Origin of the sequence: Pedobacter sp. JY14-1 (assembly GCF_029269825.1) — a bacterium.
In the GTDB taxonomy this organism is placed as follows: domain Bacteria; phylum Bacteroidota; class Bacteroidia; order Sphingobacteriales; family Sphingobacteriaceae; genus Pedobacter.
The window spans coordinates 519,042-576,712 of the sequence record NZ_JARJHU010000001.1; the positions used below are offsets into that span (position 1 = coordinate 519,042).

Annotated in this window: 49 protein-coding genes and 1 tRNA gene (2 of these 50 cut by a window edge); 13 read left to right on the forward strand and 37 right to left on the reverse strand. The window is 45.9% G+C overall.

Going from position 1 to position 57,671, the window contains the following annotated elements; all coding sequences use genetic code 11:
- Positions 1-636 carry the 5' portion of a polyribonucleotide nucleotidyltransferase gene (pnp, locus tag P2W84_RS02270; RefSeq protein WP_276088478.1) on the reverse strand. 1,518 nt of this gene lie to the left of the window's left edge, so 636 of the gene's 2,154 nt are visible here — the first part of the coding sequence; the start codon lies at positions 634-636; the stop codon falls past the left edge of the window.
- Positions 637-791: 155 nt separating this feature from the next.
- Positions 792-1,070, reverse strand: coding sequence for a 30S ribosomal protein S15 (gene rpsO / locus P2W84_RS02275; protein ID WP_276088479.1), 279 nt, complete (start codon positions 1,068-1,070; stop codon positions 792-794).
- 132 nt (positions 1,071-1,202) lie between these two features.
- Between rpsO and P2W84_RS02280 the strand changes: the two genes are divergently transcribed.
- Entirely contained in the window at positions 1,203-1,622 is a 420-nt protein-coding gene (locus P2W84_RS02280; RefSeq protein ID WP_276088480.1) for an acyl-CoA thioesterase, read from the forward strand.
- Positions 1,623-1,967: 345 nt separating this feature from the next.
- Positions 1,968-3,395, forward strand: coding sequence for an MATE family efflux transporter (locus tag P2W84_RS02285; protein ID WP_276088481.1), 1,428 nt, complete (start codon positions 1,968-1,970; stop codon positions 3,393-3,395).
- A 19-nt stretch (positions 3,396-3,414) separates the two neighbouring features.
- Here the strand turns inward: P2W84_RS02285 and P2W84_RS02290 are convergent, their stop codons facing one another.
- A complete protein-coding gene (locus P2W84_RS02290; protein ID WP_276088482.1) occupies positions 3,415-3,834 on the reverse strand; it encodes a DUF983 domain-containing protein in 420 nt (139 codons plus the stop codon).
- Positions 3,835-3,913: 79 nt separating this feature from the next.
- The gene (locus P2W84_RS02295) at positions 3,914-4,498 is read right to left on the reverse strand and encodes a Crp/Fnr family transcriptional regulator (protein ID WP_276088483.1); all 585 of its coding nucleotides are present in this window, start codon (positions 4,496-4,498) and stop codon (positions 3,914-3,916) included.
- 141 nt (positions 4,499-4,639) lie between these two features.
- Between P2W84_RS02295 and P2W84_RS02300 the strand changes: the two genes are divergently transcribed.
- Positions 4,640-5,374, forward strand: coding sequence for a DUF3575 domain-containing protein (locus tag P2W84_RS02300; protein WP_276088484.1), 735 nt, complete (start codon positions 4,640-4,642; stop codon positions 5,372-5,374).
- Positions 5,375-5,378: 4 nt separating this feature from the next.
- Here the strand turns inward: P2W84_RS02300 and P2W84_RS02305 are convergent, their stop codons facing one another.
- Complete coding sequence (locus tag P2W84_RS02305) at positions 5,379-6,365, reverse strand: D-alanine--D-alanine ligase (RefSeq protein WP_276088485.1); 987 nt, start codon at positions 6,363-6,365, stop codon at positions 5,379-5,381.
- Positions 6,366-6,466: 101 nt separating this feature from the next.
- Here P2W84_RS02305 and P2W84_RS02310 point away from each other — a divergent pair, with 101 nt between their 5' ends.
- The 5 genes from P2W84_RS02310 (at position 6,467) to P2W84_RS02330 (ending at position 9,943) form a co-directional block, all read left to right on the forward strand.
- Positions 6,467-7,237 carry a PASTA domain-containing protein gene (locus P2W84_RS02310; protein ID WP_276088486.1) on the forward strand — a complete coding sequence of 257 codons (771 nt, stop codon included), beginning with the start codon at positions 6,467-6,469 and terminating at the stop codon, positions 7,235-7,237.
- Positions 7,238-7,257: 20 nt separating this feature from the next.
- Complete coding sequence (gene mltG / locus P2W84_RS02315) at positions 7,258-8,316, forward strand: endolytic transglycosylase MltG (RefSeq protein ID WP_276088487.1); 1,059 nt, start codon at positions 7,258-7,260, stop codon at positions 8,314-8,316.
- A 15-nt stretch (positions 8,317-8,331) separates the two neighbouring features.
- Positions 8,332-8,736, forward strand: a complete 405-nt coding sequence (locus tag P2W84_RS02320; protein ID WP_276088488.1) for a thioesterase family protein — start codon at positions 8,332-8,334, stop codon at positions 8,734-8,736.
- Between the two features lie 35 nt (positions 8,737-8,771).
- On the forward strand, positions 8,772-9,731 hold the full coding sequence (locus tag P2W84_RS02325; RefSeq protein WP_276088489.1) for a YihY/virulence factor BrkB family protein: 960 nt from the start codon (positions 8,772-8,774) through the stop codon (positions 9,729-9,731).
- 127 nt (positions 9,732-9,858) lie between these two features.
- A tRNA-Ser gene (locus tag P2W84_RS02330) sits at positions 9,859-9,943 on the forward strand.
- 243 nt (positions 9,944-10,186) lie between these two features.
- On the opposite strand, the gene P2W84_RS02335 is transcribed toward P2W84_RS02330, so the two are convergent.
- The 6 genes from P2W84_RS02335 to P2W84_RS02360 form a co-directional block, all read right to left on the reverse strand.
- Positions 10,187-10,378 (reverse strand): hypothetical protein, encoded by a 192-nt coding sequence (locus tag P2W84_RS02335; protein WP_276088490.1) that lies wholly within the window; start codon positions 10,376-10,378, stop codon positions 10,187-10,189.
- Positions 10,379-10,518: 140 nt separating this feature from the next.
- Positions 10,519-10,953, reverse strand: a complete 435-nt coding sequence (locus tag P2W84_RS02340; RefSeq protein WP_276088491.1) for a hypothetical protein — start codon at positions 10,951-10,953, stop codon at positions 10,519-10,521.
- Positions 10,954-11,152: 199 nt separating this feature from the next.
- Positions 11,153-13,471, reverse strand: coding sequence for a beta-galactosidase (locus P2W84_RS02345; RefSeq protein ID WP_276088492.1), 2,319 nt, complete (start codon positions 13,469-13,471; stop codon positions 11,153-11,155).
- 101 nt (positions 13,472-13,572) lie between these two features.
- A complete protein-coding gene (locus tag P2W84_RS02350; RefSeq protein ID WP_276088493.1) occupies positions 13,573-15,906 on the reverse strand; it encodes a glycoside hydrolase family 95 protein in 2,334 nt (777 codons plus the stop codon).
- 55 nt (positions 15,907-15,961) lie between these two features.
- Complete coding sequence (locus tag P2W84_RS02355; protein WP_276088494.1) at positions 15,962-18,328, reverse strand: discoidin domain-containing protein; 2,367 nt, start codon at positions 18,326-18,328, stop codon at positions 15,962-15,964.
- Between the two features lie 440 nt (positions 18,329-18,768).
- Complete coding sequence (locus tag P2W84_RS02360) at positions 18,769-19,293, reverse strand: GNAT family N-acetyltransferase (RefSeq protein ID WP_276088495.1); 525 nt, start codon at positions 19,291-19,293, stop codon at positions 18,769-18,771.
- A gap of 180 nt (positions 19,294-19,473) precedes the next feature.
- Here P2W84_RS02360 and P2W84_RS02365 point away from each other — a divergent pair, with 180 nt between their 5' ends.
- Positions 19,474-20,748: a TlpA disulfide reductase family protein gene (locus tag P2W84_RS02365; RefSeq protein ID WP_276088496.1), complete on the forward strand. Its 1,275-nt coding sequence runs from the start codon at positions 19,474-19,476 to the stop codon at positions 20,746-20,748.
- 108 nt (positions 20,749-20,856) lie between these two features.
- On the forward strand, positions 20,857-21,954 hold the full coding sequence (gene ald / locus P2W84_RS02370) for an alanine dehydrogenase (protein WP_276088497.1): 1,098 nt from the start codon (positions 20,857-20,859) through the stop codon (positions 21,952-21,954).
- 85 nt (positions 21,955-22,039) lie between these two features.
- Here the strand turns inward: ald and P2W84_RS02375 are convergent, their stop codons facing one another.
- The 5 genes from P2W84_RS02375 to P2W84_RS02395 form a co-directional block, all read right to left on the reverse strand.
- A complete protein-coding gene (locus P2W84_RS02375) occupies positions 22,040-24,907 on the reverse strand; it encodes a PVC-type heme-binding CxxCH protein (protein ID WP_276088498.1) in 2,868 nt (955 codons plus the stop codon).
- 61 nt (positions 24,908-24,968) lie between these two features.
- Entirely contained in the window at positions 24,969-25,607 is a 639-nt protein-coding gene (locus tag P2W84_RS02380) for a DUF1080 domain-containing protein (RefSeq protein WP_276088499.1), read from the reverse strand.
- A gap of 209 nt (positions 25,608-25,816) precedes the next feature.
- Positions 25,817-27,061, reverse strand: a complete 1,245-nt coding sequence (fucP, locus tag P2W84_RS02385) for an L-fucose:H+ symporter permease (RefSeq protein WP_276088500.1) — start codon at positions 27,059-27,061, stop codon at positions 25,817-25,819.
- A gap of 102 nt (positions 27,062-27,163) precedes the next feature.
- Positions 27,164-28,177: a hypothetical protein gene (locus P2W84_RS02390; RefSeq protein WP_276088501.1), complete on the reverse strand. Its 1,014-nt coding sequence runs from the start codon at positions 28,175-28,177 to the stop codon at positions 27,164-27,166.
- A 4-nt stretch (positions 28,178-28,181) separates the two neighbouring features.
- The gene (locus P2W84_RS02395) at positions 28,182-29,432 is read right to left on the reverse strand and encodes an MFS transporter (RefSeq protein WP_276088502.1); all 1,251 of its coding nucleotides are present in this window, start codon (positions 29,430-29,432) and stop codon (positions 28,182-28,184) included.
- Positions 29,433-29,527: 95 nt separating this feature from the next.
- On the opposite strand from P2W84_RS02395, the gene P2W84_RS02400 reads away from it, so the two are divergent.
- Complete coding sequence (locus tag P2W84_RS02400) at positions 29,528-29,662, forward strand: hypothetical protein (protein ID WP_276088503.1); 135 nt, start codon at positions 29,528-29,530, stop codon at positions 29,660-29,662.
- An 8-nt stretch (positions 29,663-29,670) separates the two neighbouring features.
- Here the strand turns inward: P2W84_RS02400 and P2W84_RS02405 are convergent, their stop codons facing one another.
- From P2W84_RS02405 to P2W84_RS02430, 6 genes are all read right to left on the reverse strand, one after another.
- Positions 29,671-29,847: a DUF6496 domain-containing protein gene (locus tag P2W84_RS02405; protein ID WP_202907764.1), complete on the reverse strand. Its 177-nt coding sequence runs from the start codon at positions 29,845-29,847 to the stop codon at positions 29,671-29,673.
- A gap of 77 nt (positions 29,848-29,924) precedes the next feature.
- Positions 29,925-32,084: a c-type cytochrome domain-containing protein gene (locus P2W84_RS02410; protein WP_276088504.1), complete on the reverse strand. Its 2,160-nt coding sequence runs from the start codon at positions 32,082-32,084 to the stop codon at positions 29,925-29,927.
- An 8-nt stretch (positions 32,085-32,092) separates the two neighbouring features.
- On the reverse strand, positions 32,093-33,118 hold the full coding sequence (locus P2W84_RS02415; RefSeq protein WP_276088505.1) for a hypothetical protein: 1,026 nt from the start codon (positions 33,116-33,118) through the stop codon (positions 32,093-32,095).
- Positions 33,119-33,126: 8 nt separating this feature from the next.
- A complete protein-coding gene (locus P2W84_RS02420; protein WP_276088506.1) occupies positions 33,127-34,575 on the reverse strand; it encodes a DUF1501 domain-containing protein in 1,449 nt (482 codons plus the stop codon).
- 2 nt (positions 34,576-34,577) lie between these two features.
- The gene (locus tag P2W84_RS02425) at positions 34,578-36,902 is read right to left on the reverse strand and encodes a PSD1 and planctomycete cytochrome C domain-containing protein (RefSeq protein WP_276088507.1); all 2,325 of its coding nucleotides are present in this window, start codon (positions 36,900-36,902) and stop codon (positions 34,578-34,580) included.
- Between the two features lie 118 nt (positions 36,903-37,020).
- Entirely contained in the window at positions 37,021-37,623 is a 603-nt protein-coding gene (locus P2W84_RS02430) for a sterol desaturase family protein (protein ID WP_276088508.1), read from the reverse strand.
- A gap of 202 nt (positions 37,624-37,825) precedes the next feature.
- Here P2W84_RS02430 and P2W84_RS02435 point away from each other — a divergent pair, with 202 nt between their 5' ends.
- Positions 37,826-38,542 (forward strand): pirin family protein, encoded by a 717-nt coding sequence (locus P2W84_RS02435; protein WP_276088509.1) that lies wholly within the window; start codon positions 37,826-37,828, stop codon positions 38,540-38,542.
- A 29-nt stretch (positions 38,543-38,571) separates the two neighbouring features.
- A complete protein-coding gene (locus P2W84_RS02440) occupies positions 38,572-38,877 on the forward strand; it encodes a hypothetical protein (protein WP_276088510.1) in 306 nt (101 codons plus the stop codon).
- Here P2W84_RS02440 and P2W84_RS02445 read toward each other — a convergent pair.
- From P2W84_RS02445 to P2W84_RS02515, 15 genes are all read right to left on the reverse strand, one after another.
- Entirely contained in the window at positions 38,843-39,232 is a 390-nt protein-coding gene (locus P2W84_RS02445) for a hypothetical protein (RefSeq protein ID WP_276088511.1), read from the reverse strand. The two genes, P2W84_RS02440 and P2W84_RS02445, sit on opposite strands and share 35 nt — an antisense overlap.
- Entirely contained in the window at positions 39,226-39,657 is a 432-nt protein-coding gene (locus P2W84_RS02450) for a hypothetical protein (protein WP_276088512.1), read from the reverse strand. Before P2W84_RS02450 ends, P2W84_RS02445 begins: the two co-directional genes overlap by 7 nt.
- A gap of 89 nt (positions 39,658-39,746) precedes the next feature.
- Positions 39,747-39,947, reverse strand: a complete 201-nt coding sequence (locus P2W84_RS02455) for a hypothetical protein (protein WP_276088513.1) — start codon at positions 39,945-39,947, stop codon at positions 39,747-39,749.
- Positions 39,944-41,032, reverse strand: coding sequence for a TlpA disulfide reductase family protein (locus P2W84_RS02460; RefSeq protein WP_276088514.1), 1,089 nt, complete (start codon positions 41,030-41,032; stop codon positions 39,944-39,946). The genes P2W84_RS02455 and P2W84_RS02460 overlap by 4 nt, the downstream gene beginning before the upstream one ends.
- Before the next feature lie 513 nt (positions 41,033-41,545).
- Positions 41,546-44,002: a glutaminase family protein gene (locus P2W84_RS02465; RefSeq protein ID WP_276088515.1), complete on the reverse strand. Its 2,457-nt coding sequence runs from the start codon at positions 44,000-44,002 to the stop codon at positions 41,546-41,548.
- Between the two features lie 93 nt (positions 44,003-44,095).
- Entirely contained in the window at positions 44,096-45,202 is a 1,107-nt protein-coding gene (locus P2W84_RS02470; RefSeq protein ID WP_276088516.1) for a DUF5013 domain-containing protein, read from the reverse strand.
- A 185-nt stretch (positions 45,203-45,387) separates the two neighbouring features.
- Positions 45,388-46,395 carry a PKD domain-containing protein gene (locus tag P2W84_RS02475; protein WP_276088517.1) on the reverse strand — a complete coding sequence of 336 codons (1,008 nt, stop codon included), beginning with the start codon at positions 46,393-46,395 and terminating at the stop codon, positions 45,388-45,390.
- 295 nt (positions 46,396-46,690) lie between these two features.
- Positions 46,691-47,698: a PKD domain-containing protein gene (locus tag P2W84_RS02480; RefSeq protein WP_276088518.1), complete on the reverse strand. Its 1,008-nt coding sequence runs from the start codon at positions 47,696-47,698 to the stop codon at positions 46,691-46,693.
- A gap of 254 nt (positions 47,699-47,952) precedes the next feature.
- On the reverse strand, positions 47,953-48,972 hold the full coding sequence (locus P2W84_RS02485) for a PKD domain-containing protein (protein ID WP_276088519.1): 1,020 nt from the start codon (positions 48,970-48,972) through the stop codon (positions 47,953-47,955).
- Positions 48,973-49,007: 35 nt separating this feature from the next.
- Positions 49,008-50,837, reverse strand: a complete 1,830-nt coding sequence (locus P2W84_RS02490) for a carbohydrate-binding protein (RefSeq protein WP_276088520.1) — start codon at positions 50,835-50,837, stop codon at positions 49,008-49,010.
- A 74-nt stretch (positions 50,838-50,911) separates the two neighbouring features.
- Complete coding sequence (locus P2W84_RS02495; RefSeq protein ID WP_276088521.1) at positions 50,912-52,711, reverse strand: DUF4983 domain-containing protein; 1,800 nt, start codon at positions 52,709-52,711, stop codon at positions 50,912-50,914.
- A gap of 44 nt (positions 52,712-52,755) precedes the next feature.
- Positions 52,756-54,366 carry a DUF5008 domain-containing protein gene (locus P2W84_RS02500; RefSeq protein WP_276088522.1) on the reverse strand — a complete coding sequence of 537 codons (1,611 nt, stop codon included), beginning with the start codon at positions 54,364-54,366 and terminating at the stop codon, positions 52,756-52,758.
- A 22-nt stretch (positions 54,367-54,388) separates the two neighbouring features.
- Positions 54,389-55,162 (reverse strand): fasciclin domain-containing protein, encoded by a 774-nt coding sequence (locus P2W84_RS02505; RefSeq protein ID WP_276088523.1) that lies wholly within the window; start codon positions 55,160-55,162, stop codon positions 54,389-54,391.
- Positions 55,163-55,195: 33 nt separating this feature from the next.
- Positions 55,196-56,818, reverse strand: coding sequence for a RagB/SusD family nutrient uptake outer membrane protein (locus P2W84_RS02510; protein WP_276088524.1), 1,623 nt, complete (start codon positions 56,816-56,818; stop codon positions 55,196-55,198).
- Between the two features lie 27 nt (positions 56,819-56,845).
- Positions 56,846-57,671: the 3' end of a SusC/RagA family TonB-linked outer membrane protein gene (locus P2W84_RS02515; protein WP_276088525.1), read on the reverse strand. Its footprint extends 2,300 nt past the window's final position; 826 of the gene's 3,126 nt are visible here — the last part of the coding sequence; the start codon falls outside the window, past its right edge; it ends in the stop codon at positions 56,846-56,848.

Consider the following 57,671-nt stretch of genomic DNA (forward strand, 5'->3'; position numbering starts at 1 on the left):
GATCGCTTTATGGGCAAACTCTATCGCCTCTACCATTTCCGTTTCGGAGATTTCGTCACTCTCGCCTTCAACCATTACGATATCACGCTCTGTACCCGCTACCAGGAAATCCAGCGTAGCGCGTTCCAGATCAGTTACATAAGGGTTAATCACCAATTGTCCGTCAATTTTCGCCACACGTACCTCTGAGATCGGCCCGTTAAACGGGATATCTGATACAGCCAGCGCAGCAGAAGCTGCCAGGCCGGCAAGGCAGTCAGGCATTACATCTTTATCTGAAGAAATCAGGGAGATCATTACCTGCGTATCCGCATGGTAGTCCTCAGGAAACATCGGGCGCAGCGCACGGTCTACCAGACGTGAGATCAATACTTCATAATCAGACAAACGTGCCTCGCGGCGCAAAAACCCGCCAGGGATACGGCCCGCAGCCGCATATTTCTCCTGGTAATCTACCGACAAAGGCAGGAAATCCACGCCAGCTTTTGCTTCCTTAGCTGAAACTACAGTGGCCAGAAGCATTGTATCTCCCATTTTCACAACTACCGAACCGTCAGCCTGCTTGGCCAGTTTCCCGGTTTCGATCTCAATTAACCTTCCATCACCCAGATCGAAGGATTTTTTTATTACATTCATTTACGATCAATTATGGTGTGTTTTCCTCTTTCTACACACCTGATTATTTAACTTATTTTAGTTGCCTGCAAACTTAAGGAAAAATCAAAATACATTCCCCAAGTGAAATAAAAAAAGCCATTCCTTGAGAATGGCTTTTTACGATACAGCTTTTTCTATTTGATGATATCCCTTAAACCTAAGTTCTTGATGATAGCACGATAGCGCTCAATATCTTTCTTGTACAGATAAGCCAGGATACCACGACGCTTACCTACCAGTTTCTGCAGCGCCAGCTGAGTAGAATAATCCTTACGGTTTTTCTTCAGGTGCTCAGTCAGGTGCGCGATACGGTAAGTGAACAAAGCGATCTGTCCTTCTGCAGAACCGGTGTTGGTTTCTGCTTCACCGTGTTGTTTGAAGATCTCGGCCTTCTTTTCTTTACTTAAATACATTCTTGAATGGTACTAAAGTGTTTATAAATTAATTAATTGGCTGCAAAGGTACAGTAAATCAACCGGATAAACAATAGGCTGATTGCATTCGACAATAAAGATATTGTCTTAAGTTTGTATCAATTACAAATTATGGAAAAAACACCCTACAGCATTTTTGAAAGCCAGCTAAAAGTACGCCCCGACGATATCGACATGTTCAACCACGTACACAACAGCAAATACTTTGACTATGTGCTCGCCGCCCGTTACGACCAGATGGCAGAGCACTATAAAATGCCCATGGAACACTTCCTGGAGATCGGCTACGGGTGGGTAGTACGCACCGCCATGGTCGAATTCAAGCGGCCGCTGGTTATGGGCGATCAGATCACCGTTCGTACCGGGATCCTGACCATAGATCCCAAAGGCTGCCGCGTACAGTTCGAAATCGAAAACAACCGTACCAGAAAAATCGCGGCCGACGGCTGGTTTGATTACGTCATGATCGATATACGAACCGGCAAGGGTTGCCAGGTCACCGAGGAAATGATCAGAGCCTACAGCATCTAGCCTACCTTTCAATTTCCTCCGTCCAAAGTCAATTACCGATATTTCCGGAATCTGTCCTTAAGTCCCTCCATAACTGACTTCGAACAAGTCCAAAAAATCGCCACAACTAGGCACCAAACCACCTGTATTTCTTCTGAAATGAAATAAACTGCCCTAAGGAGAAAGCAATTCCTTGCTTTATTTAAATAAATCTTATATTTGGTGTCGAAAACCGCAACACAATGAAGTTCTTTGCAGCCCGCTTGAGGTCTTAAGTACTAAGGGCTCCCCCTTTTCTTGAAAACTATATATGTGCCGGCGTTTGTCAGTCGGTAATGCTTCCTATTGATTTTCCATATTTTATTTATGTCAGAACAGAATACAGCTGCCAGGGGCAAGCTATCTCATTTCATTAAGCTCGTCAGACAGTCCGTAAAAGGCGAAGAACAGGACTTTACCAAGGGCAGTATCCGCAGGGCGGTCGTACTGCTGGCCATTCCGATGATGCTGGAAATGGCCATGGAATCGGTTTTCGCACTCGTAGACCTCTATTTTGTTGGCCATCTGCACAACAGCTCGCATGCCATACAAACAGTGGGCCTAACAGAGTCAGTGCTTACGATTATCTACTCTCTGGCCATCGGCATGAGTATGGCAGCTACCGCCGTCGTAGCCCGACGTATTGGCGAAAAAGATCCCGATGCCGCAGCCAAAGCGGGCGCACAGGCCCTGCTGCTGGCCTTCATAATTAACCTGATCATCAGCATAGCAGGCTTTATCTATGCCACAGATATCTTGCTGCTAATGGGTGCTTCTGAAGAAACGGCTACACTGGGAACTCCGTTCATCAAGATCATGATGGGCGGAAGTATCATCATTATGCTGCTCTTTCTTATTAATGGCATCTTCAGAGGTGCGGGCAATGCAGCTATTGCTATGAAAAGTCTGTGGATTGCGAACATCGCCAATATTATGCTTTGCCCAGTGCTGATCGATGGCCTTGGACCCATCCCGGCATTCGGTCTTACAGGAGCAGCAATTGCAACTACTCTAGGCAGAGGGCTCGGTGTATGCTATCAGGTTTTTCACTTACTGAACGGCAGGCACAAGATGAAATTCCACCTGGCTGATTTCAAACCTAACCACAATCAACTTGCGGCACTTGTAAAGATTGCAACGCCAGGCGTTTTCCAGTTCGTGATTGCTTCCTGCAGCTGGATCTTCCTGGCTCAGCTAGTGGCCACTACCGGAGGCGATCACGGCTCTGCAGGATATCAAACAGCGCTTAGGCTGATGATGTTCTTTATGCTGCCGGCCTGGGGCATGAGCAACGCCGCAGCAACGTTAGTGGGCCAAAACTTGGGGGCCAAACATCTGGACCGGGCTGAACAATCGGTCTTGAAAACCGCAAAATACATTGTGCTCTACATGATCGGAGTGATGGTATTTACCTTTACCATAGGGCAGTTCTTCATTGCTTTTTTCAGTAATGACAGACAGATTCAGGAAGTGGCACGTCACGCACTGCAGATCATGAGCACTGGTTATATTTTTTACGGGATGGGGATGGTGCTGATCAGCACTTTTAATGGTGCAGGCGATACATGGACACCTACCTGGGTTAATTTCTTCGGCTTCTGGCTGTTCCAGATCCCGCTTGCCTTTCTACTAGCGAAACACTTTGATCTGGGACCAACAGGAGTATTCATCGCCATTCCAATTGCGGAAACGGCCATTGCCATTGCGGGTTATATCTTGTTCAAAAAAGGTAATTGGAAGACAGTCAAAGTATAACCGGAAGACAGAAGGCGGCTCAGGCAGTCGTCTTCTGCTTTGCTTTCTTTCCGGCTATAGCTGGTTCATAATGAAGGCCAGGTGTAAGCCAGTGCAATAAAATTACCCTTGAATAACGATAATTGAAAGGTGCAAAAATAACAACACCTCCAAACATGAGCGCAGCATAGTACCAGAGATTATCATAGCTAAGCTCAAGTCCTAATATATAGGCTGCGACACCTATAGTGATCATCTCCGCAACGTTCATTGCATAACTGATGAACATAGCTACATAAAAAAAACCTGGCTCGCGTTCGAAGCGAAGCTGGCAATGATTACAATATTCGTTGGTAACCTGCCCCTTAAGCGAATAAGTATTGCCGGGAAAAATATCTCCTTTTCTGCACCGGGGGCATTTACAGGAAACTACAGCCTGAAATTTTGAAATCGGCTCCATATTATTTTACTAGTTGTAAGGCAAAGTTACCCCATAGGAACAAGATATTTTATGATCCAGGTCATGTATTTGCGACTGTTCAGATTTTGACAATTTTTCCACGAAGAAGTCTAAATCGCTTTTCAGTTTCAAGCTGTCTTATGGTACGGATCACCGTCTCAACTCTCAATCCGCTCATGTCCGCAAGTTGCTGGCGGGTTAGTCTAAGCACCTCACCTGATTGCAAGTCCTGAAGCAGATAGTCGATCAGAGTAGCTACCCTGTGGGCAGCCTGTTCGTTAGCCAGCTCTTCAAGCATCATGGATTTGTAGAAAAGCCTGTTGCTCAACGTGTGGATAAGATCCATACTGAAAGCCCGGTCTTCTTCCAGAAGTTCCAGAAACTGCTCCCGGTTAACCACAATGATTTCGGTATCCTGGTCTGCAAGCGTATGGGCAAGATAACGCTTCTGTAGCAACAGTGCAGGTTCTCCAAAATACTGCCCCGACTTAAAGATACCTTGTATGAACTCCCTGCCCTCAGCATTTACAGTAACCATACTTATGCGGCCACTCTTAATAAAGTAAACATATTTTGGTATGGCCCCTGCTTCATATACACATTCACCCTTCTGATAGTGGTAAATGCTATAATTTCTTTCCAGCAAGTATTTTATTATCGACATATCAGATGATCAGTAAACATTTTTGTAAATATCAATTATTGGCATCAATAAGTAAAATTACACTTTAGGGGTATTTACAAAATGCGGAAAAATGTAATAACTTTGAGGAAAACCCAAATAGAAATCAATAAATTAAACATTATGCAATACACTTCTAAGCTAACGCAGTTATTCCTGGGGATGTTAATCCTTACAGGCTTCTCATCGAATGCGCAAGATTCCAAAAACCTGGTTAAGTGGAATGTGGGAGCTCTTGTCCTGAAAAACTTTTCCTTTCAGTATGAGCGGGCCGTCGCTCCGAAAATCTCAGTTGCCGGCGGATTAAGATTTTCACCAAAGTCAAGCCTGCCTTTCAGCTCAGCCCTGGAAAAAGCGATCGATGATGACGATACATGGAACAGCATTAAAGACTTCAAGACAGCCAACTTTGCTTTTACTCCTGAAGTTAGGTTCTATTTTGGAGAAGAAGTATTTAAAGGCTTTTATGTTGCTCCTTTTGTTCGTTATTCCAGTTATTCAATGGATGTTCCTTTTAACTTCGATGTAGAGGACAGACAGGAAACCATGCCTTTAAGCGGTAAACTGAATTCTTTTCAGGGTGGTATATTACTGGGTGCGCAATGGAAGCTGGCCAGCCGGGTGCATCTGGACTGGTGGATCATTGGCCCTAGCTATGGCAGCAGCTCAGGCAGTATTGACGGTAAGAAAAAACTCTCTGCTGAGGAACAACAAGCCTTGCGGGAATCACTTGCAGACCTGGAAGACCTGCCAGTAGTTAAAACTAAATACGCCGTTGACGAAAATGGTGCAAAGGTAAACTTCAGCGGACCAGCTGCCGGGTTGCGGGCCGGACTAGCTATAGGTTTCAGTTTTTAGGCCATTAGCCAATGGTTTCTCTGATCAGCTTGGTATAAAAGTCGCCAAGCTGCATTCCCATGGCCGCTACCTGCTGCGGAATAAAGCTGGTAGCGGTCTGCCCTGGGATGGTATTGATCTCAATGAAATAAAAATCTTCCTCGTCACCCGTAAGAATGAAGTCAATACGCACAACACCCCGGCAGTTAAGCCTACTATAAACAGCTTTCGCAATTGCCGATATCCTTTCGCGTGTAGTTTCACGCAATGGCGCAGGTGTGGTTTCTTTAGCCACACCAGGTGTGTATTTGGCCTCAAAGTCGAAAAATTCCTTTGCAGTTTCTACCTCGGTTACAGGTAATACCGTAATCATTCCGTCCAGCTTTACTACGCCTACAGTAAATTCTCTGCCGGAAATGAACTCTTCAATAAGTATCTGGGTATCTTCTCCAAATGCCCGCTCGATAGCAGTATCAAGGTCGTATGCGTGGCTTACCTTCGTCATCCCGATACTACTGCCACCGTTGTTAGGTTTTACAAAATAGGGTAAACGCAGTTCCTGTTTCAGCTGATGGATATCGTAACCACCATTTTTAAATATCTGTACCGACTTTGCAATGTGAAGTTCGGGGATACCATTGACGATGGCCTTTGTATATCCTTTGTTCATGGTAATTGCGGAGGTCAGAGCATCACAGGTGGTATAAGGGATACCCAGCATATCAAAATAACCCTGCAGTTTGCCGTCCTCGCCAGGTGAACCATGAATAGCAATAAAGACACCTTCGAATGTAATCTTTCTACCTTTAATATTGAGCGAAAAATCGTTGCGGTCTACTTCAATCCTCACAGAATCAGCAGGTTCATAAAACCACCCTTGCTGGGTAAGCATGATCTTGTAAACTTCAAACCTGGCAGGATCAAGGTTCTGTGCTATAGTAGCGGCACTTTTAACTGAAACTACCCATTCACCTGTAGTCCCGCCAGTTAGTAATGCAATCGTCTTCTTCATATTGGTCCAAATATAATTTAGTTGCCGCAGATGTCATTTTAATTCCGATTAAATATTTTTTTAGGCTAAATTTGGACGGTTTACCTTCAGTCACAAAACGCATGGGCAAATTCATTTCCTATCTTAAGACAAAATCCTTTAGAAATAACCTGATTGCTGCCGTCTTAACGGTCATGATCCTGCTTTTCGCTGCATTCTACAGCCTCAGATACTATACAAAGCATGGACAAGGGATTGATGTACCGGCTCTCAAAGGGCTTTCCTTTACCCAGGCAGCAGGAAAACTGGAAGAGTTGGGTCTGAAGTACGAGGTAGATTCAGTGTATATAATGGATACTCCTCCGGGAACAGTGATCGACCAGGACCCCGATGCCCGTACCTTTGTGAAAGACAATCGGACGATCTATCTTACTGTAAGTATGAATACCGCACCGGATGTAAAGTTTCCTGATGTAGAATTTAAGTCTTTGCGTCAAGCCCAGGCCATCATTGAAAGTTTCGGCCTTAAACTTGGCGACACTAGTTACAAGCCGGATGTAAGCCGAGATGTAGTATTGGAAGCTAACTTCGGTGGGCAGCCGATCAAAGCCGGGCAAACGGTACGTAAAGGTTCAAAGATCGATTTTGTGCTGGGCGATGGTAAGGGGAATGAAGAAGTAGATATTCCTATGTTGATCGGGTTGACCAGGGACGAGGCATCTTTTGCTATTAAAAGCGGTGCAATGCTGAGCATTGGTACCATCACCTGGGAAGGACCAATAGCAGACTCAGCAACGGCAGTAGTGATCAGGCAGGATCCGATGATCACAGATACACTGACTAAGGTAAGGATAGGCACTCCCGTGAACATTACGCTTTCCAACAAGAAATAATTTGATTACAGATCATCTATATGTCTAACAAAGAAAAACAGAACACCCCAAGAGGTAAATCTAAGGTATGGCTGGCATTGGTATTGGCAGTATTGGTTGTCGGGTCTTATTATGCGCTGCAATTTTACAAGACCTATTTTGGCCCTAACGTAAGCGGGAAGGAAAAATACCTTTATGTACGTACAGGTTACCGGCTGGCAGACGTAGAAAAGGAACTCCAACTGAAAGATGCACTACTTGACCTGAAAAGTTTTAACAAGGCAGCGGAAAAAATGGGACTTGCTGCCGCGTTGAAACCAGGCCGCTACAGCCTAAACAAGGGCATGAACAACCGAAGCATCATCAATATGCTGAAGGCAGGCAACCAGGACCCCGTAAAGCTGAAGTTCCAGAATCTCAGAAAGAAAGAGAACTTCGCCGCCTATCTGTCAAGGAACCTGGAACCCGATTCGACAACCTTCATTAAGGTACTCGATTCCGCGGCATTACTGGAAAAATATGGTTTCGATAAAGACAACAGTTATGTTATGTTCATTCCGAACACTTACGAAATGTACTGGAATATCTCTGCAACTGAATTTTTCGCACGTATGCACAGAGAATATGAAAAGTTTTGGAATCCAAGCCGTAAACAGAAGGCCACAGCACTGAACCTTACACCGATACAGGTCAGTATCCTGGCTTCTATTGTAGATGCCGAGGCCTTATATGACAGAGAAATGCCTACTATTGCAGGTCTCTACCTGAACCGTCTGAAAAAAGGGATATTGCTTCAGGCTGATCCAACTGTGATTTTCGCCAATGATGATTTTACAGTCAAGCGCGTTACCAGCGCACTATTGGCTTCTGCTTCGAGGTACAATACCTATAAATACACCGGGCTACCTCCAGGTCCGATCATGATGCCGAGCATCAATGCAATAGATTCCGTACTTAACCATGAACAGAATGATTACATTTATATGTGCGCGAAAGAAGATTTTTCAGGTTACCACAACTTTGCAGTAACCAAGGAAGAACATGAGCGCAATGCGAAAAAGTACCGTGATGCCTTAAATAAACGCAATATATTCAGATAATAAATATCATCACCTATGTATACGCACACTACCAGGATCAGGGTAAGATATGGAGAGACAGACCAAATGGGATATGTTTATTATGGAAATTATGCGGAGTATTACGAAGTAGGCCGGGTAGAAATGCTGCGCAGTCTGGGAATGGATTACGCAGGCATGGAACGTGACGGGGTTATGTTACCTGTACTTGAACTGAACTGCAAGTTCATCAAACCAGCCCTCTATGACCAGGAGATCACTATTGTGACGACAGTAAATGAATTACCGGGTGTCAGGATACACTTCGAATACGAGTTATTCAACAACGCTGGTGATCTGATCAACACTGGGAATACAACACTGGTATTTATCGATATGGCCAAAAACAGGCCATGTCCAGCCCCCGCCGAGTTCATGGAACGGTTGCGGGCACATTTTTAATTTACTAACGTTAAATTTTTATAAACGGGAGCTCAATGGAATGGGTGCACAGGCAGCTTTTAAAGATCAAGCTCTATTCGGCATTTATCGAATGGACTAAAATCTGTGTGTTGCCAGGATTCAGTCCCCTACCCCTTTACACTGTCGCTACTTTCTTTTTCCGTGAGATCGGAAAAGATTCCCTTGTGAATAAAGCTTCCTCCCTGGCTTACAATTTTATGTTAGCCATATTTCCAGGTATCATCTTTTTATTTACGCTTATTCCTTTTATCCCTAAAGGCATTGGCTTTCAGCGGCAGTTGATGAAACTGATCGTGCTGGTCCTGCCTGCCGATGCCTACAAAGCCTTCAATTCTACCCTGGATGAGATCGTGAACAAGCAAAATGGCGGTTTGCTTTCTTTCGGTTTTGTGCTGTCCCTTTTCTTTGCGACCAACGGTGTCCATAAGCTGATGATGGCATTTAATAAATCTTCTCTCATCATTGAGACCAGGAGTTGGTTGAAGCAGCGTATGATCGCGATAGTATTGACGCTGACCATTGCCTTCTCTGTGATCATCTGCATTATCGCTATGACCGTCGGCGAGCTGGCCTTACGCTATATAGATACAGAACTGCATTTGAAAGACTCATTTTCAGGCTTTGTAATTCAGCTGACACGATGGGCTTTGCTGGGTATCCTTTATTTTGTAACCATCTCGATACTGTATCGTTATGGCCCCGCACATGCAAAGAAATGGAAGTTTTTCAGCGCCGGATCCTGGCTGGCTACTGTGCTGGCTTTCCTCACGATCTGGGGTTTTTCGTTTTACATTAACCATTTCGGAGCCTATAATAAAGTTTATGGCTCCATCGGTACGCTGATCGTCATGATGATCTGGTTGTATCTGAATTCGCTGATCCTACTGGTAGGCTTTGAGCTTAACGCAAGTGTAGACCTATCCAAGCGGAGCGTAAAAATCATCCGCCCTACCTACAATCTGTTCAAAAAATAGGCTTTCACAGCGAACAACAGCAGGTCATAACAAACTTTTATCGCTCTGTTTTAAGCCTTTATCAATTTTCTATTAAAAAAACAAGATCATAATTTGCAGAATCATCCCGTATTTGTACTTTTGCAGCGGAAAGTTGGCAGAGTGGTCGAATGCGGCGGTCTTGAAAACCGTTGACTGTTACAGGTCCGGGGGTTCGAATCCCTCACTTTCCGCTGATAAGATATCAGAATCATAAAAACCGCCTTAATCTTGCATTAAGGCGGTTTTTTTATTTCCAGGGTTACGAGAAAATTCGATCTTCAAACGGCTGCACTTACGTAATGCAGGATAGCGAACAACATTTTTTGCAAGTATCCCGGCCGGCATTTCCAAATAAAAACATCGGATTTAAGCGATTTTGTCATCTTATACATAAACGTCACGAATTCAAACCTGAATTTTCGATTTCAAATTGCCTATCTCACAGTGTACTCAAAGTTCCGGACACTTGATTTCCCATCAGGGGTTTGCATCGTCAATGGATAACCCTCATCATCATAAGTATAAACATAAGTATCCTTAATTTTAATGTTATAACCCGGCTCGGTAAGTATTTCTACAGGGTTGTTCACAGATACATTGTCAACAGATCTCATGGCTAGCTTCATGTCGGAATTCCAATATGGATTTCTCTTATCATCATATGTATAGGTATAAACATAACCGTTTTCGCTCTTCTTTGTGATAATATTTTCTCCATTGTAACCATATTCACTAACGCCCGTCAACTTGCCACCAGATATCGTTTCTATTTTGACAACCTTATTATCCGCATAAATAAAATTAGTAGACGATGTCCCGCGGATAACTCCGGACTGCTATACAAAGTTTCGGTAGCGCCCTTAACCCTGCCGTTCTCGTAGATATATTTTGAGATTGACTTAACCGTAGTGTTTTTGCCAAACAAATATTCCACCACACTGAGCTTACCGTCTTTGTAAGTGTAGGTACTCGTCTGTCCGCCCTCCTCTATTTTCTTTACCAAGCGATTCTGATCATCATAAGTAAAAAGCGCCTCGCGTTGGACCGTTCTCGTCTGATTATAATAATCCGTTCCCCACACTCTGGTAAGCAGCTTCACCGGGTGAGGTTTCTCTTTCTGCTCTTTTGAATTGTCCTTTTTCCTGCAAGCCTGCAGCAATACTATTGCTACAACAAGCCCAAACGTTAATTTCTTATTCATTTTTTTAGGTTTTACAAGAAAAAAATTTATTAATTTTTTAAATGAACCATAAATAAAATTTGTGACAGACAGTGCCGATTGCCAGGAGCAGTCCCGCGCTGTTGCTATTTGGCGGGGAAGATACCGCGGAGTTCAAACAGCGGGTAAAAACTGTAATTCTGTATTCCCCCGAAAGCCAGACCGGTTGGTTCAGTGTGCTTTATAGTCCCCTGAACAATGGCACAGAAAGATAGATCCTGTAATCCTTTATCCGGCCATTTGCATTGTCCTGACGAGGCAATAATGTCATTGCAGCAACCTCATAAGCTTTCCCCAGATCGATCACGATTTGATGGGGCGGCTTTGGCGAACGGCTTTCCCATTCAGTATGCCAGTAACTGGTAAGCTGAAGATCAAAAACATTAGATGCATTTCCATCACCGCCGGAAAGCTCCTCACTATCCGCAAAAACCACCTTCCAGTTATCTCGGGGTATTTCATTTCCATTCTTATTATACAAATTGATCTCCGCAATCGTGGTAAAGGGCTGACCCGTTTGTTCCGATAAGGCTTCAAGTGCAAAATACCTTGCCGTTGTAGTTTTAAAATTAACCGTCTGTAATTTACTCACGTCTTCAAATGTTCCTTCAGCAACCAAACTACCTTCTGCAGGTTGCCATTTCTGATCGGCTGTCCTGTGCTTTCCAGGCTGTATTTCATTTACCTGATCCAGAACAGGGTGATCTAAGAAATTAAGCACAGGAGTAGCTGAGCCGTACAGATCAAAGATAACCACTTCATTATTCCCCTTATGCAACCAGCTTTTTGGTACAAGCATCGTCTGTGTTGGGCCTATACTCCAGAAACTTCCCAGACACTGACCATTTATCCATACCAATCCCTTATTCCATTTGCTTACATCCAGATAGGTGTCCTCATTCTTATTGACCCAAAAGCTACCTTTATAGAAACCGGCCTCCGGCCTTTGACCAGTAAAAGGTTTGTATACCAGGGGGATATTCTGATCACCCAGGCGAATGGGGTGATTGTTCCAGTGCTTAATCATCTTACTTTTATTGTCAGCACCGGTCAATGTCACACTTCCATGTATCCCTTTGCGGTCATGCATGTGTCCTCCATAGTTCACACGCCCTGTAGCCTCAACAAGAACAGTAAGCCGTGCTGGCTTATTTCTATCCGGGATAGCTAAACTGTATTTATTTTTCCTCCGGTCAAGACTTCCGACAAGCTTATTATCTATATAAACCAGGGCATAGTCATGGATCTCACCAAACCTTAATACCTCCTGCTTTCCCGCAGGTAGAACAGACTGGTACCATACACACCCAAAATCCTGGTTCAGGTCTTCCATAAGCATTGCAGTATCACTCGATACCGGACTGGTAAGATTTTGTCTCAGACTCGCAAATGAATTAAACTTAACTGGTGCCGGTGCCTGGAACCCTGTCCGCGCAGGCACCTCGGTAAGTGTTTCACCTTCCTGCAGATAATTTCCAAACAATTCTCTCAGGGCGAAGAACTTTTCCGTAGGATTTCCAGCCTCATCTATAGGTGCATCATAATCATAACTACTGGTTTGGGGCAGATAAGGCGGCGAATTCGCACCGCTATAAGTACTAAAGGTTGTTCCTCCATGCACCATATAAATACTAAAGGAAGCTTTTCGGTCCAGCATATATTTCAGTTCACTCACAATTCTCTTCGTATCTCCGGTGTGATGTGGGCGGCCCCAGCTGTCAAACCAGCCAGGATAATACTCCCCGCACATCAAAGGACCTGCAGGCTGGATTTCTCTCAATGGTTTAAAATTACTTTCCGGATCACTTCCAAAATTCACTACCGCAAACAGACCCTCAGGATGATCCGCTTTCAGCTGCGAGGGCCCGTCGCAATGGAACAACGGTACATTAAACCCAGCTGCTGTCAGATCAGCCTTAATGATATTCATATAATCCTTATCCGACCCATAGCTGCCATATTCATTTTCAACCTGGACCATTATTATATTTCCGCCATTGGTGATCTGCAGAGGTGCCAACTCCTTTCCTACTTCCATCATGTATTTGCGGCTCCGGTCCAGGTAATAAGGATGCTGCGTACGCAGTTTGATTGACTTATCCTTTAAAAGCCACCACGGAAATCCGCCAAATTCCCATTCTGCACAGGAATAAGGACCCGGCCTGAGTATGACATACAGGCCCTCTTCCTGGGCAATTTTACAGAACGCGCCGGCATCCGCTTGTCCGGTCCAGTTGAACTGGTCTTTCTTATGCTCATGCATGTTCCAGAAAAGATAGGCGCATACCGTGTTCAAGCCCATAGCTTTCGCCATTTTTAATCTGTTACGCCATTCAGCCTTGGGAATGCGCGCAAAATGCATCTCTCCGCAGCGTATAACATAGGGTTTTCCATTTAATTCAAACGCATCACTGCCGATCGCAAAGGTCTGTGCCTTTTTTTGCGCCCTAACTGAAAGCGACATTACTGCCAGTAACAGGTAAATCAATTTTCTTTTCATCTGGTTTATTAATCTTTGGATATTAGATCACAATGCTTTTATAAATATATGGCAAGTACAATCCTCATTTTCCCCTAATGATACGCAAACGGTTGATAGACCTATGACAGCGGCTTTTTAAGGTTATATAAAAAATTCCTGCCAGACATTCTTACTTTGACCTTACCTGGTTTAGCGGAAAATATAGCGTAACTGGTAACTATACCATCCTTCCAGCTCATATCAACTGTATAACCTCCTCTTGCCTTAAGCCCCTTAACCGTACCATTTTTCCAGGCATCTGGCAGCGATGGCAATAAATCAATACAGCCATCGTGACTTTGTAACAGCATTTCAGCCATGCCTGCTGTTGCACCGAAATTACCGTCAATCTGAAATGGAGGATGCGCAGAAAGCAGGTTCGGATATACACCTCCGCTGCCAGTCGGGTTATCCGGCCTGGCAATGGGTCTTAAAATTTCCGTTAGCAACCGGAATGCGCGGTTGCCATCATGCAATCTCGCCCAAAACAGCATCTTATAAGCCATAGACCAGCTTGTGCTCTTATCACCCCTGACCTCAAGCGTTTTCCTTGCGGCCCTGGCGAGCGCGGGAGTGGAAAGGGGTGTGATCAGCGAAGCGGGATAAACTCCGTATAGATGAGAAATGTGTCGATGCGTAGGCTCCGTTTCCTTATAATCCTCCAGCCACTCCTGTATGCGACCGTCTTTACTGATTACTCCTGGCGGGGGAACCGCCTTAAGAATGGTCTCCAGCTCCTTTCTAAAGCCTGCATCGGTCCCCAGGTGCCTTGAGGCCGTAATAACATGACCAAACAGTTCCCTTACAATCTGATTATCAATGGTCGGCCCCATGCAAATGCTTGCAGTCTTTCCATTCGCCATGTAGAAGGTGTTCTCGGGTGAAACAGAGGGGGATGTAACCATCCATCCCGTTTTCGGGTCCCTGATCAGCACACTTTTATAAAACTCTGCCGAACCCTTTAATACCGGGTAGATACTTTTCAGATAATTCAGATCATTCGTAAAAGCATAATGGTCCCATAAATTACTGCAAAGCCATCCCGAACCGGCGTTAGACGCACCCCATGAAGCGTTTTCGCCCGGCTCTGTAAAGCCCCAGACATTAGTTATCACGTGTGCGATCCAGCCCTTTGCTTCGTAATAAGCCTTTGCAGTTTTTGTGCCCGGACCGACAAGATTTTTAACCAATTCTGCAAGCGGCATGTTCAATTCGGAGAGGTTTGTTACTTCAAGCGGCCAATGATTCATCTGTACATTTACATCCAGATGGTAGTCTCCGTTCCAGGCCGTATTGATCTCCTGTGCCCATAGTCCCTGTAAATTTGGCGGCAGCAAACCGACCCGCGTACTGCTGATGCTCAGGTATCTTCCATACTGAAAAAACAATGCCGCAAACGAGGGATCATTATTAAAGTTATTGTAATAATCATTCAGCCTGACATCAGTCGCAAGCCCCGCTGAAGGACCTTCTCCGAGATCAATAGATACTCTGTCAAAGAATTTACCAAAATTGGCAACATGTCTTTCTTTTTGAAGTCCATAGGGCTTTTTCATAGCCGCTGTCAAAAACTGACTTGTTTTTTCCTGAAATGCAAAACCTTTAAAATCTGTTCCGGCTGAAATGTAAATCACGACTTCCGTAGCATCTTTAATTACCAGCTTATTATTATCCGGATAAACAGTGCCATCTTTTAATTTGGTCCGCACCCTGGCCAGATACCGCATTCCCATACCATCAGTACCATTATTAAGCTGCCCGGACATCTGCAGTTCATCACCTTCGGTCTTAACGCTGTACCGTTCGGGCCTGTTCATGGATATCTGGCAATTAAGTGCCCCAGGGCGATCAGCGGTCAGTCTGATAACATTGACGTCGTCATCAAAACTGCAGAAATACTCCCTCTTATAATTCACGCCATCCAGTGTAAATGTACAGCTGGCAGTCGCCTGGTTTAATAACAGTTCACGACGGTATTGTCCGGCCTTGGGTTGTCCCGTCTGGTGTCCGCTATAGGCAAAGTCTATCTCCAATGCACCCATGGTTTGATATTTGCCCCATCTTTCACCTGCAGAGCCCTCTCCTTTACAGACAAAATTGCGGTTTACCAAAGCCTGAGCTTCGTCATTCTTTCCTTCGAGGATCAGTTTCCTGATAGCGGGAAGACTTTTATATGCCTCATAGTTATTGGCGTCCTGCGGGCCGCCAGACCACAGTGTAATGTCGTTGAGGACAATCCTCTCCTTTAGTATACCTCCGTCGGGAGTCATTCCCAGCCGGCCATTTCCCAGCGGTAATGCGGCCTCCCAGATTTCCGCCGGCTTATCGTACCATAATTTTAACGGCTTTTGCCGGGCAATTACCTTTGTAAAGGTGAAATGGCAAAGACAACATATGATTAATAATCTTCTCATGATACGTGTATTTCTTTTACTTATATCCCAAACTAATCTTCGCCTTAGCAAGGATTTATTCTCCGTAAACCTTGAACTCATAAATACCGGCGACAGTTTTATCGCTTGCAGGCAGGATGGTAAGACGGACCCATCTGGCTTTTGCATTACCCTGATCGACAAAACAAGGGATCGATATCTTTCGGTTATCTGATTTGTCTGAGAAAACAGCCCACTTTAAATTGTCAGTCGAGTATTCGATTTTATATCGCATGCCCTTATCTACCAAGTCAGTAAAAGCCTCACATCTCCTTATCTTCCTTGCCGCACCAAGATCCACAGTCAAATACTGTGGGGTACCGTCTGCTCTTGGATTCCATTTTGAGCCACTATTACCATCAAATGCATTAATCAGGCTGTTACCGGAGGGATCTGCAGGAGAGGTAGCCGGCATCCATGCCGACAATAACTGACCTGAGGCCGGGATATAATTAAGTACAAGGTTATCGAAGTTTGCAAAGTTAAAACCGGAAACGTAGCCAGCTGCACCGACCGAATAAGTCTCATCCACTACGTTAGCAACCATTTTGTCATCTATGTATGCCTTAATATTACTTCCTTTTCCCGTCAGTTTAAGGTTATGCCATTTGCTGACATCCACGTTGCCATTGGCAAGTGTTGTATTTTTTGTCTGCAGTTTCCAGGTGCCATCTTTATAAATATTTAAACGGTAACCGAAAGGAATGTTTGCCTGTGAGGCTTTATCATAAGCCCCTCTCAAAATTATCCCCGCATATCCAACTCCGTTAAAGGCATCGTTTTCCACGAAAACATCAGAAGAAATCTCGCCTTGTTCCCATTCTGTGCCCTGCGCCACAAAAGTATAGGCACATTCGTCGGGAATCCAATGCGTAATATCATTTACAAGCAATTGTCTGAGGTATTTATTGTTTCCTTCAGATTGTGTCAACTCAAACGCACCGGAATTATCGTAAAAATATTTTGGGGAAAGGGGCGCCCGTTCCAGTGAATAATTATCAAAATCGTCACGATAACGTAACGGAAAGGCCTTTTCCTTCGGAATGTCATGAGATCCCTTTTTCTGACCGGTAGTGGTAGTGATCGTATATATACTTTCCGGATCCGCCGGTAAGGTAACGATGCCATTTACTGCAGTAATATCCATCTGTTTCTGAAACTGGTTTTTACTGTCCGACTTCCATACATGCAGTTTATCCTTAGGAAGATCAGCAATGCTGAAGGTTAATTTTTGTGCATCGCTACCTGTCACGACAACAATACTGTAATCGTTGCTGCCATCCATATTCTTATAGGTACAATAAGCTCCATCCCCACTTAGCAGGCCGCAACCGCTGTCTAAATATTTCCATCCCGGCTTGGCAAACTGGTTAAAGTGAGCTACCGCCCAAATGGTTGGCCAAACTTCATAGTTACCGGACCATGGCGTCGTTCCTTTCATGATCCCGACATTGGAGAAACAGGAAATATCTGGCATAGAGGCAATAGGACACCACATGTTCACCTTGACGATTTTCCATTTGATGTAACATTTCAGGATGTTCTTTGCCAGGTATGTCGTATTTCTCCAGGATTTGCCGGGCAATGAGAAATCTTCACCAGACCACAATGGCAAACCGGTCAGAACAGAGTTAGGATTAGGTTCTTCCCCCCTGTAGCCCCACATGTAAGAATCCGGGTAGTGATAACTGACAGCAGCGATCGTATTTCGAAACACCGAATCCTTTACCAGCAGATCGCTGATCTCCCATGCTTTCCCTGCTCCTTCCGGTGCATTAATTTTGATGTCCTTAAATCCTTTCCTGTCGAGCGTCGGCCTCAGTGTATTTACAATCCAGTCTCTGTTATAATCCCTTTCATTCCAGCATCCTGAAATATACTTCATCTTGAGGCCCCGTTGCCTTGCTCCTTCGATAAACTTAACCAGGTAGTCGGCGTTGTCCTGCGACCAGATTCCTTTAAACCATCCCGGCATGCTCCATTCCAGAGCATCCAGCTCGATCGCCGGATTCCTGTCTGCCGCTTCACGCATCAGCCAGTATTCAAATCCCCTATTGTAATGGGGAGCGTCCATTTCTTCCCGTGTCCTGGCAAAACTTGGTTCTGAACCACAAGTGGTATTACCATCCCCGCCGATCTCGGTTTTAAGATAGGTAAAACCTGCACCAAAGTTTGGTTTAAACAAATAGTCCAGTATGTCACTCCTGGATTTGTTGGCATAATCAATTAACAATCTTGAAGAAGAGCCCGCACTAACGGCGCCGATTCCATCAAAAATCCGTCCGGTACCATTGCCATCGATCTTAATAACTTCAGGTATCCTTGCCTGTTTATGATCAGCCTGTGCGAAAGCGGTCTGGACGACAAGCGACAGGCAAAGCATTTCAATTGTTTTTTTAAGCATAGTTAGTTTTATTGTTTACCAGTATCTGGATTTTATTGTGTGTTTGAGCATATATAGTATTTTACAGACAACAGTCTGAACCCGGATATTACAGGTCATCGCTGTTCCGGCAGTTTTTAGGCAAGGCAGGTTAAAGGTGACATTGAATATTTGGTTAAAGGCTGGCGCTGCCGGCCGTATCATCAGGAGATCACCAGGTAAAACTCATCGGTTTACAAGGATACCTGGCTGTTCCTGTATGTTTTCAAAAATAAATATCATCCAACTGTTGTTAATGGATTTTTCAATCCAAATAATGGATAATACAACCCTATATTTCCAATGGATGTGCTGGTTTCTGACCGTTCAGATAATTAACAGGTCCTCAAAAACGAATGCATTGTTTTAATCAGTTTTTCCGCCAAACGCCTTATAATAGGAATGTCACGAAGTCCAACACATTATTGCTCCCGGGATAACAACTTTTCGAAAGCCTTTCTCGCACTTCCCCTGAAGAAAACTTCACCGCAATAAATATAACGCAGTCTGTCCAGTATCTTCAGCATAGGTACATTATCGAAATTGGTATCTACCTTAATACTGTAAACTCCATTAGCAACAGCAAGTTCCTCAATCATCCCAAACAGGCGGGTTGCAATACCCTTTCCCTTTGCCGCGTCTGAAACCGCGACCCTATGAACAACAACGTAGTCGCCATCTGTAGCCCATTGCCCCTCAATTACGTCATAAGCGGGTTCGCCATCGAAGATGATCGCGGAATAGGCAATAATATTTTCCCTGTCACAAAGCACATAACCATAGCTATTTTCAATATCGCTACGGATACTTTGTTCATTCGGATAACCGTCCTGCCACTGGCTGCTGCCATCTCTCCTCCTTTGTTCGATAGCTTGCTGAAATATCTTCCAAATTACCTGTAGTTCGCTTATTTCTGCCTTTCTCAGTCGCATCTGTTGCTGCTCCATAATTTAATTTCGGTTGTACTTTCGGTAATATCGTGATTATTCCTTTAACCCCGGAACCTTCAAGAGTCATCCGGGTATTTTCCGGAGATGCTTTAATTGTAATCTCATTATAATAATGACGACACTGTGTTGGCTTTTTGCTCCAGGCTGAACGATCTTTGCAGGATAAAACCACCTGTCATGTCCAAAAGAACCATTCTTTTCCTGATTTTCCTCCTGTCCGGCACCCTGCTCAACACCACAAGTTATGGGCAGACTCTGTTAAAAACCGGCAAATGGTACGCCAAACTGAGCCGTGAGGACGGGCATGCCATTCCTTTTGAACTGGAGGTAAAGAAACAGGGAAGCAGCTATACGATAGCGGTAGTCAACGGCACGGAAAGCCTGCTGACGGAAAGCAATTTCAGCGGTGATTCCGTTACTATCCAAATGCCTGTATTTGAATCATCATTCCGCGCGAAGATCAACAGACCTGATAGCATCAGCGGCCGCTGGATCAAGGGGGGCCCGGTAAAAGACCTGGTGATGCCCTTTACTGCAGTTGCCGGAGGAGACAGGTTTCCCGGAAAAGCGGGTGCCGCTACGTCGGAGGCAGCCAGGACCGCTTTGTCTCCCGGTGAGATCGGGGGTAAATGGGACATGGACATTATACGCGCCGATCAAACCCGCAGAAAAGCGATCGGTGAATTTATTCAGCAGGAACGCAGACTCTCCGGATCAGTGCTTACGCCCTCCGGCGATTACCGTTACCTTGCCGGGACCTTTGCCGGAGATTCACTTTTCCTTTCTACCTTTGACGGGATCCATGCGATCCTGATCAAAGGGAGGATGATGCCTGACCATACGGCACCTGCACTGGAAGGAATGCTGTACAGCAGCACCTCTGCACCCGAAAAATGGACAGCTGTAAAGGATGCTTCGGTTAAACTTGCCCCTGCTGTCACCACTGTCAAAGAGGGCAGCGACGGGAAACCGGCATTCAGTTATAAAGATCTGGATGGAAAGACCGTATCGCTGAGCGACGAACGCTTCAAAGATAAGGTCGTCGTTCTGCAGCTTATGGGATCCTGGTGTCCCAACTGCATGGACGAAACTGCCTTTCTGAGTGAGTACTATCGCAGGAACAAAAGCCGCGGCGTAGAAATCATCGGGCTTGCCTACGAGCTAACGACAGATGTAGAACGCTCCGCAAAGAGCCTGCAAAAATTCCGTGATAAGTTTGCTGTAGAATACCCGATGCTGATCACTGGTGTGGCTGTAGGTGACCCCCAGCGTACCGAGAAAACACTGCCCCAGCTCAGTGAGATCAAGGTCTTTCCAACTTCGGTTATCCTGGACAAGAAAGGAGTAATCCGCGAGATCAGTACCTCCTTTTACGGGCCTGCTACCGGTGAATACTATACAAAGTATAAAACACACTTTGAAAATGCAGTAAACCGGTTACTGAATGAATGATAATTCAGGCTTTTATCGCATCTTTGTCACGGGAAATTTAAGATTTCTTAAAAAAACATAAAAACTGTCCCGCGGCGCAAGCCGCTTAACTAACTTAATTGATAAACCATGAATATTGGTATTCCTAAAGAAATCAAAAACAACGAGAACCGCGTTGCCGCTACCCCTGCTGGCGTAGAGGCACTAGTGGCTGCCGGCCACAAGGTGAGTGTGGAAAAAAATGCAGGCACAGGCTCTGGTTTTACGGATACTGCCTATCAGCGTGCGGGCGCAGTGATCGTAGAAACTGCTGCCGAAGCATGGGCACAGGAAATGGTAATGAAAGTAAAAGAACCGATCGAAAGTGAGTATGTTTATTTCCGTAAAGATCTGATCTTATTCACCTACCTGCACCTGGCCGCTGAGCCCAGGCTGACCAGGGCATTGCTGGAGAAAAAAGTTGCCGGTGTAGCTTATGAAACGATCCAGCTGCCGAACGGTGCACTTCCGCTGCTGACACCAATGAGCGAGGTGGCGGGCCGCATGTCTGTACAGATCGGTGCCAGTCTGCTTGAAAAGCCGAATGGTGGCAAAGGTGTACTGCTGAGCGGCGTACCCGGAACACGCAGGGCTAAGGTAACCATCATCGGAGGCGGTGTTGCTGGTACAAATGCAGCTAAGATCGCTGTCGGGCATGGTGCACAGGTAACGATCATTGACAGTAACCTCGAGAGGCTGCGTCAGCTGGACGATATTTTCGGGAGCCAGATCTGCACTGCCGCTTCCAACGCTTACACAATTGCCCAGGCAGTCAAAGAATCTGACCTCGTGATCGGCGCGGTGCTGATCCCGGGTGCGAAATCACCGAAGCTGGTAACTGAAGCAATGATCTCACAAATGGAACCAGGTTCAGTCGTTGTAGATGTGGCCATCGACCAGGGTGGTATCTTCGAAACTGCCGATCGCGTGACCACGCACGACAATCCTACTTATAAAAAGCATGAGATACTGCATTATTCTGTGGGCAATATGCCTGGCGCAGTACCCAATACATCCACTATTGCTTTGACCAACGCGACACTGCCTTATGCATTGAAAATTGCAAACCAGGGCCTTGAAGCTGCACTTGCGGGCAACGAGCCATTAAAAAAAGGGCTGAATACCTTCAACGGTGAGATTACCTGCAAAGCAGTAGCAGATACCTATGAGCCTGCAGCGGTAGCTTAGTCACGCTGCTTTCGTTATTCCTTGATATTAAAAGAAAAGCCGGATGTAACCCATCCGGCTTTTCTTTTTCAGATTTTTTTACAGACTATCGTCCTGCCTTATTGATGATCTCATAAATACTATGGTACTTATGGTGCCCACCCATTTTTTCCAGCTGCTCATTCAGATTGAGCAGTGCTTTTTTAGATTCCGCCGACTTTACCGCAGCGACACGCTGAGTAGCATACTGAAGTATTACCGGAAATTTAGCCTTTGCAGCCATAGATAATGCCTTTTCCATATTGGTCGGCACAGTAGGTTCAAACGCATACCATAACATGAGCGGCAGGTTATGATCATCTTTGTCTTCTCCGTGCTGTAGCAGGGCCTCCAGCACCGCCCAGCGTTTAGCAGGTTCTGTACGCTGCATAGCAGAAGCCAGGTAAAGCCTCACCAGGGCCGACTGATCGGAAGCTGCCATTTGCGCGAATTTTGCAAGTGCTGCATCAGAAAGGTTCTGGTCCTCTGCCAGCAACTGGATGGCCCAGCTTCGCAGGTATTCACTTTCATTATCCAGTAGTCCCAGGAGATCCTTCTCCGTTAAGCCCTGGGTAACATGTAATGCCCAGAGCGCACGCAGTTTGCGGGTAACATCAGGATTATTTGTCAGTATTTCCTTCAACAGTTTGTGTACCTTCTTATTCGGACCGCGTTCCTGAAGTATCTGACGTGCCTCTCTCACATACCAATCGTTTTTATTCAGCTGGTAGTTGACCAGTTCTTTATCAGAAGCTTTAGACAGGTCTACCTGTGTCCATTTGTCGCTTTCATGGCTGATCTTGAAGATACGGCCCATGGTTTTTTGATGTACATCCGGGTTAGGACTGTGACACTGGTTCTTGTCGTACCAGTCGATGGCGTAAACAGAACCGCTCTGATCATAACGGAAGTTCAGCCATTGAGACCAGGTATCATTGGTAAGCAGGAAATCCTGCCCGTGGCTCACAACATATCCAGAGCCAGTGCGCTTTGGAATATCCATATTTACCCTGGCACCGTGGATGTTATTCATGAAAATATTGTTCCGGTATTCTGCCGGCCAGTTCTCACTGCCCAGGTAAAACATCGCCCCCGCATGGGCATGTCCACCGCCAACTGATCCCGAACGGAAGTTACCGGCATGAGGCCCGCGGTCACCGATCCAGTGCACGTGGTCACCACATTGCTTGATGTCATCGTACGTATAAGGGTTGAAGTGGTTGCCCGCCTGGCGCAGGTATCTGGCACCCTGGATCACATGGAACATGTGCGGAATCACGCAGACCGTTACGAAAGGATGTCCGTAATCGTTGAAATCAATACCCCAGGGGTTACTGGTACCTTCGGCAAACAGTTCGAATTTCTTTTTTGTCGGATGGTAACGCCACACACCTGCATTCATACGGGTACGCTGGGCATCAGGTGTTCCCGTCGCACCAACGTTGGATTGGGTAAAGACACCATGTGTACCATACAGCCACCCATCAGGGCCCCACCTGAGATTGTTGATCGTCTCGTGTGTATCTTCATAGCCCCAGCCGTCCAGCACGACCTGTGGCGGGCCGGCGGGTTTCTCCGTTTTCTTGTCGACAGGAATGAACAAGAGGTTAGGTGCTGCACCTACCCAGACACCGCCCATACCCACTTCGATACCGCTTACCAAGTTCAGGCCCTCAATAAACACGGTCCGCTTGTCCAGCGTCCCGTCGCCGTTGGTATCTTCAAAGATCAGGATGCGGTCTTTACCCTGTCCTTCTGCTGCACGGATCGGATAAGTATGTGCTTCTGCTACCCAAAGGCGGCCGCGATGATCGATGGTGAAACTGATCGGACGTACGATATCAGGTTCCGCAGCAGCCAGCTTAACAGTGAAGCCCGGACGTGCCGACATCGCTTTCGCTGCTTCTGTACCGGACAAACCGGAATTGACAACCGGGTCGAGCGGCGGGAGGATAATGATATCACTTGGGTTCAACTCATTCGGAAAGTTAGGCTTGGTTGCATAAAAGGCAAAATCATCAAAATTAATATGTGCCATGCGGTCATCACCGATATAAGGAATCTGGGAGATACCAGTTTCATTGTCTATAATACGGATAAAGATTTCCTTGTTCATCACCGGCTTCATGTCCACCACCACAGGCTGCAGATTTGGCCGCCCCGATCCCGTGATCTGAAAGAATACTTTCTGGTTATCGGCCTGCACCAGTTCTATCCTGGTGTCCTGAAGTGCCCCACCGGAAACCTTAAATGCGGCAAAAGGCTGCGTAACGGTAAAAGGTACCGAGGTAAGTGTTCCTGTCCGCTTGTAGTTTTTTGTTCCGCCGCTGCTCACAAAGAATTTACCGGTGAGGCCCGGGTGCTGATCCTTTTCATAAACGGCAGAAGCATCAGGTCCAACCAATGGGTTGCTGAATGCATCACCTGTAACGGTCCAGTCCCGGAGCGTACCCGATTCGAAATCCAGGTTCAGGGTTTTCCCACCTTTTTTAGGCAGGATACCCGCGCTGATCACTTCCTTCTTAATCGGGCCTTCGACAACCTCAATTTTACCTACCATGCCCGCCTGCCTGTGGCCCGGAATAGAGCAGTAATAGACGTCGCTGGCTACAGCCTTAAAGGTGATGCTGGAAGTGTCTCCCTTTTGGACCAGCACCTTACTTTTCACCTTTCCTTTTTCAAGTACGATATCATGGGTCATAAGTTCTGCGTTAACGATATTCACCCGAACAAGTTCGCCTTTGCTGGCCTTTAGTGTCGGGTTGCGTTTTCCATCTGAGCCGATATAACCCAGCATGGTGGTTTCCAGGGTATAGACCCGGTCATATTTGGCAGTGTCACGGAGCGTTTTTTTCACAGTTCCATCCGCGGCATAGAGCTTTGGGACGAAAACACAGGTGATCAGCAGTATGATCAGTAAACGGTAGGAATTCATCTTTTGTGTGTATGTAATTTGGTTTGTTTCGATTGTTTCAATATCATCCTTCATTTGTTTTTTATCTTAGTGGTGTCAATACAATGTCTTTATAAAAGATTTCTGTTTTACCACCTCCGTGCAACTGAAATGCAATATAACCTTCCTGAGGTATAGCCGGGTCTTCCTCTATATAGTCTATCGTCCTGGTACCATTCAGGAAAATCTGTATACGTTTTCCCTGCGTTCGTACTTCATAGCCATTCCATTGATTTTTTTTCAGTATCTTCTTTATCAATGTGGTATCCGCTGTCGCGAGCAGTTTATTACGTCGGGACTCGTCATAAAGTGAGGCCCAGAAGCCGTCTCCGATATCAGCCTGATAACCGATCATCTCAAAATCAGGATCAGAGATCCGCTGACTGTGGAACTGCACACCGCCATTAATGAAGCCCTCTGTTCCGGTGAGTTTAAATTTGAGTTTCAGGCTATAATTGGAATAAGTTGCCGTGGTTTTAATGAATTGATTATGAGGTACCATTTTTGTAAGCGCACCACCAACTATTGCGCCTTCCCTGATGCTCCAGGTATTGATCGTATCTCCTTCCCAACCCTTAAATGTTTTACCATCAAACAGCTTTATACGTCCCTTTTTATCCTGTGCATTCGATTGCAAAACCAATCCAAGACAGATAAAAGTTAAAATCCGGAAGGCGCTCATAAGTGATTTGGTTAGGTTTTTTTTAATGGACGCTCAAAATGCCGTTTCAGATCTCTGGCATTTGAATACGAAAAATAAGGATTAAAAAGGAAAAGCCGCAAATTATTTTATAAAAATGCGGCTATCCGGAAAATCACATGGTTGTCTGAAATTTATTGTTGCGAACAAAAGCAACAACATCAGATAGCATCAATAAATGAAACAATTCCTTAACGGTGTTCTGCACCTGTTTTATAATAACGGGAGGCGAACAGAAAAATGATCACATAACAGATAATTGGAAGATAATACGCATTCGCTACTCCGTGATGATCGGCTACAAATCCCATCAAAAAAGGGAAAAATGCGCCGCCAACCACTCCCATTGAAATAAAAGATGCGCCCTGCTGCGTACGTGCACCCAGATTTTTCAAGCCGAGACTGAAGATTGTCGGGAACATAATGCTAAAGAAGAAATTGATCATCAGCAACGCGATGAAAGAGACCATACCAAGGCCCTGAGCCACGATAATACACATCAGGATATTGCCCAATGCAAAAACCGCCAGCAGTTTGTTCGGAGCAATAAAGCGCATCAGAAAAGTACCGACAATACGTCCCAGCAGCATCATGCCCATAAACAAACCACCCATCAGGTAGGAAGCCTTTTCGCTGCTCATGGAAATTACTTCGTGGCTATAATTAATGAAGAATGCCCAGGTACCGGCCTGCGCGGCAACATTAAAGAACTGTGAGAGGACCGCCCACCTATAATGGGTATGGCTGAAAAGCGGTTTTGCCGGTGCAGTATCAATATTGACAGCCTCAGCATCAGCTGCCGTAACTGCATGCGGGTCCACCGTCGGGGGCACCTTGATAAACGAAAATGACACCGCTACCACGGCAATGAGGATTCCGATTGCCAGGTAAAGCATCTTCACAGAGGTCAGGTCTGTACTGCCCTCGGTATGCTGTCCGAGGAGAAAATATCCGCCCAAACCTGGTCCGATCATCGTCCCTACGGCGTTGAAAGTCTGCGAAAAATTAATCCGCTGGTCACTGGTGCGCTGGTCGCCCAAGGAAGCGACAAAAGGATGCGCAACGGTTTCAAGCGTGGCCAGTCCGCAGCCAAGGATGAAGAGCGCGACGATGAACAGCAGAAAAGTGCCCAGGTTTGCGGCTGGGACAAAAAGAAAGGCTCCTGATGCAAAAAGTGCCAGTCCTAAAAGTACGCCGCTTTTATAGCCGAAACGCTTCATAAATAAGCCTGCCGGTATGCCCATAATGCCATAGGCACCAAAAATGGCAAACTGTACAAAACCGGATTGCAGCTTGGACAGGTGGAGCACGGACTGAAAATGCTTATTGAGTACATCGGCCATTGAAATGGCGATACCCCAGAACATGAACAAAGAGGTAACGAAAATAAATGTAGTGATGAATCTACCCTCGGTAAATAAAGGTTTCTGGTCCATTAGGTTTGGTTTTATTTGGTTAGGTTTTACTATTGACCTGTTAATTAACGACAAAAGATACAGCTTTTGCCGTTAATTACAGTAATCAGAAAGAGTTTCCTCTCAATCACTTCTGCGCAGGCTTTTACTACCTGCAATATTGTAGCGGATGCCGAAAGCCTGCTGGTTGTCAATCACACCGTCAAGGAAATGAAAAGACAAGGTAAACTGCCCTTCAATATTCCTGTAAATCCTTGGCCTCCAGGTAAGATCAGTACGGTTATACGTTTTGGCAGTGTAAAACTGGTCACCATAGATCAACTGGTGCCCCTGCCCGGTATAGAAAGAGTTGATAATTCCCACACGGCGATATTCCAGCAGGAACTCAAATAATGCACCCTTAGGCGTTTGCCAGCCTCCAAGACTGCGGGTGCGCTCAAAGGACATCATCCCGCCTGCATTGATGGTCAGCGAGTCCAGGAAAGTACGATGCGAAAGGTCTACGCCAGCTTTGACAATTGCAGCACCGTTGTCCTGCACGTGGTCGTCAGGGATAGGTACGGCGGGCCCTGCATTGTGCAGCATCATCGCATAGTGCGACACGAAAAACACCCCGGTCTTATAGCTTCCCGAAAGACCGAAAATAAAGTTCTCCCGGTCTGTAGCCGTTTGCCTGCTCGTCCAGTCGATCCAGAAGGTCTGTTTCCAGTGCTCATTCTGATACCGAAGTAACATCCCCTCCACATTCGGCCGGTAATAGTTAAACGTATCCTTAAGCAGCGCACGCGGATAATCATCAATCAGCTGGTGTCTTGGAAACATTCCCATGAAGAAATCCCAGTTTGGCTTGGTAAACTGGTAATAAGCTACCGGGTCAACTTTCTGTACAAATTTCGGGGACCCGAATTCGTGCAACGCATTCAGTCCTATCCTGAGCCGGTGTGTACTGTCGAGCAGCAGGCCGATCTCGGGAGAAAACCTGAGCCCGAAAATGGTCTGGGAGAATCTGCCCGACTGGGCGTATTCGCGGTTATCGGCAAATGAATGAAGATTAAGGTTTCCTTCCAGCTGCTGTGCCTTAAGGCCGCCCAGGGAAAGTAAACACACATAAATGGTGAAACAGAGTTTCGTGCGCATAGATTTAGGAGTTTATATTCTGTTGTTTTTGCATTACCAGCCTGCTTACCCTGTAGACCAGAAAGATACTGAACATCATAATAACAGAGACGACAATGCCCAGAATATCATAATGTTCCAATGGGCTGGTCTTGGAGGACTGGGTGACGATCAGTCCGGCGCAAAGTGCCGCAATGCCTCCTGCCATTTGCTGCAGGGAAGAATTCACACTCATAAAAGCACCGCGGTCTTTCATCTCAGGGATGCTCATGGTAAGCGCGGTAGCCGGAATGAAACGGCTCATGATACCCATGAACATTACCATATTAATGACAACCACCTGCCACAGCGGCGTCGTGCCGAGATTGGTATAGATCAGTACCATAACCGTAGCCAGGATACAACCGGCGCTGAACAGCAGGAATTTGTCCATACGGTCACTGAGTTTACCGATCAGTGGCATAGCGACGATAGATGCGATACCGGTAAACATAAAGACCATCGGCAATTGTTCTGCGGATATGCCAATGTTATTGATCAGGTAGGCGCTGCTGAAGGGCATCAGCATGTAACCGCCCACACTCAGAAATGCGGTAGCCAGGAAACCAGTCTGGTAACCGGGATTAATAACGGCATGCCAGAGGTGCAGAAAAGGGTTCTTATCAGACTGAAGGGCAAGGTGCTGCCGGATAGGCCTGATCCGGAACACAATGACTAGTGCGATCAGTGAAGCCAGTACGACAATCATCAGGAAGGTGGAATGCCAGCCCCAGTGATTGGCCAGGTAAAGGCCGATAGGGATACCCAGTATCTGGCTCCCGGCAAGAGCCATCTGGACAAAGCCCATCACCCTGCCACGCTGATTGACCTCAAAGAGATCTGTCATGATCGTCAGCGTAATCGCACCGATCACTCCTCCGAAAAGCCCGGTTACAATGCGGGCGCCAAGCAACATCCAGTAGCTGCCGGCCAGGGCACAACAAAGTGTTCCCAGGATAAATCCCGAATAAAAAAACAGAAGCAATTTCTTACGGTCAAATTTATCGGCAAAGCCCGCCGCCAGAATACCCGAAGCACCGGCACTGAACGCGTATGAAGAAACCACCACACCAAAGCCTTTCGGACTTATAGACAGGGATTTCATCAGGAAATCTCCCAGGGGGGCAAGAATCATAAAATCCAGTACGATGGTAAACTGGAGAAAGGCGAGGATAACGATGACCAGTTTCTGGTAGCCTGTGAAAGGCTGGGTAGTCTGGGTTTCAGGTGTCTGCATGATGGATGGTTGAGGGCAGCAAATTTAATTATCCTTTTCATGAACTATAGCGTATATGTGTTGTTTTTATAAGTACACTATAAATTTTAACGTCTATGAGCACTGAACGAAAAACAAAAGTGGCAAAGGAAGAAACCAAGGATATCAAAAAACCGAAAGGCGCCGAACCTGAAAACGCAACTTCGGCCAAGGATGCGAAAAAAGTGAGCACCAGTAAAAAGAAATCCTGAACAACCGTTCAGGATTTCTTTTTAGGGACCTTCGCTCCTTCCTTGCGCGCTTCCGAAAGTCCAATGGCCACAGCCTGCTTTTTAGAGGTTACTTTCTTTCCGCTTCCAGACTTCAGCTTACCCTCTTTCATTTCATGCATGGTCTCTTCGACCTTCTCGCCTGCCTTCTTTGAATACTTTGCCATAGGTTTCTGATTTAGTTCCAGAGACAGAACATTTGCCAAAGGGGAAAGTTCTCGTCTTCTGAAAAGAATACTGCCACTTAATTGACCAGCACTTCATCGACAAACATAATAGGTTTCATCTTCTGATCGGGATACCAGGACGGGATTTTCTTCAGGTTACGGGCCACTACCCTGATGCAGGATAGCCTGACAGGCTTAAAGCGGACCACTATATTATAGATCTTTTCAGGATCATCCTGCCGGAAGGCACCAGACCTCACAACACCCAGCATGCGCAGGTGCTGCTTATCCGGACCGCCCCATACTTCAAATGACAGTGGCGGGAAAAATGCATTCTTTACCTGGCTCACTACATTAATCCCCACCGAGCTCACTTCAACCGGCTGTTTGTAGAACAGCAAAGATTCCATAGGATTATCTACATAACCGATCCAGAACCCATTATAAATATTCAGGCTGCCGAAGCGGCCGTCAATGAGCGCAGGTGGGCCACCTCCGTTGAGGTCAGGCCTTGGCCCCTGCACATGCACAGCACTATCGGCCTTATGGCTGTTTCTGTATAACGGAAGTACCAGCGGATCACTTGCCGTCCAACCCTTTTTATAGGCGCGAGCCGTAAAGACAATGTCCTCGCCGACCGGGATCGGTGCCGTATATAAAGCAGAATTCAGGCTATCAGGTTGCGAACCGTCCAGGGTATAACGTATGGACACTCCTCTGACCGGGTGGGTAGCTTCCAGCCGGAAGGGTTTGCTGTACAGGCTTCCTTCTGCATTCAGTTTAGGTTGGTTCAGTTTGATGGGCTTTCCTTCATCCCGGAAGCCACCTTCAATCCTCACCTGACGGTTGTCTCTTTGCAATTGCTGCAGTTGCTTATCCTTAACCGGGGTATTCCATAGGGCCAGATGCTTTACCATGCTTTTTTTCAGAAAGTCATGGACAGCCTTCGCACTCACTCCGGTACCGGAAAGGGAAAGGCTGTGCAGGTGTTCCAGCCCCGTAAGTTCCTGCAATCCGGGGCCTTCGAGATCAGAATAATTTAGGCTGAGCTTTCTCAGGTTCCTGAAACCGGAGATCAGCTTCAGGTCTGCATCCTTTAAAGGCATACTGCTCAGGTTCAATGCGATGATCTGTTTCTTCAGTGGCTCCAATTCCTTCAGCAGTTCCGGCTTGAAATTTGCCTTATTATAAAAATTAACCAGCAGGGCCGGTGAATTCCTGGCCAGCGGGTAAATGACCCGGTAATTATTGCTGAGTTTCCGGATGTCGTCCTCATCTGCAGCGCCAAAGTCATAGTCCTCATCAGGCACTTCTGCAGGAGCAAGATAGACCGCAGATACCATCCTAAGGGAATCATCTGCCGGAAGATCGGCAACTTTTTTATCCGTCACCGCATTTTGCTTTACCCAGTGGTAAAGGATGTCCATCTCACCTGCAGTCAATTGAGTCTGATCTTTTGGTGGCATATGCTTTTTATCATCTTCAGGCAGATGCAGGCGTTGTAATAAAAGACTGATTTCGGGCTTACCCGCTACGAACAGCTTTCCTGTCTTTCCCCCTTTGTTCAGGCCGGCAAAATCAGACATCACCAGGCCGCCCTTCGCCTTGTCCGGATTGTGGCAGTTCAGACATTTCTGCGAAAAGATGGGCATCACCACATCTTCAAAAACCCTGGCGTCTTCCAGCGGAACCTTTGACCCGGCTGCGGTCTTACTGATGGGTTCCATGACAAAGTTCTCTCCATGCGTCAGCACCGCACCATAATGGCCGGCGAAGATCAGCCCGAGTACGACGATCAAAGCGCCTGTTCCGGCCAGCGGTGCTTTGTACCAGGACTTTTCCCTCGACCAGTAAATCAGCGATGCAGCAAATACGACGCCTGCGCCGGTCCATTTGTGCCAGCCGAGCATATTTCCCCCGTAGGCAGGTTCCCTGGACAGAAATATGCCCATAATGGCCGTAACTGCGGCCAGCAGACTACCGGTAAGCAGCAAACCGGTGGTGAAATTCAGATACAAAGTTTCCTTTGCATAGGTAGCCCGGAACCGGAAAAATTCCAGCAGCACCGCCAGCATGAGCAAGGTGATGGGAAAGTGCAGCAACATAGGGTGCATCCGGCCCAGAGGCTGGAGCCATACAGGTATACTGACCTTACTGCCAAAAAACAATAGAAAAAGCAGGAAAACATCCAGCGTGAAAAGCAGGTTTTCCGCGAGACCTTTCAGATTGATCTTCATAACCAGGATCAGGCACGCGTAAATTTATAGGGATATACTTTTCCGGAGGCCCACTGCGCTACATAGAGGTTACCATCATCGTCCACGCAGACATCATGCGGGTTTTTAAAGATCGCCTCAGCCTGCGCCATGGGTTGAAGAACGCCATCTTTATATACAGGCGCTGTTCCCCCGATATTGGATACAACCTTATTGTTTTTATCCAGGATGGTCACAAAACCACTGTTTTCCTTACCCAGGTCAGGTGAACGGAGTACCGCTGCGTACAGATGGTCTTTATGGATCACCGGGCGGCATACGCAGGCACCGGGCAGCGCGATCACTTCCAGCAATTGACCATTCAGATCAAAGCGTTTAAAACAGTTTCGTGTACGGTCAGTTACCAGGAGTGTCGGCTTTCCCTTGCGTTTATCGATGCAGACACCGTGGGCATTGTCCAGGTTTTTGAGTTCAGTACCCCGTCCTCCGAAATGACTCAGGAGCTTACCATTGGCATCATAATGGAAAACATACTGCTGACCGTAACCGTCCGCGATAAAAAAGCTCCCGTCATCAGCTACTGCCGTCTCTGTGGGCACGAATTCTTCAGTCTTTTTATACAATCCTGTTTCCATAGGACAATCTATGGTCATGAGTATTTTTCCGTCAAGGGTGGTCTTATAGACCTGGTGACGGTTGGTATCGGTAATGAACAGATATTCTTTCCCGTTTTCCTTCGCAAGCGTCAGGCCATGTGCACCGGGGAATTCATGTCCCCATGAACTCAGGAGTTTTCCGGATTTATTGTAGATCAGTACATTGTTTTTAGTCTCGTTGGTCAGCAGGATGATACGGCCTTTGGCATCCTGTACCATTTCGTGGCAGTCATTGACTGGATTCACTGCGGGATTCAGCTGTCCCCACTTGTCATCCATTGCAAAACGCATCTGGTTATGGCCATACAACGGACCCTTGGGTTTGGCCAGCATGTCTTTGGCGATAAAAAATGATGCCGAAAAAACGGCAGTCTGTTTGATAAAGGTTCTTCTTTCCATAGTGGTGGTTACGCAATGATATCGTTGATTACTTTTCCGGAGACGTCTGTAAGCCGGTAGCGTCTCCCCAGGTGCTTGAAGATCAGTTTCTCGTGGTTCAGCCCCATCAGGTGCAGTACTGTAGCCTGAAAGTCGTGTACATGTACCGGATCTTTGACGATGTTATAACCAAAGTCATCGGTTTCGCCATAGACTCCCGGCTTAACCCCGCCGCCCGCCATCCAGATGCTGAAACAGCGCGGATGGTGGTCACGGCCATAATTGTCCTTGTTGAAATTACCCTGGCTGTAATTGGTGCGTCCGAACTCTCCGCCCCAGATCACCAGCGTCTCATCGAGCAGGCCGCGCTGCTTCAGATCGGTAATGAGTGCCGCCGATGCCTGGTCCACGTCTCTGGCCTGTCCCGCCATTTCATTTGGAAGGTTGCCATGCTGGTCCCAACCCTGGTGGTAAAGCTGCACGAAGCGCACCCCGTTTTCACTCAGCTTCCGCGCCAGCAGGCAATTAGCGGCGAAAGTTCCCGGTACCAGGCAGTCCGGTCCGTACATCTTGATAATGTCGTCGGGCTCCTTGGATACATCAGTAATCTCAGGTACCGCCGTCTGCATCCGGTAGGCCATTTCATACTGCTGTATTTTGGCATTGATCTCGGGATCACCGAACTCCTGGTACGAGAGATTGTTCAATTCGGCAAGCTTGTCCAGCATCTTGCGGCGCTCAAAACGGTTCATGCCCTCCGGATCCTTCAGGTAAAGTACCGGATCTTCACTAGCACTGAACTGCACGCCCTGGTGAGTGGATTCCAGAAAGCCGTTGGTCCAGAGTTTGGAATATACACCCTGCCCATTGCCTTTACCACGCGACAGCAGTACGGTAAAGGCAGGAAGGTTTTTGTTCTCGCTACCCAATCCGTAACTCAGCCAGGCGCCCATACTTGGACGGTTGCCCTGCTGCGCACCGGTCTGGAAAAAGGTCAGTGCCGGATCATGGTTGATGGCTTCGGTATGCATCGAACGGATGATGCAGATGTCATCGACAATCTTCGCGGTGTTGGGGAAAAGGTCACTGATCCAGGCCCTTGATTCTCCGTATTGTTTGAAGTCGTAAAAAGAACCGACCAGCGGAAAAGAACTCTGACCGGCAGTCATACCGGTGAGCCGCTGGTTGCCCCTGACAGATGCCGGTAGCTCCTGCCCCACCATTTCCCGCAGTTTGGGTTTATAATCGAAGCTTTCCAGCTGAGAAGGCGCACCATTCTGGAATAGATAGATCACCCTTTTCGCCCTTGGCGCGAAGTCTGGGATACCCGGGGTGAAGGGTGCGTCCGCAGACGCGCTCCCAAAAAGATCCGGGATCATCAGTGAGCCCAGGGCTACACTACCCAGCCCAAGGCTTAGCCTGGATAGAAAACGCCTTCTGTTGTAAGTTAATCCGTGTTCTAAAATGTCCTTATCCATAATTACGATCGGGTTATCGTTTCTTCCAGGTTATAAATGGCACTGACCACCTCCATCATCGCGGCGGCCGAAGTCCTATCCAGCTGATCAGGCATAGGGTACTCCCCTACGGCCAGTACTTTTCCGGCCAGTTTCTGGTCCCGGTAGATCTTCAGCTGATCGGTATGATAACTGTTTAATATCCCGAGCTCCTGCGCTGTTGGCCTGCGGCATACAATAAGCCGGAAGGCCTTACTGATCTTTGCGCTGGCATCACCCTTTTCTGCAAGCAGATTCACTGCCAGTACCCTCGATGCTTCCAGCACAGTCGGGTCATTGAGCATCACCAGTGCTTGTAACGGCGTATTGGTCTTCAGTCGTTTCACCTCACACTGGTCACGGTTGCTCGCATCGAAGATACCCATTACCGGAGGCGGAACCGTTCTCTTGATCAGGGTATACATTCCCCTGCGGTATAACTTGTCTCCATGGTCCTGGATATAGGTAGCCAGCTGACCCCGGCCTGAACTGGCGGCTTCCCATAAGCCAGGAGGCTGATAGGGTTTGACACTCGGGCCACCGATCTGCCTGTTGAGCAGGCCACTACTGGAGAGGACGATATCCTTCACAATTTCCGCCGGCATGCGGTAACGCGTAGATCTGGATAGCAATATATTCTCCGGATCGGCCTGTAATTTCTCCTGGCTTGTTACCGCAGACTGGCGGTAAGTTGCAGACATGACGATCTGTTTGACCAGTCGCTTGACGTCCCACTTGTGGTCCATAAAATCCACTGCCAGCCAATCCAGCAGCTCGGGATGGGTAGGCAGTTCGCCCTGCATCCCAAAATCTCCGGATGTCTTGACAATACCTCTTCCGAAGATCTCCTGCCATACCCGGTTCACAAATACCCTGGAGGTGAGTGGATTGCTGCGGTCAAACAGCCACTGGGCAAGTCCAAGCCTGTTCTTAGGATATTTATTACTAAACGCCAGTACAGATTTCGGCGTGCCTGCAGTTACTTCCTCACCATGCGCGTCATATGCGCCCCTGTTCAGCAGGTAAGTTTTGCGGACCGTGTCCTGGTCGCCCATTACAGAGACGATCAGCCGGTTGGTGTCCTGTTTATTGATGAAGGTGAGGATGTTCTTTACATCGTCATTACTGATTTCCATCAATGGCTTTTTGGCATACGTCTCCGGTCCGCCGACCACAGACTCAATCCCCACTTCCTTCACATTATTAAAGAAAGCGAATACCTGGTAATATTCCTTCTGTGAAAAAGGATCGTATTTATGATCATGACAATGCGCACATTCGAGCGTTACGCCGATCATGGCCTTGCCAAACGTATTAGTACGGTCACTGACGTATTCTACCCGGTATTCCTCGTCTATTACCCCGCCTTCTTCAGTGATCTTGTGATTGCGGTTGAACCCTGTAGCCAGCAGTTGTTCCTTGGTAGCATTCGGCATCAGGTCGCCGGCAAGCTGCCAGGTAATAAACTGGTCGTAAGGCATATTTTCGTTAAAGGCATGGATCACCCAATCGCGCCAGGGCCATTGCGAGCGGTAGTTGTCATCCTGATAACCATGTGAATCGGCATACCTGGCCACATCCAGCCAATGCAGCGCCATGCGTTCCCCATAATTAGGGCTTTGCAGCAAACGGTCCACTGCTTTTTCATAAGCATTATGGCTCTTATCTGAAAGAAATCCGTCCATCATGGCCAGACTGGGCGGCAGGCCGGTCAGATCGAAGCTCAGCCGCTTCAGCAATCGTTCCTTATCCGCCTCAGGGTTAGGGGCCAGATGCCTTTCCTCCATTTTATGGAGCACAAAACGGTCAATTTCATTCTTAGGCCAGGCCTTTTGCTTCACTATGGGCAAGGCCGGCAGTTGAGGTGCTACAAACGCCCAATGCCTTTCATATTTAGCGCCCTGTTTGATCCATTTCTCCAGCACAGCCACTTCATAAGACGACAGTTTAAGATTAGAAGCTTTTGGCGGCATGACCATATTGGAGTCCTTGGCCGTTATTCTCAGGAATACTTCCGATGCATTGGGTTTGAAAGGTACGAGTGCATGAGCAGAAGGATTATCTTTCAACGCCTTGTAGGCTTCCTCCGCAATGTCAAGCCTTAGTCCGGCCTCACGCTTGTTGGCGTCCGGTCCGTGACAGACAAAACACTTATCGGACAATATAGGTCTTACATGAAAGTTATAGCTGATGGTTTCTGGTACCGACTGTTCTTCAGTTGTTTCCTTAGCTTTCTCACTGCTACAGGACTGAATAAAGTACACAATTACAGAAAACGTCAGCAGCAGGTATACAAGCCTCCGGTCCATAGTGTAAATATTTGGTTTGTGTGCTACGGATCAGATCCGTTATCCTAAATTAAGATAAACATCCGGCAATTACAAGCAAAAACCAAAACTTGTATATACAAACAGACAAACGCCTGTTTTAACGGGTGCGGAAGATCTTATCCCAAAGGTCTGAAGTGACCCCATATTTTGTCGTAGGATCTGAATAATGGTGCAGCATATGCTGTTGTTTGAGTTTTTTCCACAGTCCGCTTTTGAAATTTGCATGGTGCAGCATATAATGCGTCATGTCATAAAACAGATAACCCAGCATGAAACCGGCAAAGAAGCCGTCCAGCATAGCAGGTGCCATCAACCATTTAAAGAGGAAGTAAAACGCAAGCGCCAGTGGAATACTGGCCGATGGCGGCATCACCAGGCGCTGTGCATCATTGGGATAATCATGGTGCACGCCGTGAAAAATAAAATGGATGCGCTTGCCCCAGTCAGAAGAAGGGTAAAAGTGAAAGACAAAACGGTGCATGATATATTCCGTCAACGTCCAGATGAACAACCCCATCAGCAAATGACCGGCAAAAGAAAGAAACCCGTTCTGTATTACAGACTGCCAGACGAAATATCCGACAACTGGGACATATACGATCAGGGGCACGAAAAAGGGCACCTTGGAAAGCGCTTCCAGCAGAGGACTTTTGAACATCCTGGTCGATTCCCTTGAATTGGATATGTAGTTCTTCTTCATATGAATAGGTTTGACGTGCTTCGCAACTGCAGGGATTTACGGTGCAGCGCAATTCCAGTGGTCATAAACAAATACAAAATTAAGGCTTTTTCCTTTTGGTACCGCAATTCATTTCTTAACGTATGGTAAGATTTTCAGGAAATATCCCGCTTAAATTTGTTTCACAATAAAAACATAAGATCTGATTTGAAAGGACAGCAACATGGCACATACGATAGTACACCGCGCAGCAACAAGAGACCATTCCGACCACGGCTGGTTGAAAAGTTACCATACTTTTAGTTTTGGTATGAACTACAATCCCGAACGGGTCAATTTTGGCGCACTCCGCGTTTTAAACGATGACTGGGTGAGTGGTGGACAAGGGTTCGGAGAACATCCGCATGACAACATGGAAATTATTTCTATCCCACTTTCAGGGGCTTTGCAGCACGAAGACAGTATGGATAATGTAGCCGTCATCGAATCAGGAGAAATCCAGGTAATGAGCGCCGGTACGGGGATTTATCATAAGGAGTTCAACAAAAACCGCGGCGAGGCGGTGCAGTTTCTGCAGATCTGGCTGTTCCCCAACCAGCGTAATGTGACACCGAGGTACCAGCAGCTAAGATATGATGGCTTACTCAAGCCCAATCAATTTACACAGATCTTGTCTCCCGATCAGCATGACGACGGGGTCTGGATCTACCAGGATGCCTGGTTTCACATTGGAAAGTTCGATCAGGATACGGTGATTGATCATACACTGAAACAAAGTGATCATGGGCTTTACGTTTTTGTGCTTGAGGGATCTGCTGTTGTCAGGGGGACAACACTGGAAAGACGTGATGGCCTTGGTATCTGGGAGACCGAACAGATTAAGATCAAGGCTACGCCTGGCGCACACCTCCTGCTGATGGAAGTTCCCATGAAATTCTAAGTGAATGTTATTTTTCGTAACTTAAGGGTATGAAGAAGCATGAAATACTGATCGTTTGCGCACACACGGAAATCCTGAACACCATTCTCCGGCTGATCAATTCCAATGAGTCTCTGCACGGAACAGGTGCAAACACGCTTGAACAGGCCATCACCACGTTTACTTCATCCAGTTGTGACCTGGTACTAATTGGTGCGGGCCTTTCTGAAACTGAGGAACAGGAACTTGAATCGATTATTTCCAGGTCAAGAAAAAAGGTACCCGTAGTACATCATTACGGAGGAGGCAGCGGCTTGCTGTTTACGGAGATTTACGGGGCTCTGGGGGTGAAATAATTGCCCGCTCCGCTTCAGATGCTTTTTCAAAATCCCCTGCGAGTCTGTAAAGATTTGCCATTTTTTTATATTGCCCAGGTATATCTCCATATTCCGGATAAGGATTTCTATCGATCAGTGCCTGATAGCATTCCGCGCCTAGCCTGTAAATGATTTCAGGAAGCCGCAATTTTTCGGCATTATCTTCTATAGCCTGCATCAGGACACTGTAAGGTGGATCATCGTACCACACAGGAGCATTCATTGTTTCTCTTGCGAAGTTATAGGCTTTTTGCATGTCCGTTTCTAACAACGCATGAAATGTAAATGCGACAAAAACCGGGGTATACTTTAAATCAGGGATGTGTTTCACCATCTCATCAATACCATTAGCACGGAATCTGGTGTGACCTGTACGCGCTCATAAGTGTTACCAGCGATATTTATTGCATACCTGCTTATCCTTTTTGTCAATTCCTGCGACCCAGTATACTCTAAATACTTTAAATATTGCTGGTGGTTACGTTTCAACCGCGCGAACTCAGGACTCCAGTTTTTACTTAAAATCTTTGTTAAAACGCTGTCCAAATATTTTGGATGACCAATCCAGTCAATTTTGCCATTGTTTATAATAAATGTAGTTGGTATTACTCTGGCCCCGGATGTATCTAGCCAGTTTTTAGACATAAAGCGATCTTCCTCAATACCCACCCGAAAATCCATCCGGTTTCCCATGCTGTCAACCAGCTGTCTAATCTTTGCAACCGGAACCTTTCCTTTCTCATAAACATCGATAGCCATGAAGGTAACACTATCCTGGTATTTTGGAACCAGCCTGGATAAGTGACTCATAGAAACCATACAAGGAATACACCAGGTTGCCCAAAACTCTAAACATAAATTTTATCTTTTTCAAATCGTTGCACGGCTTCTCCCTTGACCCACTCTTTTATTTTTAAAGGTGGTGCCGGATCACCGATGTTGAGATTAATATCCAGAAATGGTTGGGCCCTTAGGGAAAACATAATAAAAACCAATAGTGTCAGCAGCTGAAATCTCAAGGTGCCTATTAAAGTTCTGATTGAATTCATTTTCCAAATACTGTTTTCAACTCCTCTTCAACAGACGCTATTTCATTTACTTTCTTAAATAAAATTGTCCCGTCCGGCGAGATTAACATGTAAACAGGTATGCTGCGAATGCCGTATTTGAATCCATATTCGTTATTTCCTCCTTTCAGATCACACAAGCTTAACCAATTGATACCGTCCTCTTTCATGGCTGTTTTCCATTTTCCAAGATCATCATCAAATGAAATGCTCACGATCTTGAAGTTAACCATCCTATATCGTTCAGAAAGGGTCTTTAGCTTTCCCGCATTTTGCCGGCAAGGGCCACACCAACTCGCCCAGATGTCTAGCAAGATATAATCCTTTCCAGGAAATTTTATGGTGTGTTGGACTCCAGCTGTATCCTGTTGTCTAATCTCAGAAACAGATTTGATGTCATAAGATTCTAGAAATTCCTTAATATATCCCGCCAATCTGTGTCGCCTTAGCTCTGGTGCAACTTGTGCAAATTTAGCAGCCATCACTTCCCGGGATGCAAACCTTTTCGACCATGCATTTTGTAACAGACTATAGCTGTCGGGGTGTTTCAGTTCAAACGAGTCGACCCTAAGTTGAATACTGTCATTTATGTCATTCACAGCATCATTGTATGACTCACCTCGATGGTCACCAAGTCGATATAGCGAGTCCCGAATTTTCATCAGCACATCTTTCCTGTTCTGATCAGCGGCTGAAGTGTATGAACGGATGGTTGAAAAGTACTTGTTCTGCTTTCCCCCTTTTACAGTGAAGTCCCGACTGCTTTTTCCACCAGCAACTTCAATTTTTCCGGGCTCAAGAATAATTTCCGCCTTAATCCTATATTTAATATCCCTGATAAAGCATTCCAAAATATCGTTAGACTTTCCTTCAATCATAAGGCCATTATTATACACGCAAGAATCTATATTCTTACCGTCCAGAGGGCTATATAAGTATAGCATCGTTCCATTGGGGACCGATCCGAATGTCGCCGAAATCTTATACTTGAACTGCGCCATTCCATTTATATTAAAGATAACCGTGAAAAGAAATGCTGTTTTTAAAGATACATTAACAGGGTTCATATTTTTTATTCATTAGTAAACCACAATTTACTACTAATCAAATTTGATAGAAACGGTTGCGATATAATTATCGCTATTTCCTGACCTTTGACATCAAAACTGCAAAATATATACAGGATGGTTACCGTAAATCAAGCTACAAGATTCATTGAGGCGTTTTTTTATTGCTGCAGAACGCAGATTCAATTATCTATTCTGAAACTTACTCTAATATATTAATAGTGATCAGTATTCGCAAATACGTTTACAAGAAGGATATATCGACCATAAGTCGTACACCTGGGGACAGCGTTCTGCACTACTCGGGTTCTGCACAGTCATCGTTCCAGGCAGAAACGCGGTAAATCCGGCCCAACTTTATAGCAGCTTCGGAAAACAGGTACTCTTTTCCGAAGCTGCCCCGAACCAGTTCTGGAGTTTCCCCAGTATTGCTGGTAACAGTGGCCGATAATAGATTGTCTAAAAAAAACGTGAACTGGCCGGAGTCAAAGCACCTCCAGCCAGCGCGCCTGACTACTTAAGCCAGAGCTGCTCCAGCATCTTGATAAAATACCCACCTACCACACTCCTCGCCTGGAATCCGACCATTTTACCATTGGTCGTCTCGTGCCAGTCACTCAGCGGAACGCGGGAAGGCGTCTCGGTCGCGAATTTATATACAGGATCAATCAATGCCTGGAAATCTGCATCCTTGTCTGCCAAAACAGAAGTCCAGATGATCCAGTCAGATTTGGTATAAGTTTTTCTGCTGTCGAGTGGCAACCCGAAAGGCTGTTGTTTGGTCAGATAATATTTGATCTCTGTCTCATATACTTCTTTCGGAAACAGGTTTAGCTTCAAAAGCTTGTCCCAAACCAGGTTATACTTCTGGCTCCAAGTGCCTTTTTTATCAAATGTCAGCGCATAATGATCACCGTCCTTTGCCATCTCCATCCACTTCAATGCCATCGATTTCGCCATCTCCGTGTATTTCTTTGCTTCCGCCGCCTCGCCCAGCTGCATCGCCAGGTTGCCGTAAGCGCCTAAGGCAACAATGGCCTTCACGGATAAGTTCGCGTTCCTGGCCAAGTGGCCGGCAAAGTCATCGGTGCACAACTGGTTGCCCGGGTCGAAGCCTTCTTTGCTCAGGTAATCTGCCCATACACCCAGCGTCTTCCAGTGCTTGCGCGCATAATCGGCATTACCCTCAGCGCGGGCCAAAGCAGCGGTGAGGATCAACATATTGCCCGATTCCTCTACCGGCATATCTTCACCATAGGTCTGACCGTTGGCCAATGGGTAAGTACCAAGGTCATGTGCGGCAAAAGGCTTTTTCCATTTTCCGCTTTCGCTGTAGTAAAAGATGCCATTGAGCAGCCCTTTTACCAGTTCGGGGTTGTAAGCCAGGAATAATGGCGCTGAAGGGTAAGTTACGTCGACTGTATAAATGGAACCATTGCTGAAGTTTTCCTTTGACATGAACAACAGTTCACCCTGTGGACTCTTTACCAGCTTATGGGCCGAGATGGCCTGCCGGTAAGCAAGTACACAAAGCTTTGCATATTTTTCACCGCCTGAAGACAATGCTTTCTGATACATACTGGCATCAAATGCATTACACCTGGACATCATCTGTGCATACTCCGAAGCAGAAGCCACCAATTCATCATTAAAGGATTTCGTTCCGTCTGAGTTCCAGTAAGCCTTCAGATTCTGGCCGAAAAACTGTACCGATTCCAGATCGTCATAGCCCAGCATCACAAACTGTTGTTTCGGGCTGCTGCCAACTTTACCAAACCTCATTACGGTGCTCAGGGAGAGCTTGGTGCCTGTCAACGCGGTTGGACGTTTGATCTTAGCAGGGCTGTTGAAATCTGCAATGGCATTCTTCAATGGCACCACATATTGCGTTGCGCCATTGCTCGTTGGAGTCGCCACATACATATAACCCCAGTCTATTCTCAGGTCATCTCCCTTTTTCTGCAACACAGGTTGTTGAGTCGTACCTGCCTTAAGGATTGAAAGGGGCCCAAAGTTGCTGCTCTCTGCCCGTACTTCCTGGGAAGGTATATTTACGGCAATATTGGTTGATGCATTGAACAACACCTCTACCTCGTGTACTTTTTTGTCGCTGGCCTTTACCTTGTAAGTGATATAAGAAACGGGCCGGCTTACCAGATGCAGATCATCCAGTAATAAAGGTGAGGTAAAAGTCAGGGACAGATCTATTGCTCCGGCCTTAAATTCATATTGTGTTTGGGTGGACGTAATGTTCACACTTTTCTGTTCAGCTAAGGCAATCTTATCCAAAGAAGGTGCGGTGGTAACCAAACCTGCATCCAGCCCCTGCCCTCCGGCGGTATTGATCACATGAATGGCCAGCACATTACCCGTTTTTTTAAGGCTTTTCAGTACTTCTGCCTTTACGGGAATGTAGTTAAACTTATTATTTGTCCAGCCTTCATACTCGTATACCAGCATGCCGTTCAGGTAAACCTCCACATTATCATCGTGGTTTAGCTTCACAAAGAGGTCCTTCGGGCTACGGGGCAAATTAAAGGAACGTCTGACCCAAAGGTTTTTACTCTTCCACTCAGTTTTGGCAAAATGTTCTGCATCCCCGAAAGGTGCGGCTCCTGATTTCCATTTGCTATCGTCAAAGGAAAGCTTGTTCCAGCCCTCAACGGGGCTTTCCTCTGTGTATTTAAAGTGATAAGGCTGATCATCCGAAGCAGCCAGTATATTCTGGTACTTTTGCTCGGTTGCCCCCAGAAAACGGTAAGATTTACCGTCTACCTTCACTACGCCCAACAATGACTGGTCTGCACCTGTCCAGTGATGGGTAACAGATTGGTTCAGCTCATCCGTATTGGACCAGATACTGAAATAACTGTCGTGAGTGATTAAAGGATAAGCAGGCGCTTTTTTCTCCTGGGCTATCGCATATCCTGCGGTCAGGAAGGTCAGGAAAGTAAGTAATGATCTTCTCATCATCCGTATTGATTTTATCAGGTTATATCGTTAAAAGCCCGGCTGCCTAAAGGCAGCCGGGCTTTATTAGCTAAAGATAAGGAAAACAAATTTCTATTTGGCCAGCTGATACAATCTGACCTGTGTAAGCTTAAAGTTCTGATCCGAATCAGTAAAGGTACTGACAAAACCTATGGTTACCTTATGCTGTTCATTCAGATTAAATGGTGTCGTTTGCTTTAACGGTCCGTTTCCGGAAAACTTAGTCCAGCCAAGAACATCTGGATTAGTCTGTTCAACCTTATCCACATCAGGAAGCTCATCTGCTTTGGAAATTACGTTATACAACAGGTTTTTGACCTGAAAATCATGAAAGATCATCTGATAAAAATATTGACCGGCAGGAAGGGCTTCCAAAGTAGTCTGTTGTATCTTTCCGTTGATGATATCGGGTTCACCGCCCCATGACTCCATAGACATACTGTTCCCTTCCCATTCATCCCAGCCACCCATACCGCCGTCACGTTGCCTTACTGCTGCGTTTACTCTCCAGTCTGCGACTACTCCCCACCTGGAGCCGAAACGCTCTGATGCCCTGAATTTAGGTCCGGTGTTTAAAAGGAAATCATTAGTGACATCAATCAGTCCGCCATCACTTGAAACCAGCATATTTGTTTCTGCAACCGATCCCTTGTTGGTGGTGACGGTTACTTTTGTAGTAAACAGATCTCCTGCAGGATATTTGTGCGAAGGGGAAAGCTCATCGGAATCATCGTCATCCCCGAAATCCCATTTTGCGGAAACTATGGTTCCGGAGGTAGCCTCGACACCAAACTTCACGTGGTCACCTTCCGCTTTCGCAGTTATTTTCAGGAATTTGGTAGGATCTATGTCAACGACGATCAGTTTTTTCGCGGTAGAACCGTCTGGAGCAGTTGCCTTCAGGCTCACTTCATACTTACCGTTTTTCGCGTAAACATGCGAAGGAGAATCTTCGACGGATAGACTGTCATCGCCGAAACGCCATTCCAAAGACTTAAATTTGGTTGATTTGTTTTTGAAAGTAAAAGTAAACGGATCATCTCCAGGCACTACTTCGTAGTCTGCGAAAGGCCTGTCCGGGTTTTCTGTCTGTTCCTCGATAACGCTGTTACTGTTTGAGCACGCTAATAATACACAAGCACAAAACAAAACCATTAATGGTCTGACTGCTTTTTTCATATGGATATATATTTGGTTTTAGTTAATTCAAGGTTCACAGTCAAACCCTCCACCTTCACGCTATATCCACTCCAATCAGGTTTTGTACTTACACAGAAAAGATGGTACCTACATACCATCTTTTCTAACTCAAACATAATCCTAATATAGGAAAAAAAGTCCTATATTGTTATGTAACAATTATATTACTTGTAAAGCCTGAATTCAGAGATCTGGAAGCCACCATCTCCATTATTAGCAGAAACATTCCATCTGTAATATAGGAAAGGCTTAGGATTAGCTACCGGATAGTAGAACATGGTTTTGAACACATCTCCGAAGGAAACCCCGCTTCTGGTATCTACAACCTCCCAGCTTGTACCATCATTAGAACCTTCCAGTGTCCAGTCTTTCGGACCACGCGTACCGTAGTCATTCGCAGAACCTATTCCATAAAATTTAATCGCTGTAGGGGCCTGAAATGAAAACTGAGCCCAGAATGACCCTGGCCAGCCCATATACAACTTTGTTTCTACATCATTATCAATGATCTTCAGCGAACCTTCATTAGCTGCCGCACCGCCACCGTTGTCAGCGGAAACATTCAAAGACACTTTATTGGTCACATTTGATACTACTCCTTCGGTAGTGGCAAATTTATCAAGTGTCAGCACAGCCCCCTTCTTAGTAGTCAGTGTCAGTGAAAGCGGGTTCAGCGTACCTTGCGCATAGGTCTGCTCAGGTTCCATTTCCGTAGACTGCGATCCTCCGTCAAACTTCCATAATACCGACGCGATGTCAGCCTTGGTGTTGATCTTAAACTTCACTTCGTTCTGAGTGCCGGTCTTATCCGCAATGATCTGCGCTACGCTATCCGGATCGATCTTAACGAGCAATACCTTCTTCGCCGTTGATCCGGTTTCAGAGATCGCAGTCATTGACACTTCATAATTACCAGGGACCATATAGAGATGGCTTTTGGTGGTATCAGTTCCAAGACTGTCGTCGCCAAATCTCCACTCGAGAGTTTTGTAATTCTCCGCCTTATTGATGAAGTTAAACGTAAAGGGATCTTCCGTAGGGACAATCTCAAAATCGGCAAAGGGCCTGTCACCTTCGACAATCTGTTCGTCCACTACCTGATCTGAATTGGAACAAGACACAATTGATGCTGCAAAAAGCAGCGCTACCAATGGTTTAAATAGAGTTTTCATTAAGCTTATATTTGCGTTGTAAATAATTAACCTCTCCTGTTAGCGTAGCCCGGCTATCCCATTAACCAGGGCAAATCACTGATGTTTTTACACAACAATGCGATTGCTGAAACGTTTTAATAGTGCAAAAAAAAGGAACGCTACCGGGTAAGAGAAATTTGTACGCTTAATGTTACCATAAATCGCCATTTGTATTATATTTTTTACAAAAACATATAGGACCAACGGCTTTACATGGTTAGAACGCATAAAAAGGGGTCTGATTAGTACCCCTTTTCACGAAAGATCTCAGCAATTATTTAAACAATCTGAATTCAGAAAACTGGAAACCCGTACTCCCGTTATTGGCGGTTACATTCCAGCGGTAATACAGAAAGGGTTTAGGATTCTGAACGGCAAAGTAAAACATGGTCTTATAAACGCCATTGAATGTATTTCCAGTCCTCGCATCTAAAATTTCCCAGGTCAGTCCGTCATTAGATCCCTGAAGTGTCCAGTCCTTTGGGTCCCTGGTCGGTGCATCATTTGCAGATCCTATACCGTAAAACTTGATCGACGTTGGTCCCGGAAAAGTAAATTGTGCCCAGTAAGTACCTGGCCATGGCGTATACATTTTAGTTTCGGTATCGGCATCGATTAATTTCAGTGAACCTTCATTGGCATTCTTTCCGCCGCTATTGTCCGCCGACACACTAAGAGATACCTGATTGGTGACATTGGAGACGACACCTTCCGTAGTTACAAATTTATCCACGTTCACCACAGCCCCCTTACGCGTAACCAGTTTAAGTGAAAATGCGTTTAACGTCCCCTGTTTATAAGTTTTGACCGGATTGAGTGTTGTCGGTTTTGTCTGTGCATCCAGTGTCCATTCCACAGAACCGATCTCCGCTTTGGAGTCAATACTGAACATTACTTCATTTGGCGTTGCAGTTTTCACTGCACTTACCTTTACGACACTGTCCGGATGGATTTTTACCGCAATAAGCTTCTTAGCTGTAGCTCCGGACTCAGCAATAGCGGTAAGGGTAACTTCGTAAATGCCCGGAACGGCGTACATATGCGTTTTTGTCGTGTCTGTGCCCAGACTGTCGTCACCAAACCGCCATTCCAGTTTTTCATAGTTTTGCGCCTTGCTGATGACGTTAAATGTAAACGGGTCATCAGTCGGCTGCATTTCAAAATCAACAAAAGGTCTTTTAACATCCTCTGTCTGTTCGTCGATGACATTGCCGGAATTTGAACAGGACGTTACCGATAAGCTAATGGTAAGCAGTGTAAGTAGTTTGAATAGTTGTTTCATTGTGGTTTTTTATGTTGTGTAAGTCAGTTAGTCTGGTCTTCCGATACAAGCTCGCTGAAAAACAGCGAATACAATTAGTTATATCGATTTAGCAACAAAAATAGAAGATATTTGGAAACATCATAGTTCAGGGACTTATTGTTCTTTTTACACTAAGATAAATGACACGTATATTACAAAATGTATGCGAGCGGCGGTATAAAAAAAGGGGTAACTGCAAAGCAGTTACCCCTTTTTTTAAGAAGACATATGTACTATCTGAACAACTGGAATTCCGATAACTGAAAACCGCTGCTTCCAAAGTTAGCTGTCACCTTCCATCTGTACATCGGGAAAGACTTTGGCGTCGCAACTGCAAAATAGAACATTTGTTTGTACTTCGAACCCGCCTGATCGTAGAAATTCCTATCCAGGTTTCTGGTGTCAAGTACTTCCCAATTGTTTCCATCATTTGAACCTTCCAGCGTCCATACCTTAGGATCACGGGTTGGTGAATCGTTTGCAGAACCGATACCATAAAACTTAATCGTCTGAGCAGAAGCGAATGTAAAGGTTGCGGTAAATGTACCAGGCCATCCCTGGTACATTTTTGTATTTACATCGCCGTCCAGCAGTTTCAATGATCCTTCATTTGCATTCTTACCTCCACCGTTATCGCTTGAAACCGACATCGACACCTTATTGGTTACATTAGATACAATACCTGCAGTTGTTGCATACTTGCTAAGGTTAATTACCGACCCTTTATTGGTGACGGCCTTCAGGGAAAGTGGATTTAATGTGCCTTCCCTATAGGTCTTCACCGGAGACAAATCTGTAGAAGTTGACTTGTCCTCAAAGGTCCACAGTGCAGATGCGATATTTGCTTTACTTTCAATATTGAACTTCACCTGGTTAGGTACAGTGGTAGCAGGAGCACTCAGTTTGATCACGCTATCCGGATCGATATTGATCGTCAGCAGTTTTCTGGCTGTAGCTCCGCTCTCAGATGTAGCGGTGAGGCTCACATCAAATTTTCCTGTCGTCATATAGACATGTTTAGCAGCCACTTCTGTAGAAACACTGTCGTCACCAAATCTCCAGAGCAATGACTTATAATTAGAAGACTTATTCGAAAAGTCAAATGTAAACGGGTCGTCTCCGTTAACGATCTGATAATCAACAAAAGGACGCTTCATATCTTCAATAACCTCTACTCCATTCTTGTTCTTGGAACAAGAAGACAGTACAAAAACAGCGACGAGGAATGACATTGGCTTATATAACATTTTCATAGCTTTAATTTTTAAGTTGTACTTATTTAATTGATTTACTGTCTAGGTCCTCCATATTTCATCGTTACTGACACCTCCCTTGTATTTGGTGCATCGCCCCAGGTAAAGTTCAAGGTAAAGGTTTGCGTAGCCGGATCCCACTTGTTTTCCTTGCCAGGCGTATTTTTCAGAGTAGCATTACCTAAGCTCTTTACAGTGACCTGATTCGTATTGCGATCGACAGTGAGGTAAGTATTATCAATAGCACCTACCAGGGAACCGTCTCTCCAGATCGGCATAAATGAAACCTGATCCTTGCCAAAACTACTCATAATCATAGTCCTGTTAGTTAATGTACCGCCCAAATTGGTATCTGGTCCGGTGGCGCTGTTTCTTGTAATTGTACCGTTCATGGTATAAATACCGTCCCACCACTTATCCAACCGGGTAAAGATCATACCTTGAAGATCATAAGCGCCATTATCCATATAGAAGCGTAAAACCTGCGGGCCCTTTTTCAAGTGGACTATACTTCCATGAATTTGCTGATTTCCGTAACCACCAGTATTTCTGGATTTCAACAAGCCTGTTAACGCAGTGTTGCCAGTAAAGAGGCTGTAAGTACCATTGGCATTATCACTGCCCAGCATTGCGTTAAACTCATAATCACCTTCCTCCTGTACGTCAACAGTATAAGAAAGCCATTCACCAGCTGCCGTCCATCCGACAACGATGTTGTTGTCACCGATATCTACCTGGTCTGGCCTTCTGAACTGTCCACCGTCTCTTCCTCCATTATCGTGATAAGCAACGCCCTCACCACCGAAGTCATAGTTAGAAGCCGGGATCAGGTTAGAAACCTCATACATTCCGCCTTTGATGATGAATGGCGTACCGTTAAATGGTTTCCTTCCAAGGTGGGCCGGATCAAAAATCACCACCAATGTAGTATTTGATTTTGCAAGCTGCCACTTCGTAGGATTACTCAGCCTGATACCCATCGCGATCGGTTTCAGGAAACCTATAGAAGCCATTAAACGCAGGTCTACATTGAACTTGACCGTGTTCTTGCCAGCTTCAAACTGAACCCTGGATACAGATGTAGACCAGTTTGCATCATCAAGCTTTATGACATCAGCAGGAACCTCGCCGGCAGCAATTGCAGTATTGATCACGTTCTGGTCCCTGACCAGATCTACGATAAAGCCTGCGCCAGCTTCACCTGTTAGCGTAAGCTCAACTGGCATACTGATATTCAGAGATCCCTTTTCATAACCAAGGTTGGTAGGAGATAAAGGAAAATTCAAACTCGGCGTGGTATTGCTGAACCTCACATAGTGAACCTTCGAAGCTTCTATTACTGCACCAGTCTTGATCACCACGATAGTAGACCTCTTACCTGCAGCAATTGAATTGCCTTTTGACGGATCATCCAGTTGAATTGCAAAAGCGATGTCCTTTCCATAGTTCAGCTCCAGGTAACTTCTGCTGAGCACAAGATTCAAACCTACACTTTTGACACCAAAAGCAATGTTCACTTCCGGAGGGATAGAAAATTTGCCCTGTTCTAAAGCTACAGTGCCTTCCGGTAATTCCTTGTTTGCGATCAGCGTAGCTACTGTATCTGTATTGATAACCGTTTTTACGGTAAAAGCTTTTGAGGAAGCACCGTTAAAATTAATGGTCAGTGGTAAAGTCAGCTCACTGTTATCCAGCGAAAAATTTCCGCCATTCGATACCTCGATCTTTGCCGGAAGTTCCAGTGCTACCTTTGACCCTTCCTCGTTCACAATCACATCCGAAAGTTTTTCCTTCTCGCATGAAACCAGAACTGAGGTCAGCAGCGCCAGAGCGCAAAATCCCGAGTAGGTAAATATTTTTTTCATCTTCACAAAGTTTATAAATGATCGTATTACTGAAGGGGCGGTATAATAAGCCCCTTCAGTATCTTAAAATAGGATTAGTTAGAAATCCAGACACGTCCGTCCAATCCCCACGAAGCCTGGCGGGCGATATTAAACCAGCTCAGTATCTGTGTTGGAACGTCTGAGTTTTTAGGAACAAGTGTATTCAGGTTGTTATTGCTCGGAGAACAGATAAGATCCGAAAACGTCTCCCACTGATAAGTTCCCTGCAACGTAAAATCAGCTTCAAATGGTCCCAAATCCTTCATGACATTTCCTGAACCTTCAGTCATTGGCCAGTATCCTAACAGGTAGTTCCAGTCCGGGTGCGTTTCGTCAATAGATGGCTCACAGGCATAACGCTGGATCACGTCTTCCGATAAGGCCTTCTTCCATATCCTCAGTTCGGCAAGCTGAACATTGATATATCCTTTGTCACCATCAATCTCTCCCGGAGCAAAACCTACACGCATTGGCGCATTGTTGTCGAAGTTTGGTATGCCAGGGAGCTGCCAGTCATTTTTACTGATGTTGTTGTTGTCTCCGCTACCAGATCCTGTAGTACCTTTAACGCCGTCAGTATACAACCTCGCATAACGTCTGCCGTCAGCCTTCTTCTCGATAACGAAACACAGGTCATGCCAGGTATCGCCACTGAAATCCAGTCCAGGGATCTCCTGTCCATTGATATTATCCTGTCCGCCCTGCTGCATCAGTCTCCAGCGGTTGTAGAACAGACATATATCCCAACCAGGGTTTCCAGGAGCATTGCTTCCACCCCAGCCTACGTTTGTACGTTTACCTACGACAGATGGCCACTGATACCAGTACTGACCGCTGCTTGTATTCTTCGGACTGCCTTTCTTAATTTTAATTGATACCGTAAAATCCTGGTCTTTACCAAAATTGAACTGCACTGATTTGTCTGCACTGACAACACCGTTGACTTTTTCAGGATCGCCCTTGAACCTAACGGCAGATCCAGTGTAAAAATTACCCAGGAAAGGCTTTCCGACAAATGTCTGCTTATAGCTCAATGCATTGAAAATGGTAAATGTATTTGCATAAGTATTGCTGAACAGCGTCTTGTCATCTTCAGACGGCGGAAGTTTATACTTTCCACCATGGCTTGAAGTGATAATAATCATCCAGTTCTCTTTATTGTAAGTAGGACGCGTCTTTACCGCTGTGATCAGTTCACCTACCCTGGTGTCAAAGTCGGCAATAGCTGTCTTGTAACCGGGGGCTGAATTATCCCAGACTCCCGCAGCCCTTCCTGCATTCTCAATTCCGGAAAACTGACCAACTACGATACTTGCTGTGTCAGCCTTAAGGAAGTTGACCATATTGGTCTTTAACTGGTCATCGTTGGCATATACTTCAGAAACATCGGCATCTGTAGTCAGGTTATTCTTGAATTCTGCAGAAGTAGCAAAAGCCGCGATCCGCATATTCTTGTTCACCTCCTTGATGCGTTTGAAGATCACAGGATAGTTTGCCAGGTCGTTTCCTGCAAAGTCATCGCTGGTTACATCATGCTTGTCCTTTCTTACACCAGTCATCATATCTGCCCAGTTGGTTGCGCTGTTCTTGATGGTATCAGCAAGCGAAGTCCAGGTATAGATAGAATTGGCCAGTAAAGACTTCATATTAGGAATGTCTGCATCCCTAACCGCAGTTCCCCTTGCCCCGTCTGCAATGATATAAAGTACTTTAGGCGCCTTATAATTTACATCATTCGTATTTTCCGGCGAATCGGGTATCATTTTGTCGAATCCCTTATTACAGCTGGACAGCATGACCGACAATGCTAGCATAGCCATCCCGATGTAGGACGGGCCGCTAATTTTTTTCATACTTCTTAGTTTAATTTTCATCACGTTCATTCTAAATTTTACCATTAATCCAGCGTTACCCTTACGATGTTGTGGTTTTCCTTATTGTCAAACAAATAAAACGAACCCATGATCAGCAATGCACGCTTACCTTCAGCAGATGTTGTTTCCATGACATCATAAATGCTTCCGGCCAGGTTACCTACAGTATTATAACCATCAGCAAGTCCGCCAGCCAGGTCAGTGATCAGGAAACCATTCCTTGCTGCTCCGTCATAAGTTTTAAAGTCACCGGATACTACACCCAGGCCATCCTTAAGCAATTTGCAGTAAGTCGGGTAGCCGCCTTCAAAAGCCAGTGCCTTAAAGGACTGGTCAATACTGCCGTCATAGTTCAGCATCACCATATTTGATACAGCAGTACCATTATAGGTCTTAAAACGTCCTACTGCAAGGTATTTGTTCACGGTAGCATCATAGCTGATCTGGTAGATATAATCATCAGCACCTGCACCTCCCGCGTTGAAGGTAGGATCAATGGTGCCGTTTTCATTTAATCTGATGATCCTGCCCACGTTGGTATTGTCAAAAGTGGTAAAGTTACCCCATACCAATAATTTGCCATCTGAATGCATCAGGGTTTCGATAGGACCATTTCCGCCTGGCAAGCTCTTTCCGGGACGTCCCCTATAGCCCGAGGCCGTTTTGTCAAACCTCCAGTTGCTGTCCAGTGTACCGTTGGTATTCAGTCTGGCCAGCTGGCGCACATCGGTACTGTCAATGATAGTGCTATCCTTATATTTGTGGTTAGGCTGATCATAACGACGTGAAAGATAATAAGTGAAATCACCCGAAATTACCAGCTTATTGCCTCTGGCATAAATGTTCTGGATGCCGCCATTGGTGCCGCCGTTGAAAGTAGACACAAATTTAGTCTTTCCTTCATAGGTAGGTACAGAAACAGTATCAATCTGTCCGGATGAAGATAATTTAGTTACGTTACTGAGCCCGTCACGTTGCGCGTAGCCACTGAAACGCCCGGCAATGTACCATTGGTTATTGAGGATCGCCATATCATACAACGCGCCGTTTGCACCCGCACCCGATTGTAATGAACGGTCATAAGTACCGTTAGGTAACGTTCTTACGATACGATAGATCGGCCTTACGACGCCCTTGTTATCAAAGTTGCTGAAGTCACCAAGAAGCACGGTATTACCCGAAGCTACAGTGACCGCCTTATTGATCGGACCATTAGTACCATTAACAACGACATAGGTAAGATCTTTGTTCACCTTTCCCAGCACGGTAAAATCCGGACCAAAAACCAACTGTCCATCTACCACTACTGAAGTAATACCGGAGCTGGCTCTTCCTGGAACCTTGACTTTTACCTCTGCATCAGTAACAGAAACGACCTGCGCTTCCTGCCCGTTAAATAAAAACTTAAGCTTGTCTTTATAAGGCATCAACCCTTTTGCCTTTATCGTTACCTCGGTTCCGGCATTACCAGATGCCGGGCTCGGGACCTGCTGCTTGTCGATTACAATCCCCAGCGGCGGTGTTCCCCCCGCATACGGATCATCAAATACGTCTTCTGACTGCTTACAGCTGCCCAGCAAACCTGCCATCAGCACCACCAATAGACCTGTATATTTAATTTTCATCTTGTTCATATTAAAAGTTAACAATACCTGTTTATCTGTTATAGATCACATCCGTCCAGAACTCTGTACCGAAACCGAAAAGGTCACCAGCTTCACTGATCTCTGCCTCACCGATTCTGGTGGCGCCATTGGCAATGGCCAGTACATGGACTGCACCATTGGTAGGCTGCACATCGGAAGTCGCTACTGCTGCTGCAAAGTAAGTCTCTGGATTTGACGGGTCCGGTATGAAGGAAATCCCCAACTGACGGTAACCGGTATACCTTACGTTGTTTACCGCATTGTATACTACCCCGATATTGGCAAGTTCGTTTGCATAAGTATAATAGAAACCACCCGGATACAGTTCCTTCAACCCATAATCGATCTGAGGATAATCCTTCAGCACATGTTTACCTTTGAAGATATACCTGGTCAGGTACTTCCTCCAGATGTTCTGAGGAATATCTGAGAATTGCTGTATCGTATCCCGCCCCGCGTCGAATAACTTTTGGTTCAGTTTATTCTTCTGAGAATCATTCAGCGTCCTGTTGACCGTACCGATCGTCCTTCTGATCACTTCGTCAGTAGGGGCGAAAAAAGTAACTTCCTCTTTTGACAGCACTTCTTCAAGCCCCGCCAGCTTGACGATCTGCACGATCGTATCAAATTTCGCAGGGTTAGATTCCAGGTACTGCATAATATTACCATTGAAGCTGGGATTTGCCTTACCACCGTCTACATAATAATCATCATTCTTACATGCGGCAAGAAACATGATCAGCAAAGCAGTTAAGAACAACGCTGGCTTAGTATATCTAATCATTGTATTTTTCATATTCTCTTAATAATTAATCAATTAAAGACCAGACCCAACCCAATAAGTATTCAGTGTCATATACGGATTATTCGTCAGTGCAGATTCATCGATCTTCCAGGTCCAGCCGCCCCTGTTGAACTTGTCAGAAGTCAGCGGGTTATCTGTCCATTGCTTGCTCAGAATGCGCTTAGTACGAACGAGGTCAAAATAATGACTTCCCTCACCCATCAGTTCCTTCGAACGCTCCAGGAAGATCGCATCTTTAAGTTCCGTACTGCTGCCACTGCCGAAAAGTCCTACCTGAGCCCTTTGGCGTACCATGTTCAGTAACCTGATCGCATCTTCATCCCTGGTTCCCAGGTTGGCCATTGCCTCAGCCGCGAGCAAAATTGCGTCTGCATAGCGCATGATGAGGTAAGTGTTGTCCGGGTTAATATCCAGGTTCGGATTGTTCGCATCAATAAAAGTATTGTAAGCGAATTTCCTGAGCTGGAAAGTTTCCGCGTTCTGATCGAAAGGTGCAACGAACCATACCGTTAACCTGCCATCACCCTGATCAGGATACAATTTCTGCATATACTCTGACGTAAAAACGTTAAAGCTGAAACGGTGGGTATATTCAGGTTGCTTGTATGGGAAGTGGATAAACGCATCACCGAAAGGAGAATAAGCATTGGCCTGCTCGAAAGGATTGTTCAGGTCGGTATTGTAGTTCAGTGTCCTGAACAACTCAAATAAGCTTTCCTCAGAACGGCCTTTCACTACAGTTGCCCAGTTGCTCAGCGGCAATAAGCGGAATGCACCACTATTGACGATCTCGTCACCCAGCGCGGCGGTCTCTGTCCAGTAAGCCACACGGTTGGTTAGGTCAAAACCCGCATTCCACATGTTCATGTTCATCATCAGGCCGATAGCCGCTCCCTGTGACGCCCGCACGCCCCTTTGGGAAGGGTCCGTGAAGGTGATAGGAAGGTCTTTGTAATTGCTCTTGATATCCGCAATACATTTATTGACCACAGACACCATGTTCTCCCTGGGCAGCGGATCCTTCTGGAAAGCTTTGGTGTAATAAACTACATCGCCAAAAAGCCTGACCATAGTAAAGTAGCAAAAGCAACGGATAAACTTTGCCTCCGCAATGTAACGTTTGGTCTGTGCTTCTGACAAAGCAGGGATACCTTCCTCTAGTTTGCTCACCAGGATATTCGCAGACTGGATCACCCTGTAGTATTCTCCCCAGTAAGTAATGTCCCGGAAATTATAAGGTGACCAGGGTCTTCCCGGATCAATTGCATCCAGCATACCTGCCCTGTCATCTACAGAAGTCAGAGGAACATTCTGCTTCTCTGTACTTCCGTTGGGGTTAGGGGCTACCCTGTTGTGGCCACCCAGCCTTGCGCTGCCCTTACGTACATCGCCACCTTGCTGTGTGGGAATCACTTCTCCCGACCTGAACTCACCGGTAGCACCGGCAAATGAAGTCCTGGTATACTTATCAAACAACTGCCCGTACATGTCGGTGATATTGGCTTCAATATCATCCGCATTCTGGTAAAAATTATTTCCTGTCAGCTTATCAATCGGCGTAATGTTCAGGAACTTCTTGCAACCATATTGCGAGGCTCCTGCCAGTAACAATAAGCATATAACTATTTTTTTCATGTCTTATCTATCTATTTGAAACCCAAATTAAAACTCTACGTTCAAGCCAAAAGTGTACAGGCGCGGTACCGGGTATCCGTTTGAACCGTCACGGCCGATCGCAGTTACGTTCTCTGCATTAGGACCCGAGTAACCAGAGAAGGTCACCAGGTTCTGAGCGGAAACATAAGGACGGATATTGTTCAGACCCAACCTCCTGGAAAGCTTCTTATCGAACTGGTAAGCCAGGGTTACCTGATTGATCTTAAAGTAAGAACCTTCTTCCTGCCATAAAGTTTGCTCATATCTGAATGGCTGTGTAAATGCGTTATGCGCATAATCATAAGCGTTACCATACTTCGCAATATCTCCGGTCTGTCTCCAGATATTCAGGTTGTCCAATGGCACAACAGCTTTGGTAGCACCACCGATCACCCCATTGTTGTCGTAACCATAAGGGTCATTCAATAACCTCAGACGGTCGGCAAGGGCGTTGTTCAAAATAGAACGCTTTGCAGTATAAGAACAATAAATATTCAGGGAAACACCTTTGTAGGTAACGGTATTGGAAAGACCGCCAGTCAGTACCGGCTGGGTATTTCCGGTTACCTGCAAATCTCTGGTATCCAAAACATAATCACCGTTGGCGTCAAAGAACCTAGCATCTCCGCCCTGGAAAGAGTTCAGGTAGCTGGCCGAACTGTTATTCCTGTACCTTAAACCGGTAATCGGATCGACCGGAACCTCAGCAGTAGAACCATACACGCCCTGGTTTACATACAGGTAGTTGGCCAGTGAGTTTCTACCCACACGCTTAGCAAGGTGCTGACGATAACTGGTGATATTATCAAACTCAATCACCTGACCGTTGTAT

Bases quoted from the DNA above. Each gene is read 5' to 3' on its own strand.
- P2W84_RS02350 (WP_276088493.1), bottom strand. From the start codon at position 15,906: ATGAGAAGATTATTAATCATATGTTGTCTTTGCCATTTCACCTTTACA.
- P2W84_RS02495 (WP_276088521.1), bottom strand. From the start codon at position 52,711: ATGAAAAAAATTAGCGGCCCGTCCTACATCGGGATGGCTATGCTAGCA.
- P2W84_RS02360 (WP_276088495.1), bottom strand. From the start codon at position 19,293: ATGGAGCAGCAACAGATGCGACTGAGAAAGGCAGAAATAAGCGAACTA.
- P2W84_RS02485 (WP_276088519.1), bottom strand. From the start codon at position 48,972: ATGAAAATGTTATATAAGCCAATGTCATTCCTCGTCGCTGTTTTTGTA.
- P2W84_RS02500 (WP_276088522.1), bottom strand. From the start codon at position 54,366: ATGAACAAGATGAAAATTAAATATACAGGTCTATTGGTGGTGCTGATG.
- P2W84_RS02365 (WP_276088496.1), top strand. From the start codon at position 19,474: ATGTCCAAAAGAACCATTCTTTTCCTGATTTTCCTCCTGTCCGGCACC.
- P2W84_RS02465 (WP_276088515.1), bottom strand. From the start codon at position 44,002: ATGAGAAGATCATTACTTACTTTCCTGACCTTCCTGACCGCAGGATAT.
- P2W84_RS02335 (WP_276088490.1), bottom strand. From the start codon at position 10,378: ATGAAGCTAGCCATGAGATCTGTTGACAATGTATCTGTGAACAACCCT.
- P2W84_RS02450 (WP_276088512.1), bottom strand. From the start codon at position 39,657: ATGGCTATCGATGTTTATGAGAAAGGAAAGGTTCCGGTTGCAAAGATT.
- P2W84_RS02355 (WP_276088494.1), bottom strand. From the start codon at position 18,328: ATGCTTAAAAAAACAATTGAAATGCTTTGCCTGTCGCTTGTCGTCCAG.
- P2W84_RS02480 (WP_276088518.1), bottom strand. From the start codon at position 47,698: ATGAAACAACTATTCAAACTACTTACACTGCTTACCATTAGCTTATCG.
- P2W84_RS02340 (WP_276088491.1), bottom strand. From the start codon at position 10,953: ATGAATAAGAAATTAACGTTTGGGCTTGTTGTAGCAATAGTATTGCTG.
- P2W84_RS02375 (WP_276088498.1), bottom strand. From the start codon at position 24,907: ATGAATTCCTACCGTTTACTGATCATACTGCTGATCACCTGTGTTTTC.
- P2W84_RS02320 (WP_276088488.1), top strand. From the start codon at position 8,332: ATGTATACGCACACTACCAGGATCAGGGTAAGATATGGAGAGACAGAC.
- rpsO (WP_276088479.1), bottom strand. From the start codon at position 1,070: ATGTATTTAAGTAAAGAAAAGAAGGCCGAGATCTTCAAACAACACGGT.
- P2W84_RS02395 (WP_276088502.1), bottom strand. From the start codon at position 29,432: ATGCAGACACCTGAAACCCAGACTACCCAGCCTTTCACAGGCTACCAG.
- P2W84_RS02310 (WP_276088486.1), top strand. From the start codon at position 6,467: ATGGGCAAATTCATTTCCTATCTTAAGACAAAATCCTTTAGAAATAAC.
- P2W84_RS02380 (WP_276088499.1), bottom strand. From the start codon at position 25,607: ATGAGCGCCTTCCGGATTTTAACTTTTATCTGTCTTGGATTGGTTTTG.
- P2W84_RS02475 (WP_276088517.1), bottom strand. From the start codon at position 46,395: ATGAAAACTCTATTTAAACCATTGGTAGCGCTGCTTTTTGCAGCATCA.
- P2W84_RS02420 (WP_276088506.1), bottom strand. From the start codon at position 34,575: ATGGATAAGGACATTTTAGAACACGGATTAACTTACAACAGAAGGCGT.
- P2W84_RS02435 (WP_276088509.1), top strand. From the start codon at position 37,826: ATGGCACATACGATAGTACACCGCGCAGCAACAAGAGACCATTCCGAC.
- P2W84_RS02295 (WP_276088483.1), bottom strand. From the start codon at position 4,498: ATGTCGATAATAAAATACTTGCTGGAAAGAAATTATAGCATTTACCAC.
- P2W84_RS02410 (WP_276088504.1), bottom strand. From the start codon at position 32,084: ATGAAGATCAATCTGAAAGGTCTCGCGGAAAACCTGCTTTTCACGCTG.
- P2W84_RS02470 (WP_276088516.1), bottom strand. From the start codon at position 45,202: ATGAAAAAAGCAGTCAGACCATTAATGGTTTTGTTTTGTGCTTGTGTA.
- P2W84_RS02510 (WP_276088524.1), bottom strand. From the start codon at position 56,818: ATGAAAAAAATAGTTATATGCTTATTGTTACTGGCAGGAGCCTCGCAA.
- P2W84_RS02400 (WP_276088503.1), top strand. From the start codon at position 29,528: ATGAGCACTGAACGAAAAACAAAAGTGGCAAAGGAAGAAACCAAGGAT.
- P2W84_RS02290 (WP_276088482.1), bottom strand. From the start codon at position 3,834: ATGGAGCCGATTTCAAAATTTCAGGCTGTAGTTTCCTGTAAATGCCCC.
- mltG (WP_276088487.1), top strand. From the start codon at position 7,258: ATGTCTAACAAAGAAAAACAGAACACCCCAAGAGGTAAATCTAAGGTA.
- P2W84_RS02405 (WP_202907764.1), bottom strand. From the start codon at position 29,847: ATGGCAAAGTATTCAAAGAAGGCAGGCGAGAAGGTCGAAGAGACCATG.
- P2W84_RS02305 (WP_276088485.1), bottom strand. From the start codon at position 6,365: ATGAAGAAGACGATTGCATTACTAACTGGCGGGACTACAGGTGAATGG.
- ald (WP_276088497.1), top strand. From the start codon at position 20,857: ATGAATATTGGTATTCCTAAAGAAATCAAAAACAACGAGAACCGCGTT.
- P2W84_RS02460 (WP_276088514.1), bottom strand. From the start codon at position 41,032: ATGAACCCTGTTAATGTATCTTTAAAAACAGCATTTCTTTTCACGGTT.
- P2W84_RS02445 (WP_276088511.1), bottom strand. From the start codon at position 39,232: ATGGTGAAACACATCCCTGATTTAAAGTATACCCCGGTTTTTGTCGCA.
- P2W84_RS02300 (WP_276088484.1), top strand. From the start codon at position 4,640: ATGCAATACACTTCTAAGCTAACGCAGTTATTCCTGGGGATGTTAATC.
- P2W84_RS02390 (WP_276088501.1), bottom strand. From the start codon at position 28,177: ATGCGCACGAAACTCTGTTTCACCATTTATGTGTGTTTACTTTCCCTG.
- P2W84_RS02490 (WP_276088520.1), bottom strand. From the start codon at position 50,837: ATGAAAAAAATATTTACCTACTCGGGATTTTGCGCTCTGGCGCTGCTG.
- P2W84_RS02455 (WP_276088513.1), bottom strand. From the start codon at position 39,947: ATGAATTCAATCAGAACTTTAATAGGCACCTTGAGATTTCAGCTGCTG.
- P2W84_RS02345 (WP_276088492.1), bottom strand. From the start codon at position 13,471: ATGAAAAGAAAATTGATTTACCTGTTACTGGCAGTAATGTCGCTTTCA.
- fucP (WP_276088500.1), bottom strand. From the start codon at position 27,061: ATGGACCAGAAACCTTTATTTACCGAGGGTAGATTCATCACTACATTT.
- P2W84_RS02430 (WP_276088508.1), bottom strand. From the start codon at position 37,623: ATGAAGAAGAACTACATATCCAATTCAAGGGAATCGACCAGGATGTTC.
- P2W84_RS02415 (WP_276088505.1), bottom strand. From the start codon at position 33,118: ATGGAAAGAAGAACCTTTATCAAACAGACTGCCGTTTTTTCGGCATCA.
- P2W84_RS02505 (WP_276088523.1), bottom strand. From the start codon at position 55,162: ATGATTAGATATACTAAGCCAGCGTTGTTCTTAACTGCTTTGCTGATC.
- P2W84_RS02285 (WP_276088481.1), top strand. From the start codon at position 1,968: ATGTCAGAACAGAATACAGCTGCCAGGGGCAAGCTATCTCATTTCATT.
- P2W84_RS02425 (WP_276088507.1), bottom strand. From the start codon at position 36,902: ATGGACCGGAGGCTTGTATACCTGCTGCTGACGTTTTCTGTAATTGTG.
- P2W84_RS02325 (WP_276088489.1), top strand. From the start codon at position 8,772: ATGGAATGGGTGCACAGGCAGCTTTTAAAGATCAAGCTCTATTCGGCA.
- P2W84_RS02440 (WP_276088510.1), top strand. From the start codon at position 38,572: ATGAAGAAGCATGAAATACTGATCGTTTGCGCACACACGGAAATCCTG.
- P2W84_RS02280 (WP_276088480.1), top strand. From the start codon at position 1,203: ATGGAAAAAACACCCTACAGCATTTTTGAAAGCCAGCTAAAAGTACGC.